52 protein-coding genes and 1 tRNA gene (2 of these 53 only partly in view) are annotated in these 57,671 nt (G+C 40.0%); 8 read left to right on the top strand and 45 right to left on the bottom strand.

Going from position 1 to position 57,671, the window contains the following annotated elements:
* The 4 genes from BN1875_RS11970 to BN1875_RS11955 form a co-directional block, all read right to left on the bottom strand.
* Positions 1-3,099: the 5' portion of an FtsX-like permease family protein gene (locus BN1875_RS11970; protein ID WP_048605062.1), read on the bottom strand. The gene continues 312 nt to the left of window position 1, outside the view; the window shows 3,099 of its 3,411 coding nt (coding positions 1-3,099); it begins with the start codon at positions 3,097-3,099; its stop codon lies beyond the left edge, outside the window.
* Between the two features lie 7 nt (positions 3,100-3,106).
* Entirely contained in the window at positions 3,107-3,808 is a 702-nt protein-coding gene (locus BN1875_RS11965) for an ABC transporter ATP-binding protein (protein ID WP_048605061.1), read from the bottom strand.
* A 152-nt stretch (positions 3,809-3,960) separates the two neighbouring features.
* Positions 3,961-5,109 (bottom strand): N-acetylglucosamine-6-phosphate deacetylase, encoded by a 1,149-nt coding sequence (gene nagA, locus BN1875_RS11960; protein ID WP_048605060.1) that lies wholly within the window; start codon positions 5,107-5,109, stop codon positions 3,961-3,963.
* A 76-nt stretch (positions 5,110-5,185) separates the two neighbouring features.
* Positions 5,186-6,016: a helix-turn-helix domain-containing protein gene (locus BN1875_RS11955; RefSeq protein ID WP_048605059.1), complete on the bottom strand. Its 831-nt coding sequence runs from the start codon at positions 6,014-6,016 to the stop codon at positions 5,186-5,188.
* Between the two features lie 135 nt (positions 6,017-6,151).
* Between BN1875_RS11955 and BN1875_RS11950 the strand changes: the two genes are divergently transcribed.
* Positions 6,152-6,337: a hypothetical protein gene (locus BN1875_RS11950; protein WP_048605058.1), complete on the top strand. Its 186-nt coding sequence runs from the start codon at positions 6,152-6,154 to the stop codon at positions 6,335-6,337.
* Positions 6,338-6,533: 196 nt separating this feature from the next.
* On the opposite strand, the gene BN1875_RS11945 is transcribed toward BN1875_RS11950, so the two are convergent.
* Positions 6,534-7,751, bottom strand: coding sequence for a pyridoxal phosphate-dependent aminotransferase (locus tag BN1875_RS11945; protein ID WP_048605057.1), 1,218 nt, complete (start codon positions 7,749-7,751; stop codon positions 6,534-6,536).
* Between the two features lie 101 nt (positions 7,752-7,852).
* Complete coding sequence (locus BN1875_RS13750; RefSeq protein ID WP_171000801.1) at positions 7,853-8,023, bottom strand: hypothetical protein; 171 nt, start codon at positions 8,021-8,023, stop codon at positions 7,853-7,855.
* A 58-nt stretch (positions 8,024-8,081) separates the two neighbouring features.
* Here BN1875_RS13750 and BN1875_RS11940 point away from each other — a divergent pair.
* The 3 genes from BN1875_RS11940 (at position 8,082) to BN1875_RS11930 (ending at position 9,385) form a co-directional block, all read left to right on the top strand.
* Positions 8,082-8,164: transfer RNA gene (locus BN1875_RS11940), tRNA-Leu, on the top strand.
* A 386-nt stretch (positions 8,165-8,550) separates the two neighbouring features.
* On the top strand, positions 8,551-9,084 hold the full coding sequence (locus BN1875_RS11935) for a methyltransferase family protein (protein WP_048605056.1): 534 nt from the start codon (positions 8,551-8,553) through the stop codon (positions 9,082-9,084).
* A 16-nt stretch (positions 9,085-9,100) separates the two neighbouring features.
* The gene (locus tag BN1875_RS11930; RefSeq protein ID WP_048605055.1) at positions 9,101-9,385 is read left to right on the top strand and encodes a hypothetical protein; all 285 of its coding nucleotides are present in this window, start codon (positions 9,101-9,103) and stop codon (positions 9,383-9,385) included.
* Between the two features lie 36 nt (positions 9,386-9,421).
* Here BN1875_RS11930 and BN1875_RS11925 read toward each other — a convergent pair whose 3' ends face one another.
* From BN1875_RS11925 to BN1875_RS11890, 8 genes are all read right to left on the bottom strand, one after another.
* A complete protein-coding gene (locus tag BN1875_RS11925) occupies positions 9,422-10,192 on the bottom strand; it encodes a hypothetical protein (RefSeq protein ID WP_048605054.1) in 771 nt (256 codons plus the stop codon).
* Positions 10,193-10,260: 68 nt separating this feature from the next.
* Complete coding sequence (locus tag BN1875_RS11920) at positions 10,261-12,060, bottom strand: glycoside hydrolase family 13 protein (RefSeq protein ID WP_048605053.1); 1,800 nt, start codon at positions 12,058-12,060, stop codon at positions 10,261-10,263.
* Positions 12,057-14,465 carry a glycogen/starch/alpha-glucan phosphorylase gene (locus tag BN1875_RS11915; protein ID WP_390622610.1) on the bottom strand — a complete coding sequence of 803 codons (2,409 nt, stop codon included), beginning with the start codon at positions 14,463-14,465 and terminating at the stop codon, positions 12,057-12,059. The genes BN1875_RS11920 and BN1875_RS11915 overlap by 4 nt, the downstream gene beginning before the upstream one ends.
* Positions 14,466-14,549: 84 nt before the next feature.
* Positions 14,550-15,986 carry a glycogen synthase GlgA gene (gene glgA, locus BN1875_RS11910; RefSeq protein ID WP_048605051.1) on the bottom strand — a complete coding sequence of 479 codons (1,437 nt, stop codon included), beginning with the start codon at positions 15,984-15,986 and terminating at the stop codon, positions 14,550-14,552.
* Between the two features lies 1 nt (position 15,987).
* The gene (glgD, locus tag BN1875_RS11905; protein WP_048605050.1) at positions 15,988-17,133 is read right to left on the bottom strand and encodes a glucose-1-phosphate adenylyltransferase subunit GlgD; all 1,146 of its coding nucleotides are present in this window, start codon (positions 17,131-17,133) and stop codon (positions 15,988-15,990) included.
* Positions 17,123-18,265 (bottom strand): glucose-1-phosphate adenylyltransferase, encoded by a 1,143-nt coding sequence (locus BN1875_RS11900; RefSeq protein WP_048605049.1) that lies wholly within the window; start codon positions 18,263-18,265, stop codon positions 17,123-17,125. Before BN1875_RS11900 ends, glgD begins: the two co-directional genes overlap by 11 nt.
* Before the next feature lies 1 nt (position 18,266).
* Positions 18,267-20,210: a 1,4-alpha-glucan branching protein GlgB gene (gene glgB / locus BN1875_RS11895; RefSeq protein ID WP_048605048.1), complete on the bottom strand. Its 1,944-nt coding sequence runs from the start codon at positions 20,208-20,210 to the stop codon at positions 18,267-18,269.
* 388 nt (positions 20,211-20,598) lie between these two features.
* Entirely contained in the window at positions 20,599-20,988 is a 390-nt protein-coding gene (locus BN1875_RS11890) for a hypothetical protein (protein ID WP_147570598.1), read from the bottom strand.
* A gap of 168 nt (positions 20,989-21,156) precedes the next feature.
* Between BN1875_RS11890 and BN1875_RS11885 the strand changes: the two genes are divergently transcribed.
* Positions 21,157-21,699: a DUF2179 domain-containing protein gene (locus BN1875_RS11885; RefSeq protein WP_048605046.1), complete on the top strand. Its 543-nt coding sequence runs from the start codon at positions 21,157-21,159 to the stop codon at positions 21,697-21,699.
* 122 nt (positions 21,700-21,821) lie between these two features.
* Positions 21,822-22,427: a hypothetical protein gene (locus tag BN1875_RS11880; RefSeq protein WP_048605045.1), complete on the top strand. Its 606-nt coding sequence runs from the start codon at positions 21,822-21,824 to the stop codon at positions 22,425-22,427.
* A gap of 42 nt (positions 22,428-22,469) precedes the next feature.
* Here BN1875_RS11880 and BN1875_RS11875 read toward each other — a convergent pair whose 3' ends face one another.
* From BN1875_RS11875 to BN1875_RS11840, 8 genes are all read right to left on the bottom strand, one after another.
* Positions 22,470-22,907: a hypothetical protein gene (locus BN1875_RS11875; protein WP_048605044.1), complete on the bottom strand. Its 438-nt coding sequence runs from the start codon at positions 22,905-22,907 to the stop codon at positions 22,470-22,472.
* Between the two features lie 107 nt (positions 22,908-23,014).
* Positions 23,015-23,818: a DUF1803 domain-containing protein gene (locus BN1875_RS11870; RefSeq protein ID WP_048605043.1), complete on the bottom strand. Its 804-nt coding sequence runs from the start codon at positions 23,816-23,818 to the stop codon at positions 23,015-23,017.
* A 69-nt stretch (positions 23,819-23,887) separates the two neighbouring features.
* On the bottom strand, positions 23,888-24,814 hold the full coding sequence (locus BN1875_RS11865) for a manganese-dependent inorganic pyrophosphatase (RefSeq protein ID WP_048605042.1): 927 nt from the start codon (positions 24,812-24,814) through the stop codon (positions 23,888-23,890).
* 88 nt (positions 24,815-24,902) lie between these two features.
* Positions 24,903-25,682, bottom strand: coding sequence for a pyruvate formate-lyase-activating protein (gene pflA, locus BN1875_RS11860; protein ID WP_048605041.1), 780 nt, complete (start codon positions 25,680-25,682; stop codon positions 24,903-24,905).
* A 91-nt stretch (positions 25,683-25,773) separates the two neighbouring features.
* Positions 25,774-28,020: a formate C-acetyltransferase gene (gene pflB, locus BN1875_RS11855; protein WP_048605040.1), complete on the bottom strand. Its 2,247-nt coding sequence runs from the start codon at positions 28,018-28,020 to the stop codon at positions 25,774-25,776.
* A 267-nt stretch (positions 28,021-28,287) separates the two neighbouring features.
* Entirely contained in the window at positions 28,288-30,753 is a 2,466-nt protein-coding gene (parC, locus tag BN1875_RS11850) for a DNA topoisomerase IV subunit A (protein WP_048605039.1), read from the bottom strand.
* A gap of 11 nt (positions 30,754-30,764) precedes the next feature.
* Positions 30,765-32,795 carry a DNA topoisomerase IV subunit B gene (parE, locus tag BN1875_RS11845; RefSeq protein ID WP_048605038.1) on the bottom strand — a complete coding sequence of 677 codons (2,031 nt, stop codon included), beginning with the start codon at positions 32,793-32,795 and terminating at the stop codon, positions 30,765-30,767.
* A 158-nt stretch (positions 32,796-32,953) separates the two neighbouring features.
* On the bottom strand, positions 32,954-33,379 hold the full coding sequence (locus BN1875_RS11840) for a CoA-binding protein (protein ID WP_048605342.1): 426 nt from the start codon (positions 33,377-33,379) through the stop codon (positions 32,954-32,956).
* Between the two features lie 106 nt (positions 33,380-33,485).
* Between BN1875_RS11840 and plsY the strand changes: the two genes are divergently transcribed.
* The gene (plsY, locus tag BN1875_RS11835; protein WP_048605037.1) at positions 33,486-34,121 is read left to right on the top strand and encodes a glycerol-3-phosphate 1-O-acyltransferase PlsY; all 636 of its coding nucleotides are present in this window, start codon (positions 33,486-33,488) and stop codon (positions 34,119-34,121) included.
* A gap of 64 nt (positions 34,122-34,185) precedes the next feature.
* On the opposite strand, the gene BN1875_RS11830 is transcribed toward plsY, so the two are convergent.
* The 17 genes from BN1875_RS11830 to BN1875_RS11750 form a co-directional block, all read right to left on the bottom strand.
* Positions 34,186-35,061, bottom strand: coding sequence for an aldose 1-epimerase family protein (locus tag BN1875_RS11830; RefSeq protein WP_048605036.1), 876 nt, complete (start codon positions 35,059-35,061; stop codon positions 34,186-34,188).
* A 12-nt stretch (positions 35,062-35,073) separates the two neighbouring features.
* Positions 35,074-35,865: a GTP-sensing pleiotropic transcriptional regulator CodY gene (gene codY, locus BN1875_RS11825; RefSeq protein WP_048605035.1), complete on the bottom strand. Its 792-nt coding sequence runs from the start codon at positions 35,863-35,865 to the stop codon at positions 35,074-35,076.
* An 18-nt stretch (positions 35,866-35,883) separates the two neighbouring features.
* Positions 35,884-37,281 (bottom strand): ATP-dependent protease ATPase subunit HslU, encoded by a 1,398-nt coding sequence (gene hslU, locus BN1875_RS11820; protein WP_048605034.1) that lies wholly within the window; start codon positions 37,279-37,281, stop codon positions 35,884-35,886.
* 14 nt (positions 37,282-37,295) lie between these two features.
* On the bottom strand, positions 37,296-37,841 hold the full coding sequence (gene hslV, locus BN1875_RS11815) for an ATP-dependent protease subunit HslV (protein ID WP_048605033.1): 546 nt from the start codon (positions 37,839-37,841) through the stop codon (positions 37,296-37,298).
* A gap of 84 nt (positions 37,842-37,925) precedes the next feature.
* The gene (xerC, locus tag BN1875_RS11810) at positions 37,926-38,825 is read right to left on the bottom strand and encodes a tyrosine recombinase XerC (RefSeq protein WP_048605032.1); all 900 of its coding nucleotides are present in this window, start codon (positions 38,823-38,825) and stop codon (positions 37,926-37,928) included.
* A 173-nt stretch (positions 38,826-38,998) separates the two neighbouring features.
* Entirely contained in the window at positions 38,999-40,291 is a 1,293-nt protein-coding gene (gene trmFO, locus BN1875_RS11805; protein ID WP_048605031.1) for an FADH(2)-oxidizing methylenetetrahydrofolate--tRNA-(uracil(54)-C(5))-methyltransferase TrmFO, read from the bottom strand.
* Between the two features lie 73 nt (positions 40,292-40,364).
* The gene (gene topA, locus BN1875_RS11800) at positions 40,365-42,443 is read right to left on the bottom strand and encodes a type I DNA topoisomerase (RefSeq protein WP_048605030.1); all 2,079 of its coding nucleotides are present in this window, start codon (positions 42,441-42,443) and stop codon (positions 40,365-40,367) included.
* Positions 42,444-42,573: 130 nt separating this feature from the next.
* On the bottom strand, positions 42,574-43,440 hold the full coding sequence (gene dprA / locus BN1875_RS11795) for a DNA-processing protein DprA (protein ID WP_048605029.1): 867 nt from the start codon (positions 43,438-43,440) through the stop codon (positions 42,574-42,576).
* 61 nt (positions 43,441-43,501) lie between these two features.
* Positions 43,502-44,269 (bottom strand): ribonuclease HII, encoded by a 768-nt coding sequence (locus BN1875_RS11790; RefSeq protein WP_048605028.1) that lies wholly within the window; start codon positions 44,267-44,269, stop codon positions 43,502-43,504.
* On the bottom strand, positions 44,259-45,125 hold the full coding sequence (ylqF, locus tag BN1875_RS11785; RefSeq protein WP_048605027.1) for a ribosome biogenesis GTPase YlqF: 867 nt from the start codon (positions 45,123-45,125) through the stop codon (positions 44,259-44,261). The genes BN1875_RS11790 and ylqF overlap by 11 nt, the downstream gene beginning before the upstream one ends.
* A gap of 72 nt (positions 45,126-45,197) precedes the next feature.
* Positions 45,198-45,758 carry a signal peptidase I gene (gene lepB / locus BN1875_RS11780; protein ID WP_069959653.1) on the bottom strand — a complete coding sequence of 187 codons (561 nt, stop codon included), beginning with the start codon at positions 45,756-45,758 and terminating at the stop codon, positions 45,198-45,200.
* A 22-nt stretch (positions 45,759-45,780) separates the two neighbouring features.
* The gene (locus BN1875_RS11775) at positions 45,781-47,211 is read right to left on the bottom strand and encodes a S41 family peptidase (protein ID WP_048605025.1); all 1,431 of its coding nucleotides are present in this window, start codon (positions 47,209-47,211) and stop codon (positions 45,781-45,783) included.
* 170 nt (positions 47,212-47,381) lie between these two features.
* A complete protein-coding gene (locus tag BN1875_RS11770; protein ID WP_048605024.1) occupies positions 47,382-47,612 on the bottom strand; it encodes a YozE family protein in 231 nt (76 codons plus the stop codon).
* A complete protein-coding gene (gene msrA, locus BN1875_RS11765; RefSeq protein ID WP_048605023.1) occupies positions 47,605-48,126 on the bottom strand; it encodes a peptide-methionine (S)-S-oxide reductase MsrA in 522 nt (173 codons plus the stop codon). The genes BN1875_RS11770 and msrA overlap by 8 nt, the downstream gene beginning before the upstream one ends.
* 72 nt (positions 48,127-48,198) lie before the next feature.
* Positions 48,199-48,840: a YpmS family protein gene (locus BN1875_RS11760; protein ID WP_048605022.1), complete on the bottom strand. Its 642-nt coding sequence runs from the start codon at positions 48,838-48,840 to the stop codon at positions 48,199-48,201.
* Positions 48,840-49,733 carry an SGNH/GDSL hydrolase family protein gene (locus BN1875_RS11755; RefSeq protein ID WP_048605341.1) on the bottom strand — a complete coding sequence of 298 codons (894 nt, stop codon included), beginning with the start codon at positions 49,731-49,733 and terminating at the stop codon, positions 48,840-48,842. The genes BN1875_RS11760 and BN1875_RS11755 overlap by 1 nt, the downstream gene beginning before the upstream one ends.
* 181 nt (positions 49,734-49,914) lie before the next feature.
* Positions 49,915-50,757, bottom strand: coding sequence for a DegV family protein (locus tag BN1875_RS11750; protein WP_048605021.1), 843 nt, complete (start codon positions 50,755-50,757; stop codon positions 49,915-49,917).
* Positions 50,758-50,885: 128 nt separating this feature from the next.
* Here BN1875_RS11750 and trhA point away from each other — a divergent pair, with 128 nt between their 5' ends.
* On the top strand, positions 50,886-51,539 hold the full coding sequence (gene trhA / locus BN1875_RS11745; RefSeq protein WP_048605020.1) for a PAQR family membrane homeostasis protein TrhA: 654 nt from the start codon (positions 50,886-50,888) through the stop codon (positions 51,537-51,539).
* A gap of 48 nt (positions 51,540-51,587) precedes the next feature.
* Here the strand turns inward: trhA and BN1875_RS11740 are convergent, their stop codons facing one another.
* From BN1875_RS11740 to BN1875_RS11715, 6 genes are all read right to left on the bottom strand, one after another.
* Positions 51,588-52,067: a dihydrofolate reductase gene (locus BN1875_RS11740; RefSeq protein WP_048605019.1), complete on the bottom strand. Its 480-nt coding sequence runs from the start codon at positions 52,065-52,067 to the stop codon at positions 51,588-51,590.
* A 58-nt stretch (positions 52,068-52,125) separates the two neighbouring features.
* Positions 52,126-53,070: a thymidylate synthase gene (locus BN1875_RS11735; protein WP_048605018.1), complete on the bottom strand. Its 945-nt coding sequence runs from the start codon at positions 53,068-53,070 to the stop codon at positions 52,126-52,128.
* 12 nt (positions 53,071-53,082) lie between these two features.
* Positions 53,083-54,957 (bottom strand): ABC-F family ATP-binding cassette domain-containing protein, encoded by a 1,875-nt coding sequence (locus BN1875_RS11730; protein WP_048605017.1) that lies wholly within the window; start codon positions 54,955-54,957, stop codon positions 53,083-53,085.
* Positions 54,958-55,077: 120 nt separating this feature from the next.
* On the bottom strand, positions 55,078-57,141 hold the full coding sequence (locus tag BN1875_RS11725) for a cation:proton antiporter (protein WP_048605016.1): 2,064 nt from the start codon (positions 57,139-57,141) through the stop codon (positions 55,078-55,080).
* Positions 57,142-57,426, bottom strand: a complete 285-nt coding sequence (locus BN1875_RS11720; protein WP_048605015.1) for a hypothetical protein — start codon at positions 57,424-57,426, stop codon at positions 57,142-57,144.
* Positions 57,427-57,625: 199 nt separating this feature from the next.
* Positions 57,626-57,671, bottom strand: the final stretch of a protein-coding gene (locus BN1875_RS11715) for an LTA synthase family protein (RefSeq protein ID WP_048605014.1). It continues 1,823 nt past the right edge of the window; only the last 46 of its 1,869 coding nucleotides appear in the window; its start codon lies beyond the right edge, outside the window; it ends in the stop codon at positions 57,626-57,628.

The raw sequence follows: 57,671 nt of genomic DNA, 5'->3' as shown, positions 1-57,671 counted from the left end.
TTCCGAGATATTGATATTGTTCAAATTATACAAGACGATGAATGCCAACAACCCGGCAGAAATAATCAGCACCCATACAACAATGTTCAATGTTTCGGTAGTATCGTCCAAAGCATGGGAAGAATCCGACAAGAAAGAAACATTGATAATTCCGTCATTTTCCATCAAGGTTTCAGCAATTTTTTCCTCCTGCTTTGTTGAAACTGTTGTTGAGAAGGTCAGAAATTCAGTATTGTAGGTTGGTGCTTCTTCAAATATTTTTTGATAATAGGTGGGTGTTACATAAGCGAAATGTCCGGTATAATTTTCAGCAATCGCCGCTACCTTCATCGAATACGTATGATCTGTTGATTTTAAATCGATGGTGTCTCCAACCTGTAAATTGAATAAATTGGCTAATTTTTCATTAATGATTGCCCCGTCGTCAGTCAAAGACAGGTTTTTATTCGTTTTACGATCGTTGAATAAAATAAAATCCGTTACCGAATCAGGATTTTTAGGAACATAAACTGTTACATCTTGTGGCGTTTGACCTTCTCCAGAAAGCGTCAGTACCTCAGAAGAAATCGGCAACCGATCATCGAAATCAGGTAACGTCACCACGGTTTTTTCATACTTTTCCCGCTGTGTCGGTGTCACATTTTCATTGAAGGTGACGATTCCTTGATAATGCCAAATTTTTTCAAACTGAATCGGAACGATGTCGCTGATGGAATCTCTCAAACCAAAACCGGTCAGAATCATCGACGTACAGCCGGCAATGCCAAAAATCGTCATTAACATCCGCAGTTTATAACGGAACAAATTACGCATCGTTACTTTTTGTGTAAAACTCAACCGTCTCCAAAGAGGACGAATGGCTTCCAACCATACCCGTTTCCCCGCTTTAGGAGCTTTGGGACGCAATAAGCTGGCTGGCGCACTCAACAAGTCGATCCGCAACGTCAACAGTGCAACGCCTACTGTACAAACTAAGCCGACTCCGATACCGATCAGTGAATAATTCAGATACCACGGTGTAACAAATTTTTCTATATTGTAGAGTTGCCCATAAGCACTAATAATGATACTTGGAAATAAATAAAAACCTAAGGCTAAACCAAGGACGGAACCAATCAGACCTGCACTCAAGGAATAAAAGAGAAATTTCAGTGCAATTTCATGGTTCTTATAGCCCAATGCTTTGAACGTCCCAATTTCTGATCGTTTTTCCTCGATCATTCGGGTCATGGTTGTCAAACTGACCAACGCCGCAATCAAAAAGAAAATAATCGGAAAGACAGTTGCTAGAGAAGAAATTCGATCGGCATTTTGCTTGTATTCCGTATACCCCGGATTGTCCTCTCTGTCAGAGAAAAGATATTCTGCTGGTTCTAACTTATCTAAGCGAGCAGTCTCATTCTTTAATTGTAACTTTGCATCTTGAAGTTTTGGCATTTTTTCGCTGGTTTGTTTTTGAAATTCTGCCAGTCCATCCTGATACTGTGTTTCAGCTTCTGTTAATTTTTCATCAGCTTCTGCCAGCTCCGCTTCTCCAGCAGCTTTCTGCTCTGCCAGCTCTTGACGACCAGCAGCAATCGCTGTTTTTCCTGCGTCAATCTGATTGCGACCAGCTTGGATCTGCGCTTCCGCCTGCTGAATTTGTTGCTTTTGCTGTTGCAACGTTTGTGCCGCCGTTGTTGCTTCTTGGAGGGCGTGTTCAATTTTGGCTGCTTCTGCTTGCAATGTTGAAAGTTGAGCGGTTATTTTTTGCTTCTCACCATTGACTGCTGCAACAAATTCTTGGAATTGTGCCGCATCCGTTTCCGGTGTTAAAGCGGCCGCCTGTGCAATCACTGCAGCGTCGCTTTTAATGCTTCGCAAGACGGATAACCAATTGGCTTGTTGGGCATCGATTGTTGCTGCCAGTTCTTCTTTGCTTAACGTGACCGCTTGTTGCAGTTGGTTTAACAATGTTTCGTATTGCGTCACCCCAGTGGTCGTTTCACTGATTGTTTTTTGCAATGCTTGTTGTTGCTTTTCTGCCTCTGCTGTTTGTGCCTGTCCTTCTGCCAATTTTTCTTCTGCGGCGGTCAATTGTTCTTTCTGGCTGGCAATTTGCTGCGCCTGCTGATTTAATTCTGCTTCTTTTTCTAGAAGTTCTTTTTCATTGGTGTCTAAGGTTTGTTCTGCTTGGGCGGTTTCATTTGCCAATAGAGCTTCATTTTCTGCTAATGTCTGTTTTCCCTGATCCAGTTCTTTTTTTGCTTGGACCAATTTTTCTTCCGCAGCATCTAACGCCTGTTCCCCGTCAGTGATTTGTTTTTTTACCTTGTCCAGTTCCGCTGCCGCTGTTTCTTTGACCTCGGCTAATCGTTCCTCTGGTCGGTCATCCAACGTAGTTTCCAGTTTTTCAAGCGCCCTATCAACCTTTTCTTCATAACTTTTCGTGTACGCTGTCTCATCCTTCGTGCTATTGAAAGTAACCAGAATGCGCGAATATACATCTAAAGCCAGATCTTTTTCTGAGACTACACCAAAATAATCAACGGAGCCTGTTCCAACATTGGTGTTTCCCCGCTTCACATTTTCAATAAATTCTGGTGAACGGACAAAACCAACCACTTTCAATTTGTGGGTGGTCACTTGATTTTGCGGATCATCCTCTTTAGCAATTTCAAAGGTATCACCGATTTTGTATTCCCCTTGTAAATCAGTGATTGCGTCCAGCGCAATTTCTCCAGATTTTTCTGGCAAACGCCCCTTCGTCAGGAGGTAGTCATTCAATGTATCCGACAACCCAAATAAACGAACCACCTGATTTGCTTTTGTCAAATTTAAATCCAGCATATATTGCGGTACTGCTTTTTTAACTTGTGGATCAGCTTTAATCAGATCCAGATCTTTTTGAGTAACCCCCAACGTAGATGCGACTGACCCATCTGCCAAACGTTGTTTCTGATAATAATCTTCTGCAGATTGAATCATATCCGGACCTGTTGCCCCGATGCCGGAAAAAAAAGCAACGCCTAAAAAAATAATCCCTAAGATTGAAAAAAAGCGTGCCGGAGAGTTTTTGATTTCTCGGAGACTTGTTTTAAGTAACGCTGATTTCTTCATTCTCTTCCTACCATTCTATTTCATCTACCGGTGTCGGCTGTTCATTGACCTCAATGCTGCGAACTTTTGCATCATTAATGCGGATCACTCGGTCAGCCATCGGTGCAATCTGAGAATTATGGGTAATGATTAAGACCGTCGTTCCCATATTCCGAGCCGTGTCCTGCAAAATCTGTAAAATTTGTTTCCCTGTTTCATAATCCAGCGCTCCTGTCGGTTCGTCACACAACAAAAGTTTCGGTTTTTTTGCTAAAGCCCGGGCAATCGTCACCCGTTGTTGTTCTCCACCAGAAAGCTGGGCCGGAAAATTATTCATCCGTTTACCTAGACCGACCTGTAGTAAAACTTCTTCCGCATCCATGGCATCGTTCACAATTTGTGACGCTAACTCTACATTTTCTTTCGCAGTCAAATTCGGAACCAAATTATAAAATTGAAAAACAAAACCGACATCGTAACGGCGATATTCCGTCAATTGTTTTGCGTTAAATCCAGCAATATCCACTCCATCGATCACCACTTGACCACTGTCACAGGTGTCCATGCCGCCAAGTATATTTAAGACGGTGGATTTCCCCGCCCCACTCGGACCTAAGATAACTGCGATTTCTCCTTTTTCAACGGGAAAAGTGATTCCATCATTTGCCATAATCGTTGTGTCGCCCATTTGATATTTTTTTACTTCATTAATGACATCAATATAGCTCATCGTATCTTGCTCCTTTAGTTATTTCCCTTCTAGTGTACCATAATTCAGAAAGAAAACCGCGGCTATCTTTTAGGAAAGAAAAGGATTTCTTCAAAAAAAACCGACTAATTTCTGTCGTAAAACAGAAGCTAGTCGGTTCGGTCTGATTTGTTTTATGCGTGGTAACGTTCTACTCCGTCAAGATATGTTGCGGATAACGTCATATCTGGATTTAAAACGATAAAGTCTGCAGCACGATTTTTTGCGATTGATCCACAGACATCGTCAATTTTACAACTGATAGCTGGTACTAATGAGCCCATCATCACTGCTTGTTCTGGTGTTGCAATTCCCCAGTCAACAACATTTTTGATAGCTTCCTTTAATCTCAAGATACTGCCGGCAAGATTTCCAGATTCTAAACGGGCGGTACCGTCTTTTACTACCACCGGAAATTCTCCCAACATATAATGGCCATCAGGCATTCCTCCGGCCATCATACAGTCGGTAATCAATGCCACATGATCATGTCCAGCTTTTTCCATCAAAATTTCTGCCGCTTGAGGATGAACATGATGACCATCACAAATCAATTCAGAAAAAACATGTTCCAATGACAATAATGCCCCAACCATACCTGGTTCACGGTGATTCAATCCCCGCATTCCATTGTAGGCATGAACGAAAACGCTCGCTCCCGCTTCAACAGCGTGTTGTGCTTCTTCTAAGGTTGCATTACTGTGTCCTAAAGAAACCACCACACCTTCGCTGGTCACTTGTTCCACAAACTCTGCCACACCCTTACGTTCAGGTGCTAAAGCAATTTTTTTGATGATTCCGCCTGAAGCTTCTTGCCATTCATGGAAAGTTGCCAAATCAGGATCACCAAAATAAGAAGGATTTTGCGCACCTTTATGTTCTTCTGTAAAGAAAGGTCCTTCAAAATAAATACCTTGAATTTTAGCTCCGGTTACCTCTTGATGCACCTTGCCGACAGTTTCTGCTACATCCCGCAAACGTTCCTTACTGGAAGTCAAAGTTGTAGGCAAGAAAGAAGTTACACCACAAGAAAGCAAGCCTTCACTCATTGCTTTGATTCCTTCTGCATCGTTATCCATCACGTCATGATTCATAAAACCGTGAATATGTGTATCCACTAAGCCGGGGGCAATCCATTTTCCGCTTTGATCGATTACTTTTGCGTCCTTGTCAGACAATTCAGAAGTAAAATCACCAAATTTTCCTTCTGTGATTTCTAAATAGCCGGGTCCTTTTACACCAGATTTCAAGAAAAACTTGTCAGCAAAAATAAATGTTTTCATTGCACTCGCTCCTTTAATTTTCTAATTTAAAACTACTCCTATTGCCAAAAGAAGTCAAGAAAAGGTCTACACCATTTTAAATTTTATTTATTTCTTCCATTTGTCGGTAACGAGTAAAATACTGTGCTGCGGCTTCTCTATTCTGAGAGGCTTCTAAAAGTTGTGCTTTTAACTGAAAGAGTTCTCCCAGATAGTAATAACTTTTTTTCGCATGAGCCAGCTCGATTCCCTGACTGACAAAAGTTAACGCCTGCTGATAGTCTTTTTGTTCCAGTAAAAAACTGCCATAGTTGAAGAAAATTTTTGTCAACCGATTGTTGCGGCGTTGCGCTGGCAACCCTCCATAAAGAGTCATGCTTTTTTCCAGATGGGTTTGTGCTTGTGCTGTATCCCCTAACGCTGAGTACACTCGACCGATACAACTAAGCAACTGGATCTCATTGGCTGACATATGGATTTTATTCACTTGAAAAGTATATGAAAGTCCCTGCTTAAGACTCAGCAAGGCACCATTATAATCCTGATGCAGATAAAATTTGCAACTACCTTCATAGTAGTAATACAATTGCAAGTCTGTATCGAGATACAGTTGATTCAATACATGGGTCTGCTCCAACAACTCTTCTAATTTTTCATACTCATTATGAAAAAAATGATATTCCATCTGTTCTAAAATTTGTTGGCTTTTTTGAATATCATAGCGATGAAACAACATAACCTGATCAATAGTCACGTTCAAACGTTCACATAATTGTTGCATCACCAAAACATTAGGTAATTCTTCATTATTTTCGATACGACTCAAAACACTTTGAGAACAGATATCCTGACTAAGCATTTTTTGCGATAACTGCCGCTCTTTGCGAATTTCCCGAATGACCCCGCCAAATGAAAATTTTTCCGCCATAAAACTCACCTTTTTTATATGCTAATTCGCATTATCATTATTGTTTAGTTTATCACATAATACAAAAAGAACACTAACTACCCTCTCAAGAAATCATGATTTTTTTTCGATTAATATATAGTAGGAGTTGATTACATGAGTGAAGCGCTGGTTACGTTTAAATGGAAGCACCGATTATTTAAAGGCCGGATCGAAAAGGAATATGAAAATTCTTTTTTAATCAATGTTGCTGAACCTTCCTGTGAAGAAATCACAGAAAAATTTGCAAATCGGCTGATTGTCAGCAAAAAAGATTGTGAACCTTCCCCGATATTACCTTAACAAAACGATAGCTGCTTCTTCTGGTTGCTTCTTGTAGCTATTTTTTCTCGTATTCTTATTTGTCAAAATAACAAACGGGACCTATTTTTGTCTACTAATACGATTTTTATTTCATTAATTTATCATTTAACATAAAAAACAGCATTCTCCAACACAGGGGCCGAAAGAAGTCCTCAGTTGGAAAATGCTGTTTTGCTTATTTTTGTTGATAGATAGCCAAAAATTCTCGCATTTTAGCCGTCGTCCATTTTAAGTCGTCCATTTTTGGTAAATAAACGAGACGAAAATGATCCGGTGCTTCCCAGTTGAAGCCGCCGCCATGAACCAGCAAAATTTTATGCTGATGCAAGAAATCCAGAACAAATTGTTCATCATTCGTAATATTAAACCTTTTGGTATCGATTTTCGGGAAAATATAAAAGGCTGCTTTCGGTTTCACTGCGGATAAACCAGGAATATCATTGATTGCTTTGTAAATATATTCCCTTTGCTCATAAATACGTCCCCCGGGCAACAGCAAGTCATCCACACTTTGATACCCACCTAGAGCCGTTTGAATGATTTGTTGGGAAAGAACATTTGAGCATAAGCGCATTGAAGACAGCATATTCAAACCTTCAATATAATCTTTTGCGTGGGCTTTGTTTCCGCTCAACACCATCCAGCCAACTCGAAAACCGGCTACACGATGAGATTTAGATAATCCATTCAAAGTAACGACAAAACGATCAGGTGCTAACGTAGCAATTGGGATATGTTGACGTCCATCCATCACCAATCGATCATAGATTTCATCAGAAAAAATAATCAAATCATTTTCTCTGGCGATCTCCACGATGCCTTCCAAAATTTCTTTTGGATACAATGCTCCTGTAGGATTATTGGGATTGATAATAATGATTGCTTTCGTTTTATCCGTGACCTTCGAACGAATATCGGCAAGATCTGGATACCATTCACTTTGTTCATCACAAATATAATGAACCGGTTTTCCTCCAGCTAAAGAAACAGAAGCGGTCCATAATGGGTAATCTGGAGCAGGTACAAGAATTTCATCGCCATTGTTACACAACCCCTGCATACACAGGGTAATCAATTCACTGACGCCGTTTCCAGTATAAATATCATTGATAGTGACATTAGGAAATTTCTTTAACTGACAATATTGCTCGATTGCTTTGCGGGCAGCAAAAATTCCTTTCGAATCTGAATAGCCTTCTGAATCACGGACGTTCATAATCAAATCTCGAATGATTTCATTCGGTGCCTCAAACCCAAAAGGAGCCGGATTTCCAGTATTCAGCTTTAAAATACTGATTCCTTCCTCCTGCATTCGTTCTGCTTCTTCCAAAACCGGTCCTCGAACATCATAGCTGACGCCTTCAAGCTTATTTGATTTTGCAAAATTTTTCATCTTATCGGTTGTCTCCTTCAGCAATGGTATTTCTTATAACAGTAATTGAAGAAAGCCAAAATTACAATCCTTCGATTCTTCTTTTCAAAAAAGTTTTACTTCTATTCATCCTTTTGATACATCGTTATCAGATTAGCTAGCCAGTCCATGGCAATCCCGATAATTACCCCTAAAAACAAGCCAAACATCAAATTTTCTTTTGCCAGACCAATTAAGATTCCAACAACTATTCCTAACCCGGCAAACGTGCCGTCAAATTTTTTTCCATCCAAAAAAAACACCTCTTGACAAAAAAAATAATCTTGATATGATACTATTGTTGCAAAACTTGCGGTCGTGGCGGAATGGCAGACGCGCTGCCTTGAGGGGGCAGTGGGAGAAATCCCGTGGAAGTTCGAGTCTTCTCGGCCGCATACTTTTTTAAAGTAGAACGTTTCTTTCTCTTTATGTTTTCATTCATACAGTAGAAAATAACTAATTTGATAACAGCACATCTATACCTTTTTGCTTTCCACCAAAATAAAAAAATGATAAAATAACAAAGTAAGAGTAACAGATTTAAGCAGAAGATTCTTCCCCAAGACTTCGCTATCTGTTACTCTTTTTAAAAGTGATGTCTGTTGACTACTCAATAGTATAAAAGTTGTTCGATTATTGCAAGCAATAATCATTGTTTTTTGAGATGATTTTCATTAAAACTCGTTTCTTTTCCTAGAGTACCGGCTTTCTCTTGTAGCTTGGATATCTGCATTTCGCAGCAAGCTATGATAAGATAAAAGAAAGATTGGGAGGAATGACGATGAATGCGGGACTTCTACTGATACCACTTTTATTTATTCGGTTTATACTCTTGGGCTTATTGAACAAAGATGCCTTAAAGCGAGCGGCTTTCTTTCCTCCGATGAAGGGACTTGAAGAAATCTTTTATCTTCTTTATCAGCTGGCTACGCTCTTTATTTTTATTTACCTCTTCTTTTTAACCATTCATTTGGATGACTGGGTCAGTTTTGTCGGATTATCTACTTATGTATTAGGCTGTCTCTTATTACTCATGGCAACAATCACCTTTGCAGAAAAAAAGCAGTTAATAACAACCGGGTTGTTTCGTCTTTCCCGTAATCCAATGTATCTTGGGTACTTTATTTATTTTCTTGGCTGTGTTTTTCTCACTCGTTCGTGGGTTTTGTTTTTTTCGTTACTTCTCTTTCAATTTGCCGCCCACTGGATTATCTTATCGGAAGAACGTTGGTGTGAAGAGACCTTTGGCTTAGATTACCTCACCTACAAAAAGAAGGTTCCCCGCTATTTTTTATATGGAAAAGCAAAAAATTAACTAGCAGGAGGCGCTTATGCGAGCCAGTGAATTATTGACGACACTGTCTTTAAATCCCAAAAATGAGGATTACATTGGGATTTATTTTATGAAAAAAAACGTGATTCCCTTTACCACGATCAAAATAGACCAAGAGGGGCAACTGATTTTCTTTTCTGAAAAAGGAAAAGCCCCTCTTTCTATGAAAGAATTGCTACTAACCTTAATGAAAAATAAGCGACGGCAGCTGTTGTTTTGGGATGGAACGACTACTAAAAAAATTTATGGTATTCGAGAAGAAAACAATAAAATTGTCGTTTAAAAAGCCCGCGAAAATTCGCGGGCTTTTTACTCATATTTATTTGAAATAGCCGCTGCGACCCAATTCTTGTTCTCCATCCTCGATCAATCCTTTTAGTGAGCGATCCAAAACAGAACGTTTTTTCTCTTCTTTGGAAGTTCGGCGGTATTGCCCACGGGTCATGGTCACCTCAGAATGGTTGAATTTTCGCACGCTGGGGTCCAAATCATTTTTTTCCTGATAAGCTGTCGGTTCTGTATCAAAAAGCAAATAGCTCTCGCGCGGTTTATTCATCGACTGAAGCAATTCGTCTTCTGGAACATCACTTTGCTTTTGATCAGGAATAATCGAAGCCGGAATATATTTCGGTACAAAATAAGAGCGTCCAGAATATTCTCGTTTCACGGTGCTTTCCATTTTTTCCTGCGGTTTAGTTTTAACTTTATACGTGGATCGGCGATGGTCCTCTCCAAACAGAGAGGTTTTACCGGTCAAACTAGGTTCAGGAGCTTGCTTTTTCCCATAATCCGGTAAATTTTCCCGATGCTTCTTTAACTCTTCTTGCTGACGAACAGAATGCCCTTGTTTTTCAGCCGTCATTTTTCGTGACCGTCGCAATGTTCGATCTGGATTATGAACCTCTGGATAGTCACTTTGCGAAGACTGATAGCCCCGATTGCTCTCATGATTATCTGGAATTTTGGTTAAAATCCAATCATCCGTCTTAGAAAGCTGCCGTTTGTTTTCCCGTTGTATTTTGACCCCTTCCTCATCTGAATATGCTGGAAAGCGGTAATGTTTGCGTTTGATTTCTAAAAAATTGCCCATCCTTGTTCATCCTTTTGTCAGACTTTTCTCCATCATACCACAAAAAAAGTTCGTTGCCATTTACTTTGCTAGAAACTTCCTGAAAAGATTTGCGCCGTCTTACTGACAATAAGTTGATGATCGATAGCCTGTAATTGTGAAAGCGAAAAAGGCAACGTCCGGGTCGTTTTCAGTTCATTCACATGGATGGATTGATCGAATTCAGTTGGATTGACCACCAACAAAAGATAGTCAGCAGTATCAAATCGGAGAATCAGCAGCAAATTATGACAAAACAACACCTGTAATCCCCCCTGAGACAACAAAGGGGTTTCCTTTCGCAGCTGAAGCCATTTATAACAACTTTCATAACAACTCGTATCGATTTCCTCCCAAGGGAAAAATTTGCGATTTTCTGGATCGGTTCCCCCAGTCAATCCCGCTTCATCTCCATAATAAATACAAGGAATTCCCGGAAAAAACACCAGTAGAGCAAAAGCCAGTGAAACTTTTTGTTTATCGTTTTCTAATTCTGTAAGCAGTCGCACCGTGTCATGGGTTCCAAGGTTATTCAACGCCTGATAAAAAAAGTCTGGCGGATAATTTTCCTGTAATTGCGTCACGGCTTCAGCTGTTTGTTGGGGAGAACTCTTTCCCTTCAAAAAATTGAGCATTGCTGCCCGCATCGGATAGTTCATCACTCCCTGCAAATGATTTCCCAAAGCATATTCTCTTCGCTGACCATAGGAAATCTTATTTGAGGCATCCTCCCAAACTTCACCGATTAAAAGACGTTCCTCATATTTTTCTAAATTTTTGCGAATCCCACGAATAAATGTTTCCGGCAATTCATCGGCGACATCTAGCCGCCAACCGTCAACGCCCAAACGATTCCACTTATCTAACACGCCATTTTCACCATAAATAAATTGCTGAAAATCAAGATTTGTTTTATCAATTTCCGGTAAGTCAGTGATTCCCCACCAAGACTTGTATTTTTCTGGGTATGAATCAAACTTGAACCAGGAAAAATAAGGACTCGCAGTTGACTGATAGGCACCTTCTTTTTCACCGTATGCCCCATCAAAATTGAAATAGCGGCTGTTTTTCCCCACATGACTGAATACGCCATCTAGCACCAGATGCATGTTGTTTTTGCGCAATGTATTAATCAACTGAACAAATTCTTCCTCGGTTCCCAGCATACTGTCGATTTTCAGATAATCGCCCGTATCATAGCGATGGTTGCTACGGGCTTCAAAAATCGGATTAAGATACAGCCCGGTAATTCCCATTTTTTTAAGATAAGGAAGTTTTTCAATGATTCCTTGCAGATTTCCCCCGAAAAAATCCCACCGTAAAATTTCTCCTTCCTCATCCTTCACGTACAACGGAGCATCCTTTGTTGTTCCGTATAAAAAAGAATTTGGTTTCGGTGCATTGACTTGCTGATTCGGATTTCCATTGAAAAAACGATCAGGGAAAATTTGATAAAAAATCGCTTCTCGGTACCATTTAGGGGATTTATCTTCCACATAACAAGTCACTTGATAGTCAGAAATCGCTGATGCCTCTTTCACACAACAGCTTTCTCCGGCTGTATTTTTACCGTAATACAGTAGATCTTCTCCTTGAAACTGAATCTCAAAATGATAGAAATACAACCCTTTTCCTTCGTTGAAAAAAAACTCGTATTGGTATTCCGGAGAGCCAAAATTTTCAAGTTGAATACGATGGGCAGCGTGATAATCTTTATGGATAACCAAAAAAGCTGCTTCAACGTTGGGTTCCTTGATTGTTAAAGAAAATTTGACAAAGGCTTTTTCCACTACCGCACCAAAAGGATCTTTATGCTGAATCAGCCAAGGGTCATAATAAATCTGTTTCATGCGTTTTCTCCACCACTTTTTGTTGGATTTATCTGCCAAATATCCTCTGCGTATCGTTGAACCGTCTCATCTGCTGAAAAACGACCCGCATTGGCGATATTGATCAAGCTTTTTCGTTGCCACAAAGTTTGATCCTGATACCACTGATTGATGGTTTCCTGAGCGTGACAATAAGCCTCAAAATCCCGCAGCAAGAAATATTCGTCATTGTATTTCAGCAAAGAATCAAAAATTTCCTGTCCTTCAAAATCGATATTAGGAATACTTCCATCAATCAACGCATTCAAGATTTTTTGCAGCACGGGCGATTCATCATACAGTGCTTTTGCTGAGTAATCACGGTTTTCGTAATAGGCATAGACTTCTTTTTCCGTCAAACCAAAAATAACGATATTTTCTTCTCCAACCGCATCCCGAATTTCTACATTGGCACCATCTAAAGTTGCAACTGTAATGGCACCATTTAACATCAATTTCATATTGCTAGTTCCCGATGCTTCCTTAGATGCCAAAGAAATTTGTTCACTGACATCTGCCGCAGGAATGATTCGTTCCGCTAAAGTAACATTATAATTTTCTAAAAAGACAATTTTCAATCGACCGGCAATCGTCGAATCATTGTTTATCAGATTCCCAACCTCGTTGATTACTTTAATAATCGCTTTTGCATAGCTGTAACTCGGTGCGGCTTTCGCCCCAAAAATAAAGACACGTGAAGGAATCGCCAATTCAGGATTTTCTTTTAATTCAAAATAAAGCTTCAAAATATGCAATAAATTCAACAATTGTCGTTTATAGGCATGGAGCCGTTTGATCTGTACATCGAAAATAGCCGTTGGATCTACTTGGATGCCGGTTGTTTCATAAATATAATCCGCTAATCGAATTTTATTTTCCTGCTTCGCGGCTGCCAACTCATTCAACGTTTCTTCGTCATCTAAATAATTCAATAGCAAACGCAGGTCTTCAGGATTTTTACGCCAAGAAGTTTTGATTTTTTTATCCAAGACTGCTGAAAGCGGCTCATTTGCCAGTTGTGACCAACGACGCTGCGCAATGCCATTGGTTTTATTATTGAAACGATCAGGATAAATCCCATAAAAATCATGTAATACTACACTTTTTAATAATTCTGAATGCAGTTTGGCCACACCGTTTGTGCTGTGACTGCCAATAATTGCTAAATGTGCCATGTGGACTTGTCCGTTTTGAATAATCCGTGTCCGTTGAATCAACGAATCATCATAAGCCAATTGCTTTTTCTCCACAAAACGACGATCGATTTCTTCAATAATTTGATACATCCGTGGCAGCAGTGATTTCATCAAGTCAATCGGCCATTTTTCCAAGGCTTCTGCCATGATGGTGTGGTTGGTATAGCTCATCACTTTGACGGTGATCTCCCACGCCTGTTCCCATTGCAGCCCCTGCTCGTCCAACAATAACCGCATCATTTCTGGAATACACAATGCCGGATGGGTATCATTGATGTGGATTGCAACAAATTCACTTAAGCAATCCAATGGTTTTTTTAATTTTAAAAAATACCGTAAAATACTTTGTACCCCGGCGGAAACAAAAAAATACTCCTGCGCCAAACGAACCATTCGCCCTCGTTCATTTGAATCATCCGGGTAAAGCACTGCGGTCAAATCCTCAAACTCCCGTCGATCTTGAATGCTTGTATATTTTGCTTCTTCTGAAGTTGGAATCTCTACCCCCCACAAACGCATGGTATTCACTACATCGTTTTGATACCCAATCATCGCCGTATCGTAGGGAACCGCCCGCAAGATTCGTTGGTTCTTATAAACCGGTTTTAATTTTCCTGACTCGTCCGGTACCATATAAACTTCTCCAGAAAAACGAACATCCACAGCTTTACTTTCTTTGCGAACCTCCCAAACATTTCCGCTTCTGAGCCATTCATCCGGCAATTCAACCTGATACCCATCCACAAATCGCTGTTTGAACAATCCGTAATCATAGCGGATGCCATTGCCGTTGCCCGGCAGACCACTAGATGCAATGGCATCCATAAAACACGATGCCAGACGTCCCAATCCGCCATTTCCCAAGGCCATATCCTTTTCTACATTGGCTAATTCTTCTAAATCAATTCCCATCTCTGCCAATCCTTCCCGCACCAGCGGAAGAATCCCTAGATTTAATAAATTGCTTTTCAGCATTTTCCCCGGTAAAAATTCGATAGAGAAATAATAAACCTGCTTTTTCTCTTCCGTTAAATAATTTTTCCAAGTTTGTCGCCAATTATCTGAATACAATCCCCGAACCACACTGCCCAACACAGTGAATAATTCTTGCGGAGAAGCATCCGTAATCTCCATTGCATATTTCTCTTTCAACCGTTGCCGCATATCGTTCTTAAACCTTTTTTTTGTCAATTGCATTTGTTTCTCTCCTTTTTTAAAAAGAGGATGCCATTGAGCGCTGTCAATGATTCATCCTCTTACTCTTTTCTTTATCTATTAAGGTTTCACCAGTTCTTTATACAACGAAAAATAATTCTCCGATGAAGTGGCCCAACTAAAATCTCGCGACATCGCCTGATAAATAAGATTGTTCCAAGCAGGCTGGGAAGTATGATACAAATCGACGGCTTTCGTAACTGCCTCCAAGAAACGAAAAGCAGTAAACTCAATAAAACCAAATCCGGTTCCTTGTCCCGTAACCGGATTAAAAGGAACCACCGTGTCTTTTAGTCCACCAATTTCATGAACCACTGGCAAGGTGCCATAACGCATCGCCATCATTTGTGACAATCCACAGGGTTCAAAGGCAGAAGGCATCAGAAAAATATCTGCTCCGGCATACATCTGTTGTGCCAATTGAACATCAAAAGAAATCGATACGGCACATTTTTCCGGATACGCATGAGCAAATCGTCGAAACTGTTCCTCAAATTCCGAATCACCGGTTCCCAATAAAACAAACTGCACCTCTTGCTGCATCAACTGTGGAAATTCTTCCAACAATAAATGGAAACCTTTTTGGTAGGTCAAACGGCTCACTACCGCTAACAGTGGAATATTTTCGTCGATCGGCAAACCCATTTTTTGCTGCAATGCTTGCTTGTTCGTGCCTTTCCCTGTTAAATCATCCATCGAAAAAGCAGCCGGCAGTGCCGGATCTGTCTCTGGATCAAAACTGTCATAATCGATTCCGTTGATAATTCCCCGCAATTTCCCAGCTTCCATACGCAAAATTACTTCCAGACCTGCACCAAAAGCTGAGGTTTTGATTTCTTCAGCATAAGAAGGACTGACGGTATTCACTCGATCGGCGTACAAAATCCCCGCTTTCATGAAATTCAAGCAGTCATCCAAACGGACAGTTCCGTCATGATACCGTTCCATCCCCATGCCAAATAATTCCGGCAGCATTTCACCGCTGTATTTCCCCTGAAACTCAATATTATGAATGGTTAACACCGTTCGAATGCCTCGATAATTTTGAATCCATCGATATTTTTCCTTCAACAAAAAAGGAACCATCGCCGTGTGATAATCATTCAAATGCAAAACATCGGGAATAAAGTTGATACGCTCCATCATTTCTATTAGTGCTTGTTGAAAATAAGCAAATCTTTCGCCATCATCGTAATAGCCATATAGATTGTCCCGAGCAAAGTAATACTGATTGTCAATAAAATAATAGGTAACGTTGCCCATAACCAAACGCTTGATGCCACAGTATTGGTTTCGCCAGCCCACGCGAACGGAAAAAGAAAACAACTCTTCACACTGTTCTTTGTAGTCCTCAGGCATTTTTGTGAAATAGGGTAACACCACGCGGATATCTACCCCTTTTTTCGCCAACTCTTTAGGCAAAGCTCCGGCTACATCTCCTAGTCCACCAGTTTTGAAAAACGGGGCGCACTCGGCTGAAGCAAAAAGGATTTTCATTTTATTCGCCCCCATAAACATCAGAAAGCACGTGAGAATTCTTTTTGATGACTAATGGCATTTCCGGTGAACCGATAATTTTTACTCCCGGCTCTACAATGACATTTTTATCTAAAATCGCATATTTGACTACTGCGCCTTCGCCAATTTGATTGTTGGCCATGACGATGGTTTCTTCCACCACTGCATTTGTGGCAATTTTTGTGCTGCGGGAAACCAGCGAACGATGAACGTGTCCTTCAATGATGCATCCTGAAGCAAATTGACTGTTCTCCACATCCGAAGTTTCAGAATAGTAGGTAGGTACTTCGTTTTTCAACTTGGTATAAATTTTCTGACTGGAGTACATCAGAGAACTGAACTGACGTTGATCTAACATGTCCATGTTTGCCCGATAATAGGAGGCGACATCATAAATATTACTCAAATAACCTGTATACTCATAGCTGGCGCTATTCAATTTTACAATCAATTCCCGTAAAAAAGATTCAAGGTTAACTGTACCGCCAGTTTTCTGAGCTTCTGTCAACTCATCGATCAATCGTTGGGTTTGAATCATGTAGATATCGGCACATAAGTTGACCGTTTCCGGTAACTGCAAGTCGTTTGCTGCCGTTACTGTTTCAATCGTTCCACCTTCAGTCAAATCCAAAATGATATCGGTAGGATAAACATTCTCCTTTGCAATTCGTTTATAGACAACCGTCATCTCATTCTTTTGCAGCTGATGAATTTTCAACAACGCCCGCAAATCGATATTGCATAAAATTTTGCTTCCCATAAACACCGTGTATTCCGATTTTGATTTTTCCAAATAATCAATCAACACATCATAATACTCACGGTTTTCAGCTTTTCGTTTGAGAAATTCTTGATAAACATGAATAAAGAAACGATTTTGGACACCATCAAGATTCCATTCTTTCCCACCACCGATATGATCAAAAACCGATTGAGTCTCCCCTTCATTAAATACCATAAATACTGTATTGATGTTGGCGTTTACGATACTTGAAAGATTAAAATCAATGAGGCGGTACTTGCAGTCAAAAGGCAAGGTTGCCAGTGGTCGGTGCTCCGTCAAAGGCAAAAGCTCATTGTATTGATGGAGATTTCCCAAAATCCCACACATTTTATTAGTCTTCATCGATGGTCACTCCAATCACTTCTGAATACCCCACAACTGCAATTTCTTCACTGCCGTCGATTTCTGCATTGTCACCGATAATCGCGTTTTCTCCAATAATCGCACGGTGAATTTTCACATTTTTACCGATTGTTGCACCCGGCATCACAATACTGTCGGAAATCGTCGACCCTTCTTTTACTTGAACATCTCCTGAAAGAATACTATGATCAATGCTGCCGGCAACATAACAACCGTCAACGATCAACGAATTTTTTGCCGAACCGGTTTCTGTCAAGAAATGCGGTGGAGAGATGGTATTTTTAGAATAGACCCGCCAACCTTTGTCGCGAATTTCCAGCTCCATTTCCGGCTCAATAAATTCCATGCTGGCTTCCCACAAGGAATCAATGGTTCCTACATCCTTCCAATAACCAGAAAAACGATAAGCGAATACATTCTCTCCACTTTCCAAATAGGCAGGGATCACGTGTTTTCCAAAATCGATCATTTGTCCATCCTTTGAATAACTGCTGGTTAGGACACTACGCAGACGGCCCCAATTAAAGATATAAATACCCATTGATGCTAAATTATTTTGCGGATGCTCTGGTTTTTCTTCAAACTCAATGATTCGATCATTTTCATCGGTGTTCATGATACCAAAACGAGACGCTTCTTTCCATGGAACTTCGATCACTGCCACGGACAATGAAGCATTGTTTTCCTTATGGGCTTCAAGCATCGCTTCATAATCCATTTTATAGATGTGATCTCCCGATAAAACCAATACATATTGCGGGTCCAATTGATCGATATACGCTATATTTTGATAAATGGCATGGGCGGTTCCTTCAAACCATTTACTGCCTTCCGAACTGGAAAATGGCTGCAAAATCGTTACACCGGAGTTGATTCCATCTAGTCCCCAACTGGCACCATTTCCAATATGATGGTTAAGAGCTAACGGTTGATACTGAGTCACCACACCTACTGTATGAATGCCGGAATTGGCACAATTACTTAAAGCAAAATCAATAATTCGGTACCGTCCGCCAAAAGGCACCGCTGGTTTGGCAATATTTTTTGTCAATTTACCCAATCTTGTTCCTTGTCCCCCAGCCAGGATCATCGCTAACATTTCTGTCTTCATTTTATTTCGGTGAAAACTCACCTGCCTCCTTTCTATCTCTTCCTAGTGACTGCCGACGTGTGTTGATTGTTTCTGGTTTAATAATCAATGCTCCAAGTGCCGGAACGATTGTTTTGATCCTGTACGAAAACTGTTTGAAAGCCTCCGCTTCCGTTTGACAGACCTCATTATTTTTGGTCCAGGTACCGCCAAATTCTATTTTTTCGGTATTCAATAATTCTTGATAGGTTCCCGGATATGGAACACCGATCACAAAGTCTTTGCGTTCCACCGGAGTCAAATTAAAGACTAAAATCAGAAAATCTTTTTTCGTTTTTCCCTGGCGAATAAAACTCAGAACACTTTCTTGGGTATTGTCCGCATCAATAATTTCAATGGTTTCAACTTGGTCCTCCAACTCCCACAACGCTTTTTCCTGTTTGTAAAGCTGATTGAGGGTTTGGGTAAAGTACTGCATTTTTTGGTTGAGAGAATCCTCTAAATCCACCCATTCAAGACCATGATCGTATTTCCATTCAAGAAACTGACCCCACTCACTGCCCATAAACAACAATTTTTTTCCGGGATGCCCGATTAAATAAGTGTAAAGGTTTCTCAGTTGAGCAAATTGTTTGTAGCGATCTCCCCACATCTTGTGCATCAAACTTTTTTTCCCATGAACAACCTCGTCATGAGAAAGAGGGAGAATATAATTTTCATTCATCATGTACATAAATGAAAAGGTCAATAGGTTAAAATGATTTCGGCGAAGTAGTGGATCCATTTCAAAAAAACGCAAGACATCATTCATCCAGCCCATGTTCCACTTGTAATCAAAACCTAACGCACCAGTCTCAATCAATCCGGTAATTTTGGTTTCCGAAGAACTCTCTTCTGCAATCATGATTGTTGTTGGATGGGCCAGCTTTATGACCGCATTTAATTTTTGCAGAAAATAATAACCTTCTAGATTCCGATTGCCGCCTTCATGATTCGGCGTCCAAGGTCCTTCATCATAATCCCGATAAATCATATTCGATACCGCATCGACCCGTATTCCGTCAATGTGATACATTTCAATCCAAAACAACGCGCTGGAAATAAGAAAGCTTTGAACTTGCGGCTTACCTAAATCAAAATTGATTGACCCCCAACGAACATTACTTGCGCGATCAGGATCTTCATATTCAAAAGTCGGTGTCCCGTCATAGTATGGCAGTGTGTCATCATTGATACAAAAATGTCCCGGTACCCAGTCAACAAAAACACCAATATTATTTAAATGACAAGTTTCCACAAACTGTTGAAACTCTTCTGGTGTACCATAATAAGAACTCAACGCAAAATACCCAATCAGCTGATAGCCCCATGAAGTTCCAAGGGGATGCTCCATCAAAGGCATAAATTCAATATGGGTATACCCCATTTTTTTTACATAGGGAATCAGTTCAGCTGTCAATTCTTTGAAGGTATAGGGCTCGCCATTTTCATGGTGTTTCCATGAACTGGCATGAATCTCATAAATATTTAATGGACGTTTGAAACTGCTTGAACGTTTTTTTCGTCCCTGCCACAGTCCATCCTTCCATTTTTTTTGCGGAATTGTATGAAGTATCGCTGCGTCTCCCGGTCGTTTTTCAAAACGAATCGCTAAAGGATCAATTTTAAAAATTTCTCGTCCATCGGCTTGACGAACCTTGAATTTATAAAGTTGACCTTCTTGAGGTCGATCCGTTGTTATTTCCCAGATACCAGATGATTCACGGTAAGACATCGGCAAGGAATCATCCCATTGATTGAAATCTCCTACTAGCCAGACTTGTTGCGCATTTGGTGCCCAAACACGAAAAACATAGTGCTGTTTTACCCGGTGAGCCCCCAGCAAATGCTGACTGTAAAAGTTTTCTCCGGTCAAAAAACGATTTTCTGCACTTATCAGTTCCATTTGTTCTACTTTTTCAGCCATCTTCATTTCCCTTCCCGAACGCTTGCAATCTTCATCTTCCAAAAATAACAAAAATCACTTTTTTCTTTTCTAATAATAGGATAACATACTTCTCATTTTTATGTGATAGTTTTTTCTATATTTATTCAATGAATTTTAGATAAAAATATTTAATAAATAAAACAAACGCTTACATTTTTATTTAAGTGATAATACACCTAAAATTACGTATGAAACGAACAAAATTAAATACTTTATTCTCGATTAATCATAATTTATATTTTTTTACACCATTAGAATTTAACTATATTTTTGATAAATAAATGAGTTATTAAGTTTTCTAATTTATTTTCAAAAACAAAAAAATCTTTCTCCAGATGAGAAAGATTTCTACTATGTTCTACTATTTTCAAGAAATTTTACGAACTAACAAAAGCAAACAGCATCCGACAATCATCAGCTGACTAATTACAAGTCCGGTAATCAGCCAGGAACCGACATCAGGTATCGTTTGAAAATTTATCAGTAGAAGAAGTGTCAGACCACCAATTCCTAAACTAAAAAAAGGATAGCTTTTCAGGTTATAGAAGCAGGCGGCTCCGGCAAAAAGATTCCCAATACCCAAGATAAGTGTGAGCAGTAAGGCAAAAAGTAAAAAATCGCCGGGAAAATGTTCCACCAAAAATTTACTGGAGAGAACTGTCTGAGATTCGTTTCCAAAAATATACACACCATACCCAAGACTCAGGAGCGCCACTGTTATGTGCCCTCTCCATAAAAATGACCAACGGATTTTCACCCTCTTCACCTCTTTCAAAGGAAACGTTTTATATGATAATTATAATCTTTTTCTCATCATTAAGCAATCTAAACCATCTGATTATTCTAATGATTCGACAAACCGCTAAAACTTTTGTTTCCTTTTTATTTTTGTTATACTGAAAATTGACGAAAGGAGGTTCATCGAATGGACATCAAAATGTTGCTAATGATCTTCCTTATTAATTTTGCCTATATCACACTGAATACACTGCGCTTTTTATTAACAATGAAGGGGTATCGTTTAATCGCTCCTTTGGTTAGTATGGCAGAAATCATTATTTACATCGTAGGATTATCCATGGTCCTTGATCGCCTGGATAACCCTATTAATTTATTCGTTTACGCCCTCGGCTATGGCGTAGGTATCAGTGTTGGCATTAAAATTGAGGATGCTCTGGCTCTCGGGTATATCATGGTTACCGCAATCCTACCTTCCAATACAGAAGAAGAACGGAGTCTGCCAAAAATTTTACGGGAAAATGGCTATGGTGTTACACAGACCTTTGCGCAAGGATTAGAAGGCGAACGAATGGTTTTAGAAATTTTATCCCCGCGAAAAAGCGAACGAGACTTGTATCGTCTAATCAAAGAAGTCGAAGAACGGGCCTTCATTATTTCTTATGAGCCTAAATATATCTCTGGCGGTTTCTGGACAAAACGAGTCCGGAAACGACAAAAACGGCAATAAAAAGTGAAAAAACAGTTTCTCAACTGTTTTTTTCACTTTTTTTGTTATTGTTTGTGAAAATATTCGACAACTTCTCATCCTTTTGTTATTATCAGTCATGTAGCTTGATGGGAGGTGTCTAAATGAAACAATATATACAGGAAAATCGATTAAAACGTTTCTTGCTCAGCTGCGGTGCTGCGGCGATTTTATCTTTTCTTTTACACATTCTGTCCATGGAACAAATTCTTGCTTTTTTACCCACTGACCCGCTTTCAGAAACGGCTTATCAACAAATTGCCAGCTCACAACTTTTTTTACATTTCTTCATTTTATCTGCCCTTTTATTTAGTTCAGGTTTGCTCATTTATTTTAAACGATCAACGAAGGATGAGTTTATCGAGGCGACGCAACTACTTGTCGCATGTCAATTGCTCCTGCTTCTTCGTACATTTATTTTTGTATTTGATCCTCATTCTTTTTCTTATCTTTTACTAGTGGGGATTCAGCTGCTTTTGGTTATGATGGCCTTATTCTTTTATTTTATGAACTTTTTGAAATACCCAGGTCATTTAATTTACGCCTTGATCACTTTAGCCTGCTTATTCATCTATCTTTTCAGTATTTTGTACACCCTGTTCTTGACAGAATTCAATTTACCAAATACCGGTAGTGTTTTGGTGGATGTATTTTTGATTGCAACCTTGAGTGTATTTGTTAAAAATGCAGAAGCTGTTGTTGCAGAATAAAAAAACCGGAAATTTTCAGTCTTTCGAAAATTTCCGGTTTTTTTAATTTGTTGCCCATAACTCTTTGATCAGCCCACCAGTATAAACCTTAAACATACTTTCAATTTTTTTCTTCTGGCTGGACGCTACCACAAGAAAGTAGTTGCCGTCCGCGTCAAAATCAATGTCTCCTACAACTTGATAGCGTAATTGTTCATTTGCTGTCTTTCCTTTATCGTGCAGGTAACTGATTGCTTGCGAACCTGATAGGATGAAATTTTTTTCAATCAGCCAATCTAAAACGACAGGAATAACGGTGGCTGCCCCAACTGACTGTTTCTGACGAATCGCCAAAATCAATTCACCATCAGAAAACTTCCCCTCATCAAACCCGCTGACAGACAACTCTCTGCGGGCTTTTTCAATTTCACCCTTAGGAATAAACGTGATTACTTCACCATTTTTTGTTTTCGTTATCGGATTATCCTTCACACTTTCCATCACAAAACGCTCCTTCATTGCTATTCTAAATCAATGATAGCAACAAAAAATGGCATAATCAATCAATACACTCGTTATATTCTAATAATAATCATTAATATTTAATCTTAATGGCTTTTTTCTTCCTTTTCATCCTTAATTAGGAAGGTTAAAGACTCCTGTCCAAGTTTGTTCATCAAATAATCAAGCAGACAAAACAGCCTAAAAGTAGGAATAGAATCCAATTCTAGACCAAAACTCTCTTTTTCACTTGAAATCACAGGCACCCTTACTTGGTTCGTTTCCTCTTGGAGAATCTGTGTTTCCAGCAGCGCCTTTAAAAAAATACTTTCACGAATCTTCCGCTGCTTGTTACTCCGTTCCAAAATAACTTCCACCTGATCAAAAAAATACTCCTCATTGACATCCCCAATCAACTGCTGCAGCTCCAACGGATTTTCCCCCGTCCTTCCTTCTCGGTTATTCGTAAAATAAACCGGCAAAGCACAGCTATTTCGTTGGTAAAGAACACTATAAAACCGAATCTGATTTCCTGCCTCAAAATACATTGGCAGTCGTTGCTTATCTGTCAGTGCGAAAAAGTATGTGCGCAGTTTCAATGTTTCTATTACCTCGTAGCAAATGCGCACTAAATCAGCTGTTTCTAGCCGTTCTTCTTGTAACCCGAGTATTTCTCCCGAAGGAATTTTCTCCTCATAAATTGGAAAATCAAGGGAGTAGCGGCGATCTTCTCGACGAACAAATCCCAATTGAATCATCTGGTCCAAAAATCGTTCAAAGTTCTTCTCCGGAAAAACAGTTTTCAGTTGACGCAAGGTCACAGTCGGCTGTTCCTGTAAAAAATCAGTGAGTTTTTCGAAGTTGGAATTTTTAAGAAGTTCTGGCATTTCTCCTGAATAAAAATAATGCATCGTCTTCCCTCTTTTATTCTCAAAAAAAGAAGAGGAAGTGAATCACTCACCCACTCTTCTTCAAATGAATTAGTTTGAAAAAGCTTCTGTTAATTGTGGTACAACTTGTTTCTTCCGGGAAACAACACCTTTTAACAAGGCACGGTTATTTGTCAGTGTCGTTTGAAAAGCAGCTTCTACAGCTTCTTTGGGTTCACCTACAACTAACAATTCAGAATCACTGGCTAAAATATCAGTAGCAATCAACAAGAATAGGTCATAGCCTTTTTTAGTATTTTCTAAGGCCATCGTTGTTTCCAATTCTGCTTGGCGATCAAAAACTTCTTTTAGATCCACCGTATTGACTTGGGCGATACGAACATTTTTATCACCCATTGGAAAACTCTTCGCATCTAAATCCAGCAGTGTTTCTGCAGATTTATCACTAAGGTTGGTCCCGGCTTTCAACATTGCCAAACCATATTCATTCAAGTCAACTTCCGCCAAAGCAGCCAATTCTGTTGCAGCGTTGACGTCTTCTTTGGTACAGGTTGGTGATTTAAACAGCAACGTATCAGAAATAATTGCGGATAACATGATTCCGGCGATTTGTTTAGGAACGTCGATTTCAGCTTCCTTATATAATTTTAAAACAATCGTACTGGTACATCCGACTGGTTCCGCACGATAATATAAAGGATTCGCTGTTTCAAAGTTGGCGATACGATGGTGGTCAACGACTGCCAAAATATTTACATCTGCAATATCTGCAATACTTTGTTGGAACTCATTATGATCGACAAGCATCACATCGGTTGCTTCTCCTGCTTTTTCAACAACTCGTGGTGCTTCCAATTGAAAATGATCCAAAGCGTATTGTGTTTCTTCGCTAGGGGCACCCAAAGCAACTGCTTCAGTATCCTTACCTAATTCTTTTTGTAAATGCGCAAAGGCGATTGCTGCGCCAATCGCATCTGTATCTGGGTTTTGATGACCAAAAACTAAAATTTTTGACATGTGATTCGCTCCTTTTTTATTCACTTCATTCTAATAATAGCAAAAAACAGGAAAGATTCAATAAAAAATCTCCTCTTTCCTGTTTTGTTTATCTTGTTAAATAGCCGGTATAGTCGCTGGTATGCAACAATTCTTTGGCATTTTGTACCCGTTCTTCTGTTGGGGGATTGATTCCTTCCAAAGGATAAGCAAGGTCCAATTCTTCCCACTTATATTTACCCATCGTATGATAAGGGAGGATTTCTACTTTATCAACATTATTTAATGATTTGATAAAGGTATCCAAACGAGTCAGAAATTCATCAAAATCACTTCTAAACGGTACCAACACATGGCGAATCCAAACAGGTTTATTGATTTCAGACAAATATTTTGCCATTTCCAAAATATTGTTGTTGCTTTGACCTGTCAATTCTCTATGTTTTTCGTCATCAATCTGTTTAATATCAAATAAAATCAAGTCGGTGTATTTCATCAGCTCTTGGAATTTTGAGAAAAATGGTTCTTTATAGGTAAAAGGATTTCCACAAGTATCCAACGTAGTATTGATGCCTTGTTCCTTGGCTTTTTTGAACAAATCAATCAAAAAATCAATTTGTAAAAGAGGTTCACCACCACTGACGGTCAAGCCGCCCTTTTTTCCCCAATAGCTTTTGTAATGCAACGCTTCTTCCAATACATCATCGGCGGTCCGATGTTTTGCTTTCGGGTCATTGATTTTCCATGTATCAGGATTATGACAGAATTGACAACGCATCCGACAGCCTTGCATAAATACAATGAAACGTACCCCAGGACCATCAACGGAGCCAAAACTTTCTGTAGAGTGGATATTGCCGATAATTGGTTGTTCAGTCACAGTTGACATAAACAGCTCCTCCTTTATATAAAAAAAACGAAAGCGAATAGAACTCCGTCCATCCGCCTTCGTTTTTGTACTATTTAATTTGTAGACAAGCCTACATTTTTTCGTGGAATGTACGGCTGATTACGTCTAATTGTTGTTCACGAGTCAAGTCGATAAATTTAACGGCATAACCAGAAACCCGAATTGTAAAGTTCGCATATTCTTCTTTTTCTGGATGTTCCATTGCATCAACTAGTTTTTCTTTACCAAAGACGTTCACGTTCAAATGGTGTGCGCCTTGATCAAAGTAACCGTTCAAGACATTTGTCAAGTTTGCTACTTGTTCTTCTTCATCATGTCCTAATGCATCAGGATTGATACTTTGTGTATTTGAGATACCATCCAAAGCATATTCGTAAGGCAGTTTAGTCAATGAATTTAGTGAAGCCAACAAGCCGTGTTGTTCTGCACCGTAAGATGGGTTAGCACCTGGTGATAATGGTGCACCTGCAGGACGTCCGTCAGGTAGGCTACCAGTTGCTTTACCGTAAACAACATTTGATGTGATTGTCAAAATCGATGTTGTTGGTTCTGAATCACGGTAAGTATGGTAATGTTCCAATTTTTCTAAGAAAGTTTTCAATAACCAAACAGCGATATCATCTGCGCGGTCATCGTCATTCCCATATTTAGGGAATTCGCCTTCTGTCTTATAGTCAACGACTAGGCCGTCTTCGTCACGAACTGGGTAAACTTTTGCGTATTTGATTGCAGATAATGAATCGACAACATGAGAGAAGCCGGCAATACCAGTTGCAAATGTACGTTTCAAGTTTGTATCCATCAAAGCTAATTCAGCAGCTTCGTAGTAATAACGATCATGCATATAGTGAATGATATTCAATGTGTTGACATACATTCCAGCCAACCATTCCATCATGTCATCATATTTTGCCATTACGTCATCATAATCCAACGCATCGTCAGAAGTGATTGCGCGATAAGCAGGTCCAACTTGTGCTTTTGATTTTTCATCCACACCACCGTTGATTGCATACAATAAAGCTTTTGCAAGGTTGGCACGAGCACCAAAGAATTGCATTTCTTTACCAGTTTGAGTAGCGGATACACAACAGCAGATTGCATAGTCATCCAACCATACAGGACGCATTACATCGTCATTTTCGTATTGGATTGATGATGTTTCGATAGAAATCTTCGCAGCATAATCTTTAAAGCCTTGAGGTAAACGTGAAGAATACAAGACAGTTAAGTTTGGTTCTGGTGAAGGTCCCATGTTTTGCAAAGTACGCAAGAAACGGAAGTCATTTTTTGTAACCAACGTACGTCCGTCTAAGCCCATACCAGCGATTGACAAAGTTGCCCAAACTGGATCGCCAGAGAACAATTCATTGTATGAAGGGATACGTGCGAATTTAACCATACGTAATTTCATTACCAAATGGTCGATCAATTCTTGTGCGCCTTCTTCTGTCAACGTACCATTTTTGATGTCGCGTTGAATATAAACATCCAAGAAAGTTGATACACGGCCGATTGACATTGCCGCACCATTTTGTTCTTTGATTGCAGCAAGGTAACCAAAGTATAACCATTGAACAGCTTCTTGTGCGTCAGCAGCTGGACGTGAAATATCAAATCCATAAGCAGCAGCCATTTCTTTCATGCGTTTTAAGGCATTGTATTGGTCAGTGATTTCTTCACGCAAACGAATATCTTCGTCAGTGAATTGTCCATGTCCACAGTTTTCGTGATCTTTGAATTTTTGTTCCATCAAGTAATCGATACCGTATAATGCTACCCGACGATAATCGCCAACAATCCGTCCACGACCATAGGTATCGGGAAGACCTGTGATGATTTTGTTACGGCGAGCCGCACGAATTTCAGGTGTGTAGGCATCAAATACACCTTGATTATGTGTTTTATGATATTTGCTGAAGATTTCAGTAAATTTAGGATTTGGTTTGTAGCCATAGCTTTCAAGCGCTTCTTCTGCCATGCGAATACCGCCATAAGGCATGAAGGCACGTTTCAAAGGTTTATCTGTTTGGATACCGACGATTTTTTCTTGATCTTTTAGTTCTTCATCAATATAGCCAGCACCGTAAGCATTTGCTGCCGTAACAACATCCGCTTCCATGTCTAATACGCCGCCATTTTCACGTTCTTGTTTTTGCAAATCTTGCAATTTGCTCCAAAGTGTTTTGGTTGCATCTGTTGGTTCTGCTAAGAAAGCTGCATCCCCTTCATATGGCGTATAGTTCGCTTGGATAAAGTCGCGAGTGTTGATTTCTTCTTTCCAAAGTTTGCCTTTGAATCCATTCCATTGTTCCATTTAATGGACCTCCTTAATCTTTCTGTTCAATATGTAACAGCTTTACAAGGTTAGTATAACATAAGCGATTGGCTTTGCAAGCATTTTCTTGTTTTATTTTGAACAAGGAAGTGACTTACAAAAAATCGCCCCTTATAAACGTTGATACAATAGAATTCTCTCATGTGAAGCGCTTAATTTAATTTTTTCTAATAAAAAAAATCCTGCGATTTATTGCTACAAAAAACAGGCATCTGTAACAATACAGATACCTGTTTTTTAAATTAACTATATAACAGTTTTGTTTTCTTCGATGGCTGGATCTTTCACTTCCTGAACATGAAGGATTGTTCCGCCTTGTTTCTCATCCATAGCAAAGGAACCATTAGATGTTCGATCGCTGATTGGGTAATCATTCGACTGAATTTCTACTTGTTGTCCTTTTTGATTTTGTAAAATCAATTGACGCTGATCTCCAGGACCAATATAGGCAATTCGGTGCGGATTTTTTTTCAATTCTCTTAAGATCATCAAGCCGCGTTTGGCTCTGCCAAGGGGACTCAATTCTTGTGCTAGCATTCGTTTGACCGCTCCACGCTGCGTCACAATAACAACCGGTGTATCTCCTTCTGAATAAACGACCATTCCCCCAACAAGGTAATCATCTTCTTTCAGATTCATTGCCTTAACGCCAGCAGCTTTTGGTCCTACAACGGGCACTTCCGTCAATGGATAGCGCAAGCCAAATCCACGATTGCTTGCTAAAAAGACATCCTTCGTCTCTTCTTGATTAACAAGGTAGCAACTGATTAATTCGTCTTTTGCCTCTTTAAATTTGATAATCGATAACGGACGGCTCTTGTAGGTCCGCCAAGGTTCAAATTCTGACATTCGAGTTTGTTTAATCAGTCCCTGTTTTGTCATTAAAACAAAATTCTTTTGTGGATCTAATTCTTTGTAGCTGAAGACAGCTAAAATTGATTCATCAGTCGAAAAATTCATCATGGTTTGAGAAATATGCTCACCAATGTCTTTCCATTTCATATCTGGCAGCTCATGAACTGGACGATAAATCATATTTCCCTGAGTCGTAACTATCAACAAATGATCGAGCGTATTTGCCTGCTGGGTGAATAAGACAAAATCTCCATCCTTCATTCCCAGTTCATTTGGTTTTGATGCGCCATAAGAACGCAGACTGCTACGCTTGATATATCCTTCATGAGTTACTGAAACGACAACATCTTCTTGGGCAACCAAGACTTCCGTTTCAATCTTGATTTCTTCAATCTTATCTTGAATTTTTGTCAGTCGTGGATTACCGTATTTCTTTTTGACTTCCCTCAATTCTTTCTTGATGACTTTTAGGAGCTCCGACTCATTGTTCAAAATATTGTGTCGTTCCGCAATATAGATTTGCAGTTCTTTCGCTTCTTGCTGTAGTTGCGTGATGTCGGTATTTGTTAAACGATACAATTGTAACGTAACGATTGCTTCTGCCTGTTCTTCAGTAAAGCCATGGCGAACAACCAAATTATTTTTGGCATCTTTTTTATCTTTACTCCCACGAATCGTTGCGATAACTTGATCGAGAATCGACAGCGCTTTGATCAAGCCGTCCACAATATGTTGTCGGCGCTGCGCTTTCTCTAATTCGAAACGGCTGCGTTTCATAATCACTTCTTTGCGATGTTTGATATAGCTTTCGAGAATCCGCTTCAAGCCCACTTGTTTGGGACGCATTTCATCAATGGCGACCATATTGAAATTATAATTGATCTGCAACTCGGTGTTCTTGAAAAGATAATTTAGAATTCCTTCCGCATTGACATCTTTTTTCAGCTCAACCACGATTCGTAAACCCGTCCGGTCACTTTCATCCCGAACTTCAGCGATTCCTTCAATTTTTTTATTCAAGCGAATCTCGTCCATTTTTTTCACGAGTGTCGCTTTATTAACCTCGTAAGGAATCTCTGTGATGACGATTTGTTGCTTATTGCCTTTCATTGCTTCAATACTGGTCTGAGAACGTAAAATTACTTTTCCCCGACCTGTCTCATAAGCTTTTTGGATTTCTTCTTTTCCTTGTAAAATCCCTCCGGTTGGAAAATCCGGGCCAGGAATAAATTCCAGTAATTTTTCCAACGGTGCAGTAGGATGATCGATTAAATAAATGGTTCCATTGATTACTTCATCCAAATTATGGGTAGGAATTTCTGTCGCATATCCGGCAGAGATTCCCGTTGACCCATTAACCAACAGATTAGGAAATTTTGCTGGTAAAACGGTCGGTTCTTTTTCAGTATCGTCAAAATTCCAAACTAAATCTACTGTTTCTTTTTCGATATCCTTCAGCATTTCGCCGCTTAATTCCGATAGGCGAGCTTCTGTGTACCGCATCGCAGCCGGTGGGTCACCATCCATACTCCCGTTATTTCCATGCATTTCGATCAGGACTTCCCGTAATTTCCAATCCTGACTCATGCGAACCATTGCTTCATAAATACTGCTGTCTCCATGAGGATGATAATTCCCCATGATATTTCCGACTGATTTCGCAGATTTACGGAAGCCTTTGTCATATGTGTTGCCATCTTTGTTCATCGCAAATAGAATTCGACGTTGCACGGGTTTTAAGCCATCGCGAATATCGGGCAATGCCCGTTCTTGGATGATGTATTTGGAGTAACGGCCAAACCGATCCCCCATTACTTCTTCTAAAGTCAATTCTTGAATGTCATGATGATGTTCCAAGAGGGCACCTCCTATTCGTTAAATAAATTGATTTCTTCAATTGTTTCTGGAACGTCCGTTTTTTCGGTAGTTTCTAAAGGTCCAGTCTCATTTTCCTTACGATCCAAAATACTGCCGTCTTCTTCCAAAGTAAACTGAACATGTCGTTCGATCCACTTTCGGCGGGGTTCGACTTTATCCCCCATCAAGGTTGTAACTCTACGCTCTGCTTGCGCTGCATCATCAATTCGCACACGAATTAAGGTTCGGGTAGCCGGGTCCATCGTGGTTTCCCACAGCTGTTCCGCATTCATTTCTCCCAGACCTTTGTATCGTTGCAACATGTAGCCTTTACCAACTTTTGTCGTTACCTCGGATAATTCTTCGTCGGTCCACGCATATTCAACCACGGCTTTTTTTCCGACACCCTTTGATACTTTATAAAGAGGGGGCAGCGCAATATAGATTTTTCCCGCTTCGATTAGCGGCTTCATATAGCGATAGAAAAAGGTTAGTAGCAACACTTGAATGTGGGCACCATCGGTATCCGCATCCGTCATGATGATGACTTTATCATAGTTGCAATCATCAATGGCAAATTCCGGCCCGACACCGGCACCAATCGTATAAATCATAGTATTGATTTCTTCGTTTTTTAAAATATCCTGCATTTTTGCTTTTTCTGTGTTGATAACTTTTCCTCGTAAAGGCAAAATTGCTTGGAATTTTCGATCCCGCCCTTGCTTGGCTGAGCCTCCGGCAGAATCTCCTTCCACAAGATACAATTCATTGCGTTTGGGATTTCGAGATTGTGCTGGTGTCAATTTTCCAGATAAAAGAGATTCCCCTTTTTTTCGTTTCTTTCCGGTGCGGCTTTCTTCCCGTGCTTTGCGGGCAGCCTCTCGTGCTTCCCGGGCTTTGACAGCTTTTCGAACCAGCATTTGGCTCATTTCACTGTTTTCCTGCAAGTAAAAACCTAGTTGTTCTCCGATGACATTGTCCACCGCATTTCTCGCAATCGGTGTCCCTAGTTTTTCTTTGGTTTGCCCTTCAAATTGCAAAAGATTTTCCGGTACTCGAATCGACAACACCGCCGCCAATCCTTCACGAAAATCACTGCCTTCAAGATTTTTATCTTTTTCCTTTAATAAACCAACTTTACGGGCATACTCATTATAGGCCTTCGTCATGGAAGCCCGCATGCCGGCTTCATGGGTACCACCATCTTTTGTTCGGACATTATTAACGAAAGACAAGACATTTTCGGAATAACCATCATTGTATTGGTAGGCAATCTCTACTTCGATGCCTTCTTTTTCACCAGAAAAATAAATGACTGGAGACAAGGTATCCTTTTCTTCATTTAAATAGTTGACGAACTCTTTAATTCCTTCTTCAAAATGAAAGGTTTCTGATACAGGTTCTTCCCGCAAATCCGTTAAGGTGATTTTCACACCTCGTAACAAAAAGGCCGATTCCCGCAATCGTTCCGCCAAAATATCGTAGGAAAATTTCGTTGTTGAAAAAATCGTATCGTCCGGCATGAAGGTTACGGTAGTTCCGTTTTTCTTCCGCGTCTTGCCGATTTTTTTCAAGGTACCGTCTGGCTTGCCGCCATTTTTAAATTCTTCTTGGTATTCCATACCGTCACGAACGATGGTCACCTTCAACCACTTCGAAAGGGCATTAACGACACTGGCACCAACACCGTGTAATCCACCAGAAGTTTTATAGCCGCCTTGACCAAATTTTCCGCCGGCATGTAAAACGGTGAAGATAACTTCAACAGTAGGAATCCCAGAAGCATGCATTCCGACCGGCATTCCCCGACCGCTGTCAGTAACTGAGATACTGTTATCGTGATTGATTGTCACACTAATTTCATTTCCATAACCGGACAATGCTTCATCAACTGCATTATCTACGATTTCATAAACTAAATGATGCAGACCACGGCTATCGGTTGAACCAATATACATTCCCGGTCTCTTACGAACAGCTTCCAAACCTTCTAAAACTTGAATCGAAGCATCATTGTATTCGTTGGTTTTATTTTTTGCCAAATTCAACGCTCCTTCATTTGAACTGTGCGAATCAATCGCACCATTTCTTATGATACTCTAAAAAGCAGCTGAAAAAAAGGGAGAAGCCAAAAATTATTTTTTGACCACTCCCTTTGATGCTCCTGTATTTTTGTTAGAAAAAAATTCTAGGTATCAATTTATGCTTGATTAATTTTTCCTAATTCGATCTTGATGCATCGGTTCATGACGATATCATTACGGCCTGCAGCCCGCAAAATTTCTGCGGCTTCATCATTCTCGATACCTAATTGTGCCCAGAAAACTTTTGCATCTGTTTCTAGAAAATCGTGAGCGATTTCCGGCAAAAACTCCCCTCGACGGAAAATATCCACGATATCGATTGGTTCTGGAATATCCTGTAGACGATCATACACTTTTTCTCCCAAAATTTCTCCCTCAACGACTGGATTGACCGGAATAATCCGGTAGCCGTGCTCTTGTAGAATCTGTGCAATCCGATAGCTGGTTCGTTCAGGATTTTTACTTAGCCCAACAATCGCGATGGTTTTTGCTTCGTTTAAATAAGAAGCGATGGTTTTTAAATCTGGATTTTCAAAAGACATTTTTTCACCCCATTGGTATTTTTTGCTGTCTTCTCTTCGTGATTCTAGTTGTTCCACATTTCTATTCATGCTAAAATTGTCCTAGTCATTGAAGAGAGGTTTATACATGAAAATTATCATTCTGATGCTTACTGCTTATTTACTGGGATCGATCCCCTCCGGTGTTTGGGTCGGTAAACTTTTTTACAAAAAAGATATTCGTGAATTTGGCAGTGGCAATATGGGTACCACAAATACTTTTCGCGTATTGGGAAAAACAGCCGGTATCCTTGTTTTCGTCTTAGACGTTTTAAAAGGAACCCTTGCTACTTGCTTGCCTGCATTGTTTCATCTGACATCAATCAATCCCTTATGGTTTGGTATTTGTGCCATTTTAGGCCACACTTTCCCGATTTTTGCCGGCTTTAAAGGCGGCAAAGCCGTTGCAACCAGTGGTGGAATGCTTTTAGGCTACAGTCCGATTTTCTTTCTTTACTCCATCATCGTGTTTGTCATCGGATTGTTTTTTACCAGTATGGTTAGTCTGACAAGCATGATTGCGGCAGTCATCATTACAATTTCCACTATTCTTTTACCTATCGTTGCTCCTGCCATTTTACCAAAACAAAATTGGTTGCTGACTTTTATCACGTTGGGAATCACGCTGTTTATTTTCTATCGTCATCGTGAAAACATCAAACGTATTAAAGAAGGAACTGAAAGCCGCGTGCCTTTTGGCTTGAACAGCAGTCGCAAAAAATAAAATCAATCGCTAGAAAAAGATCCCATGAAATCAAGTTTGCTTGTTTCATGGGCTTTTTTTCAGCTTATCTAAGAGTAATCGCATATTTTGTTTGGAAGCTTTCCCGACCGGCTAATTGTTGAATACCCAATTTTTCAACTAAGTCACCGGAAGCATCCAACGTATCGGCGATCCCTACCCACGGTTCGATACAAACAAATGGTGCTTCTTTTGGTGTTGGTGACCAAATACCGACATAAGGCATATTATTATACGTCAGAGTAACCCCGTGAGGAGATTTTTCACTGCAAATCGAAATTGAATTTAGCCCTTTTGTTTCATAAATCAAGGCGTCGTTTTTGAACAATTCATGAGTTAATCCGATATTAGTATTCGTTTGCCCTAATGTTCGTTGATCCATGTTCACATAATTACCTTCCAATGGTAAAATCAACCGAGATTTCCGTGGAGAAAATGCTAAGTAATAATCCTCAAAGGACAGTGCGGGATCTAAAGGCACGTTAAAAGCCGGATGCCCGCCAATTGAAAAGAACATTTCTTCTTCACTCAAATTGATAACTTCGTAACGAACCTGTATGCCGTCTCCCCCAAGTTCATAATGAACATACAGCTCAAAATCAAAGGGATAATTCTCCCGGGTTTCTTCTGAACTCTTCAACAAAAAGCTGACACTTTCTGCAGTATGGTTTACTACTTCAAAATCCATATTTCGGGCAAACCCGTGTCGTGGCAAGGTATAGTTTTTCCCTTGATACTGATAGTGATCATTTTTAAGCGCACCCACGATTGGAAAAAGCAGCGGTGCATGCTTGCCCCAATATTCCGGGTCCCCTTTCCAAATATACTCTAATTGATTTTCCTTGTTTTTTAAGCTTTGAAGCTCCGCACCATGTTCAGCGATTACAGCGATCAGTTGATCGTTTTCAATGATGATCGACATGATTTTCTCCCCCTAGTAGGCGTGTTTATTTAATTCTTCTTTAAACCGGTCATTTAAGACGCGCAAATACGTTCCCTTCATTCCCAGTGAACGAGATTCGATGATTCCGGCTGATTCCAATTTTCTCAAAGCATTGACGATAACCGATCGGGTGATTCCGATTTCATCGGCAATATTTGAAGCTGTTAAGCGTCCTTCATTGCCTTCCAATGCTGCAAAAATCGCTTGTACAGCTTTTAATTCGCTGTAAGAAAGGGTGTTGATCGCCATTTGCACAGCCGTAGCACTGCGAACATCTTCTTCAATGCTGCGAGATTTTTGGTAAAGAAATTGCATTCCAACAACTGTTGCCCCGTATTCCGCTAAAACCAAATCATCATCGTCAAAGGAAGCATCGATGCGAGCAAGAATAATCGTTCCCAACCGTTCTCCGGCACCAAAAATCGGCACCACCGTTGTTAAACCATGAGGATATTGCTCCCGTGATTCAATTGGAAAGGCAGTCATATCACTACTGATTGGAATATTTGCTTCTGTTTTTCCTAAATGATCCACGGTATCTGTATAGGATTTAGGAAATTGTTTTTCAACAAACATGCTTTTTACCCGATCATTGTTAACATCATGTTTTTCATTAAAACCCAATAATGTTCCTTCACTGCTAATGATATAAGCATTGCAGTCAAGAATATCCCCCAAACTCATCGCCATTTTATCATAAGGCAGATCCGTACTCATATCAAAGGTATTTTTTTGTTGCAGCAATTCATTGATACGTCTGGTTTTTTCTAATAAAGTTGTCATTTTTTACTCCTCATCTCCCTATAAAATGTAGCGGCTCAAATCTTGGTCTTGGATGATTGATCCCAACTTTTCATTTACATAGCTTTCCGTAATAGTGATTTCTCCCATTTGCATATCCGGCGCTTCAAACAATAGGTCCTCCAACAATTTTTCCAAAATCGTATGCAACCGTCGTGCCCCAATATTGTCGGTATCACGGTTTACATCAAACGCAATCTGTGCAATTCTTTCGATGGCTTCAATGGTAAAGGTGATTTCCACATTTTCAGTTTCCACCAATGCGATATATTGTTTGATCAAAGCATTATTTGGTTCGGTCAAAATTTTAACAAAATCTTCAGCAGTTAAATCTTCCAGTTCTACACGAATTGGGAAACGTCCTTGTAATTCGGGAATCAGATCACTTGGTTTTGACAAATGAAAGGCACCGGAAGCAATGAATAAGATATGATCGGTTTGTAATGCACCATATTTCGTATTGACTTGCGATCCTTCAACAATTGGTAAAATATCCCGCTGTACCCCTTCCCGAGAAACTTCTCCTGACTGCTGTGATTTCGACGTGATTTTATCGATTTCATCAATAAAAATGATTCCGTTTGATTCTGCCAAGCGAATTGCCTCACTATGAATATCCGCATCGTTAACTAATTTTGAAGATTCTTCTTGAATCAATAGTTCTCGAGCTTCTTTGACCGTCACAGTCCGTTCGATTTTTTTCTGCGGTTTCAAAGCCCCTAAGGTTTCATTCAAATCGATTCCCATCTGTTCTAAGCCGTTGTTCATCATTGGTGCGGCGGTTTTTGGTTCTTCAATCTCAATCGTTACTTCTCGATTATCCAATAATCCTTTTTCCAATTGATCGAAAATCGCTTGTCGATTGGTTTTGATTTCTTCTGTCAATTCTTCTTTTGGTTCTTCTTTGGTTTGCTGTGCAGAAAAAATATTCATCATTTGTTCATAAGGGTTACTTGATTGTTTCTTTTCTTTTTTGATTCCCGGTACCAACACTTTTACCAACCGACGATTGGCTTTTTTGACCGCCCGAGAATAGACTCGACTATATTGTTCTTTTTGAACAATTTGAATCGCATTTTCCACCAAATCACGAACCATGGACTCCACGTCACGACCGACATACCCTACTTCTGTGAATTTTGTTGCTTCAACTTTGACAAAAGGGGCCTGAACAATTTTTGCCAAGCGACGGGCAATCTCCGTTTTTCCTACACCAGTAGGTCCGATCATCAGCATATTTTTAGGCGTGATCTCTTGTCGCATTGACTCTTCCAACTGCAAACGACGGTATCGGTTCCGTAAAGCAACGGCAACTGATTTTTTTGCTGCTTGCTGACCAATAATATACTGATCCAATTCTTTCACGATTTCTTTAGGTGTTTGATTTATTGCTTGCATAAAAAGTCTCCTCACTACATTTCTTCGACAATAATATTATGATTGGTAAAGACACAAATATCTGCGGCGATGTTTAATGCATTTTCTGCAATTTCTTTTGCGGTCATTTCATGACTGCTGTAAGTTCTCATCGCACGGGCTGCGGCTAGTGCATAGTTTCCACCAGATCCGATTGCTAAAATCCCATCATCAGGAGCAATCACTTCCCCAGTTCCTGAAACCAGCAGCATTTCCTTGTCATTCATTACAATCAGCATCGCTTCCAGTTTTTGCATGGACTGCTGTGTCCGCCATTCTTGTGCTAATTCAACAGCTGCTCGTTGGAGATTGCCATTGTATTCGTTCAATTTTCCTTCAAATTTTTCTTCCAATGTGAAGGCATCTGCGACACTTCCGGCAAATCCAACAACGACTTCGCCATTATAAATACGTCGAACTTTGCGGGCGGTCCCTTTCATGACAACTTGTTCTCCCATTGTGACTTGACCGTCACCTGCCATGGCAAATTTGCCGTCTTTTTCAACAGCGCAGATCGTTGTTGAGTGAAATTGTGATTCCATTTCTTTTCCTCCTGTTTCGGTACTTAATTTTCCTGTTAATTCTTCTCTTTAAAAAAAGTAAAACGAACATCCCAGCTATACTAATCAAGCTCTAGGATGAAATTGACGATAATTTTTTTGCAAACTTTCTTTTGTCACATGCGCATAAATTTGCGTTGTGGAAAGATTGGCATGACCCAATAATTCCTGTACCGTCCGCATATCTGCGCCATTATTCAGCAAGTGAGTTGCAAACGTATGCCGTAGCATATGAGGATGGATTTTACTGTCTAAACTGCTTTTTTTGATGATTTGATTCAAAATGTATTCAATACCCGTAGCAGTAATCGGATCTCCCAGATGATTCACAAAAACAACCGAATGCGTTTTCTTTTTCTTACTCATCAAACTCACACGACCGTTTTCAATATAGGTTTCTAACGCTTGCTGTGCAAAAGAACCGAAGGGGACATAACGTTCTTTGTTTCCTTTCCCACGAATCAATAAAACTTCTCCCAACCGGTCAATATCAGTCAACTGAAGTCCGGCACACTCACTGACCCGCAAACCGGAACCGTACAAAATTTCTAATAACGCACGGTTTCGCTGCTGTAAAGGCTGATTTCCTTCAACACTGTCAAATAACGCGGCCATTTCCTTTTCGTATAAAAAGCGAGGCAGTTTTCCAGTACGTTTTTTTAGATGGATATAGGTGAAAGGATTTTCTTCAATGATTTCTTGCTTCAACAAATATTGATAGAATGAGCGTAAACTTGCGATCTTCCGACTAATGGTATTGCGGCTATATTCTTTTTCATTTAAGAAGCTTAAATATACCCGAACATCTCGATGGTCAATCGTTAAAAAGTCGCCATCACCAGAATTTTTCAAGAAGTCTGAAAAATCTTCAAAATCTTCCTGATAGGCTTTTTGCGTTTTATCAGAGTAACCTCGTTCAACGATTAAATAACGATAAAACTCCTGAGGCCAATCTTTTTCCGCCATCTTTCTCCCTCTTTTCTAGTTCGAAATAACTGTAGCATATCCGGAAAAAAAAGACAAACCAGTTGTCAGAATTTAAACAATATTTTCAAGTTTTCTCACAATTTACACAATTTCTTCACAATTTCAGAGAAAAAACGAAGGTCAATTGCCCTCGTTTTTCGCAAATTATTCGTTTATCTTACTTCTTCCAATGCGGTTAATGCCCGTTGTGCCAAAGTTTCATAGCGCATTTTTTTATCTTTGATCCGTTCAGGTAATTCTGGCAATAAGCCAAAGTTGGCATTCATTGGTTGGAAATGTTTTCCTTCTGCGTGAGTGATGTAATACGCCATGCTCCCCAACACTGTTTCTTGTGGGAAAGTCAGTGGCTCTTCTCCTTTTGCCAAACGAGCCGCATTGCGTCCTGCCAGCAAACCGCTCGCCGCACTTTCAACATAGCCTTCTACCCCTGTCATTTGACCAGCAAAAAATAAATCATTTCTTTTAGCTGATTGGTAAGTTGGCAACAGTAATTCAGGAGAGTTCATGAAGCTGTTGCGGTGCATAACACCATAACGAACAAACTCGGCCTGTTCCAGTCCCGGAATCATTTGGAAAACTCGTTTTTGCTCTCCCCATTTTAAATGCGTTTGAAAACCAACAATGTTATAAAGAGACGCTGCTGCATTATCCTGACGTAATTGAATAACCGCAAACGGACGTTTTCCTGTTTTAGGATCTTCCAAGCCAACTGGTTTCATTGGACCAAACAACATTGTCTTTGGTCCTCGACCTGCCATCACTTCGATTGGCATACAACCTTCAAAATATTTTTCTTTTTCGAATTCCTTTAGAGGGGCAACCTCTGCTTCAAGTAATGCATCGCGAAAGGCATTGAATTCCTCTTCTGTCATCGGACAATTCAGATAGGCTGCTTCCCCTTTATCATAGCGGGATTTTAAATAAACTTTCTCCATATCAATCGTGGACTTGTCAATGATCGGTGCTGCTGCATCATAAAAGTAAAAACCATCAGAACCGTTGAACTCTTTGATTGCTTCTGCAAGCGGAGCGGAAGTTAAAGGACCAGTGGCAATCACTGTGAGTCCTTCCGGAATTTCAGTGATTTCTTCTGCCATGATTGTAACATTGGGATGATTTTTTAGGCGTTCGGTTACTAATTCAGAAAAAGAATCTCGATCCACGGCTAAAGCCCCACCTGCAGGAACGGCTGTAGTATCAGCTGAAGAAACAATCACTGAATTCAAACGACGCATTTCTTCTTTTAAAACACCTACTGCATTGGCTAGACTATTTCCTCGTAGCGAGTTGGAACAAACCAATTCAGCAAAATTTTGGGAATGATGGGCTTCTGTTGATTTCTTGGGGCGCATCTCAAATAATTTTACCGGTACACCTGCTTCAGCGATTTGCCAAGCTGCTTCACTACCGGCTAACCCGGCACCAATTACATTTACGTGTGTCATAACTCATCCTCTTTTCTAGTTGGAAAAAATTAGTGCTTCCGCTTTTACAGAAGACACCAATTTTTTTTTGCAATTATTTTTGAACGTTCTCTTCATAATCCCCATTGATACAAACGACTTGCTTGCCGCCTTTTACTTTCTTCTCGACAAGATATTTGCCACATTTTGGACAATCCCTGCCAACTGGTTTATCCCAAGAAGTAAAATCACAATCTGGGTAACGGGAGCAACCATAGAATAGCCGATTTTTTTTGGATTTCCGTTCAATGACCTGTCCTTCATGACATACTGGACACACTACCCCGATTTCCTTCACGATGGGTTTTGTATTGCGGCATTCAGGGAAGTTGCTGCAGGCATAAAATTTTCCGTAACGTCCTAATTTGATTACCATCGGATGCCCACAAAGGTCACAATCAAAGCCGGCTGGTTCATCTTTAATTTGGATTTTTTCAATTTGTTCTTCGGCATTGGTCAATTCTTTTTCAAATGGGCGGTAGAAACGATCCACGACTTTGACCCAGTCTTCTTTGCCTTCTTCAACACCATCCAAGTCGCCTTCCATTTCTGCTGTAAAATTAACATCAATAATTTGCGGGAAGAATTCTTCAATCAAAGTATTGACGATTTCACCAAGTTCAGTCGGCTCAAAGCGTTTTTGCTGCAGCTTCACATAATACCGACGTTGAATCGTCTCCAATGTCGGTGCATAGGTGGAAGGCCGCCCCACCCCTTTTTCTTCCAGCGTTCGAATCAAAGTTGCCTCGCTGAAACGAGCAGGTGGTTGTGTAAAATGTTGTTTTGGTTCGATTTGAACGGATTGAACCACATCACCGACAAGTAATTCCGGCAAAATATTTTCTTTGTCTTCTTTGCCATCGTCCCGCCCTTCAACATAAACCTGCATAAAACCCTTGAATTTGATTTTTGAACCGTTGGCAATAAAGATTACGCCATTTTGTTCCAATGTCACTTTCATTGTATCCAAAACGGCCGGTGTCATTTGGCTTGCAACAAATCGTGACCAAATTAAGGTGTACAGTTTTAATTGGTCTTTGTCCAAATATTGTTTGATTTCATCAGGTGTCCGCAACACGCTTGATGGACGAACGGCTTCATGGGCATCTTGTGCCCCTTGAGCATTTTTTATTTTCCGTCCGCCATGAGCAGCAAATTCTTTGCCATACGTCGTTTCAATAAATTCAGCCGTTTCAGCTTTTGCAGATTCAGCAATCCGAGTAGAATCGGTACGCATGTAAGTGATTAATCCAACTGTTCCCTGTTTTCCTAAGGCAATTCCTTCATAAAGTTGTTGCGCAACCATCATGGTTTTTCGCGTCCGGAAGTTTAGTTTTCGAGCTGCTTCTTGTTGCATGCTGCTGGTAGTAAACGGTGCTGCCGGATTACGTTTGCGTTCTTTTTTCTCAACTTTTTTTACATCATAGTCTTTGCTGTCCAAACGGCTTGTAATCTCTTTAATACTTTCCGCATTCGGTAATTTTTTCTTTTTACCGTCAAGTCCCCAGAAATTGGCTTTGAACTTTTTGCTGCCTTTTTTAAAATTGCCGTCAATCGACCAATATTCTTCTGGAATAAATTTACGAATTTCATTTTCCCGATCAATAATCATTTTCAGCGCAACGGATTGAACCCGTCCTGCACTCAACCCTTTTTTCACTTTACGCCATAAAATCGGACTGATGGAATACCCTACCAAACGGTCCAACACACGACGGGCTTGTTGGGCATCCACGAGATCGAGATCAATGGATCGAGGCTCTTTGAAGGCCGCTTTGACTGCCTCCTTAGTGATTTCATTGAAAACCACCCGATTCTTATCTGCTAAATCTAAATTAAGCAAATGGGCTAAATGCCATGCAATTGCTTCCCCTTCTCTATCCGGGTCACTTGCGAGATAAACTTTTTGGGCTTTTTTTGCCGCACTGCGCAATCCCTTGATAACATCGCCTTTCCCACGAATGGAGATGTAATGAGGTTCATAATTATTTTCAACATCGATTCCCATTTTGCTCTTTGGTAAATCTCGAATATGACCGACACTTGCAACGACTTTGTAATTTCTGCCGAGATATTTTTCAATTGTTTTTGCTTTCGCAGGTGATTCAACGATCACCAGATATTTGTACGCCATAAATAAAAATGGCTCCTCTCTTAACTTTTTCTACTATATTATATACTGTTTTGTGCAAGTTATGCTTCTATACAAATCGTAGCTTATCATATCCATTAGAAAAACGTTTGTCAAGAAAGGCGAAACACTTTTATTCAAAATTCGGCAATTCCTCAAGAATATCTGCAAGAGTTACAACACATTTTGCGCCGTCTTGGATCAACCGATGACACCCGGTGGAACGACCATTTAACAAGTCCCCCGGAAAGGCAAAGACTTCTCTGCCATTTTCCAAAGCCAGTTGCGCCGTAATCAGTGAACCACTACGTTCTTTGGCTTCAATCACACAGATTCCCTGACACAAACCGGCAATGATTCGATTCCGCATGGGAAAATGATGCTTTTTGGCTCCTGTTCCCTTCGGATACTCACTGATAATCAAATGATTTTCCTTCATTTCGGAATAAATAGGAAACGCTTCTTTCGGGTAACATTGATCGACGCCCGTTCCCACTACGCCAATTGTGTAGCCCTCTGCCTGAATCGTTCCGTGATGACTGTAACTATCGATTCCTTTTGCCAATCCGCTGATGATTCCATAATTTTCCCGTACAAGACCCGGAACAAATTGTTCTACAAGCCGTCTGCCATAGGAGGAAGCATCCCGCGCACCCACAACCGCAAGCAGCGGCAATTGGAGGCGTTGGATATGGCCTTCGTAAAATAAAATCAGTGGCGGATGGGGAATTTCTTTCAACAACACCGGATAGTCCTCGGAGAAAAAGGTAATAAATTTTTGTTTTGCTGCTTGCTCTTGAATAAAATCCGGTGTCAATTTTTGCCACGACTCTTTTATCACCTGAGAATAATTATTGACTCCAACAATTTCCACAACTTCCTGTGCCGAAAACGCCATCTGCTGAAACTTCATTGCAAACTGGACCATTTTCCATTTGCCGACAATTCCTAATCCTTTGCAATAGGTCAACCTAAAAATAAATTCTTCAATTGTTGTCAAAAAAATCCCTTCTTTCTTTGAATTCTTCAAAAGAAAGTTCGCAGAAAGAAAGGAATATTTTTTAAAGATATTTTTTTACCGGACCGAATGTTTTTCGATGAATCGGCGTCATGCCATATTTTTCCAGACCAGCTAAGTGTTCTTTCGTTCCGTAGCCGGCATTGCGATTGAAACCGTAATAAGGATAAACTTTATGGTATTCTACCATCAGCTGATCCCGAAATTCTTTGGCAACGATACTGGCAGCAGCAATCGAAATTGAACGAGCATCCCCTTTGATGATTTTATCTTGGGGGATCGCTAAATCCAATGCCATCGCGTCAATCAATAAGTGGGTGGGTTGGATAGCCAAATCATGAACTGCTAAGGTCATCGCTTTACGGCTGGCTTGGTAAATATTGACTTTATCGATTTCTTCATGATCGACTACGCCAATTCCGATGGCTAATGCCTGTTCCTGAATCTGATCAAATAATTCGGCACGTTTTTGATGGGATAATTGTTTGGAATCATTTAATCCAAGAATTTGGACATTCGTTGGTAAAATTACCGCAGCTGAGACAACTGGACCCGCCAACGGTCCCCGCCCAACTTCATCGATACCAGCGATAAATCGGTGACCTTGAGTAATTAGGTTTTTCTCAAACTGGCTCATAAGCTCATACTGAGCAATCAACTGTTCTTGTTTCACTATGCGTTTTTCAAATTGTTGAAGCAATTTTTGAACCCCTGCACGGGCGTCTTGCCGCAATTCAGAAAGGTAGGGATTCTCCCGTTCACTGATTTGATTAAGTTTTTCTTTTATTTGCTGAATGGATTCATTTTTCATCCAATGTGTCTCCTGCTTCTTCGTATCGGTCGAGCGTAAATCGCCCCATTTTTCCATGGCGAATATCAAAAATAATCAACTCACTCCCCCGCTCATAATCATCCCGCAATCCTTTTTTTGCGGTGATGCTCATTAATAATTCAGGAGCTAATTGTTCTTCCTCTTCTTTTGACAGCTGATATCGTTCTGCAATTTTTCCCGGATAATAGCGGGAAAAAAAATCCAATCCGTATAAAGCGATATCGTCCAAATGCAGCAGTTGATCTTTGATTGCCCCGGTTAATGCCAATTTTTTTCCAATCATCGCATCTTCAAATTTTGGCCAAAGAATTCCCGGTGTATCCAACAATTCTAATTCACTACCAGAGCGCAACCACTGTTGACCTTTTGTAACTCCAGGTTTATTTCCCGTCTGTGCAATTTTTTTCCCCACAAGTCGATTCATCAAGGTCGATTTTCCCACGTTAGGAATACCGATAACCATCGCTCGAATTGCTCGTGGTCTGATTCCTCGCGCTTTATCTCTGGCAATTTTTTCCTGAAGTGCCTGTTTTGCCTTACCAACGATTGCTTTGACTCCTTGATTTTCCTGGGCATTGATCGCTAACGTTGGAAATCCCTGTGCTTCAAAATATCCTTGCCATTTTTTTGTTTGGATTGGATCAGCCAAATCTGCTTTGTTCAATAGAACCAATCGTGGCTTTTGTTGCAAAATTTGATCCATCATCGGATTTCTAGAAGAAAGGGGCAAGCGAGCATCCACCAATTCAAAAACAATATCAACAAATTTTAATTTTTCACTTACTTCCCGTTTGGCCTTTGCCATGTGACCGGGAAACCATTGAATCGTCGTCATTTATTTTTCCTTTCCTGTCTATCATATATTTTCTCTGCTAAATAAAAGTCTTTAAAAAAACTTTTTATCGTACTATGCAATAAATTTCCAATGAGGCAGCGGATAATAGACAATCCGTGCCTTTCCTAAGATATCTGTATTTTGAATGGAACCAAAAGAACGGCTGTCTTTAGAAACCCGCCGATTATCACCCAATACAAAATAACTGTTCTCTCCCAACGCAACTTCTCCTGTCAATTCCTGGAGAGAAAAATCATTCGTATAGGATGAATCACCGGAATCACTGCGCCTATTTTTTGTTAAAAATGGTTCATCAACTGGTTTGCCGTTGATGTACAATTGATCTTGTTTATAGGCGATGACATCACCGGGTAGACCAATCACTCGCTTTATGTAAGTAGTTCCGCTTGGTAATTGAAAAACCACCACATCAAAACGGCGAATTGGGGATATTTTTTCCACCAGTACCATATCCCCTTGGTCCAATGTTTTCTCCATGGAGTTTCCTTCAACGGGAACCGGAATCAGGAGAAAGCCACGAATCACAATCGCGATCATAAAAGCCAAAATCGCATATTTGCAAATCACCCAGAATACATCCAAATATTTTTTCTTCACTGATTCTCCTCCCATCATAAAAACGCCACTTCATTTTTTATTTACTCTGTTTTGCTAATTCGTCTAATCCTGTTAAATAGGCCTGATCCTGCGTTTGCAGTTTTTTAGTAATCAGTGCTTCAATTTGTGTAGCAGTTTTTTCTTCCACTTCTCCTGTTACGTCTAATTGATATTTTTCTTGTAACTCTTTGACTGCCACCGAGGTTTTTTCATTGAATAAACTACCGCTCGTATCATAATCAAGGGCATTTAAAAATTGATTCAAGGTAGATACGTCATCGGAATCCTGCCCTGCTTTCAATGTTTCATCCCGTGGCAGGGGCGGTAGATAGGCATACTTAGGATAGTCTGCTTCAATCGTCGGCTTGAGACCTTTTTCGTGAATCCAATCTCCAGAAGGTGTCAACCATTTCATGATGGTTAATTTGATTTCACTTTCGTCTCCTAAATCAGCAATGCTTTGAACGGTTCCTTTTCCAAAAGTCGTTGTCCCGATTACCGGAACATTCGCCGATTCCTTTAAAGCCGCAGCAAAAATTTCGGCGGCTGAGGCGGAACCACTATCTACTAAAACTACAACCGGTTCTTTGACTTTAAATCCGTTGTCTAATTTTTCACTGGCTTTTGCCGTTGAGACAACACCTTCCGAGTCAGCAAATTCAACAATCGTTTTGCCGTTTTCTAAGAACATACTGGACATTTGTTCTACTTGATCCAATAAACCGCCAGGATTTTGCCGAACATCTAACAGAAAAGAAGTTGCTCCGTCTTTTCTCAAAGCCTCAATGGCTGTTTTTAATTCATTGGTGGTTCCTTCGCCAAAACTGGTGATTTGAATCACCCCTACCTTTGGATGATCCGCAGCAATTTCCCCATGAACCGTTTCCAGAGGAATAGTGTCCCGAACTAAGGTGACAGTAAATTGTTTTTGCCCCCGTTGAATGGTCAGTTTGACCTTTGTTCCTTTTTCCCCACGAATTTCTTGAACAACTTCGGTCAATTCTTTGCCCGCGGTTTCTTTGTCATCCACTTTTAAAATCTGATCTTTTGCTCGTAGTCCAGCTTTTTCGGCAGGTGTTCCTTTGATGGGCGCCTGTGCGATTTGTGGAATTTTATCCACCAGCGCCAAGGTTGCTCCGATTCCTTCGAAGCTGTCAGACAAAGATTGATCCAACTCCGTGGCATCCTCTTGGTTCAAATAGGTCGTGTAAGGATCATCCAATGCTTCTGCCATCCCGCTCAAAGCACCTTCAATCAACTTCTCCTTATCAACATCTTTATAATAATTATCTGTGACAGTTTGATATAGATCATGTACCTTTTGCAATTCGTCACCATCTGTGGCTGTCTCACTTTTTTCTGCTTGTGCATCACTGTTTCGTTGGAAGAGAATTCCTCCACCACCAAAAATAATTGCAACACAAATCATGGAAATCATGTATTTATAAAAAGGAATCCCTTGCTTCATTTTTTCCTCCAGCTTTCTATCTTTCTCGCTAGTTTTGACCGTTTTCTTTTTTTAGCGTCTGTTTTATTTTAGCATAGTTTCTCCGGTTTGCTATGAAAAAAATTGATTATTCAAACTTTCTCAAAGACTTTTCTGAAAAAAAAAACTGATAAAATCAGCAGTGGATTTTATCAGTTTTTTTTTTTATTTTCTTCAAGATATCTTTCCCATAGACGATCAAAAATATCCATCGTTGGCAGATAATCCACACTCATCTCCAAATAAGTAGATAATTCGTGGTAATCCGTCGACTGTTTTGGAAATTGGATATCGTGGCTCGCATGGGTGGCGAAAACCTGTGCTTCATCACGGTGATTCGGTCCCTTGACGGCCATTAAATAGTGGTAAAAACTTTTATACATCCAAGTTCCCCCAATTTTTTTCTACAAAAGCAGCACGCCGAGCATGATTTCGGGCAAAATTTTCTGGATTTTTCTTATAATATTCTTGATGATAATCCTCCGCCGGATAAAAAACTTGTGCCGGTTCAATCGCAGTCACTATTGGTCGATCAAAGCGACCACTGGCTTGCAACTCTTCCTTACTTTGCTGAGCGATTGCCTTTTGCTCCTTTGTCGTATAAAAAATCACGGGACGATAATTGTCGCCACGATCCTCAAATTGCCCAAAAGCATCGGTTGGATCTGTCTGCTGCCAGTAAATATCCACTAACGATTGATAACTAAAAATTTCTGGGTCAAAAATGATTTCAACCGCTTCTGTATGTCCCGTCGTATGACTGCATACTTGTTCATAGGTTGGGTGAGGAACATGTCCGCCAGTATATCCTGAAACGACTGAATAAATCCCTGGCGTTTCATCAAAAGGTTGAACCATGCACCAAAAACACCCACCGGCAAAAATTGCTCTTTCCACAATAAAACACTCCTTTTTAAGTATCAGAATTCACTCTATAACATCGTTCTACGAAAAATAAGAACAATTCACTTATTTTTTAGTTGCTGGTAAATACAAACTAATCTGGATTTCATCGTCCACAAGATTTATTTTGTTCGCCCGCATGAATAATCCGTTTTGCATTCGAAACTGATCCAAACGAATCATGATATTCTCATCATCGGGATTGACTTCGATCCATTTTGGAAATTTATAACTGCGTTTGACCATGCTCATAACCTCTTTGAGCGGCAAACCTAACGTACCGATGGACAGACTTTTAGCTCGTAATTGAACATTGCCGTTATCCATGACATATGGATCAAAATATAAATAAAATTGAACCGGGAACCCCAACACCTTGAACTCTCCCGTCAGCATTGCTTCATTTTCTAAAGTGAATTCATATTTTACATCCGAATCCTTTTGAAATTCTTCCAAATAAAAATCAATCAACTCATTGACTTGCTTTTTATTGCTGTTGATCGTCAATACGGGCGTTCCCTGACGCTCAACAATAGCTGGTGTTTTTTTATAGTTCGGTTCGCGATTGGCAAAAATACGGGAACCAAAGAAAAAACCGGTACCTAATACAAGTGCCACTAAAAGCAAAAAGGCAGAGCGCCAAGGATTTTTCACCCGAAACTTCCACATTTTCTTTTGCGGCTGTTTTCTTTTCGGTGTCTTTTCCATTAGTTTTGCTCCTTTATCCATTCATCTTGTGTTTTAATCAATTCATCTCGTACCGTATTAGCCATCAATTGATAGCCAATGTTATTGGGATGAAATTTATCGCCATCATAAAGAACATTGTTATCCACAATCGACAGCTTATTACCTTCAGAAGAACTGTTGTCCGTTTCTTCCAATTCACTGGTAATACCAACTTTATCATCTAATCCTTGATACAGCAAATCATTGATTGGAATAAAATACGCAGATGTTCCCTCCGTAAGAGCTTTTTCAGTTGCTGCGTTCCAGTTGTCAACAATCGTCTGCATGTCCGTGATTTCAGGGAAATTAAGATAAAAAGGATTGTAGATGCCAAGCACATAAATGGGTGCCTGTTGATTCAAGGTACGAATTTCATCCAACAATTCCGTCACCCGTGCTTGGTATTTTTTGATTGGTTTATTAAACGTTTTAATCGTCAAACCAAAAAAATTATCTTGGATGACCTTCATCAAATCATTTCCACCAACAGTTAAGGTAATAAAGTCTGCTGATTTCAGATTCTCCTGAATGGATGTATCCTTCTTCATTCGTTTCAAAATTTGATCACTGCGTTCTCCAGCGACTCCATAATTTTCGACTTCAACACTAGTTAAATTGTATCGGCTTTGAATATCATCGGCTACGATGGGAACAAAACCACCTCGATTAGTTTGATCTCCAATACCTTCTGTCAAAGAATCGCCGATTGCTACATAGTGTACTTTTGGTTTCTTATCCGAGTCCTTGTCAGAAGCCACAACCGGTTCTAGCCGTGCTTGTTCCTTTGGGATTGCCTGATTTAACACAAAAAAGATTAGCAATGCTCCGATGACTACCAATAATAGATGAATAATACCTTTCATTATTTTCAAAAAAATCCCGCTCCAATTAACGCATTCGTTTCTTTTTTTCTTATAAGTATAAAGCATTTTAGCAAAAAAAAGCTAAAAAAGGTAGTTTTCTCCCAGAAAGTTTACTGAAATTAGAAATTTCTAAATGTTATGTACAAGAAAATGCAACTCAAAGGATTGTCCTTCAAGCTGCATCATTTAATTATTCCGTGTAATACATAATGGCAAACGCACCTTCGCCTGTATGGGTAGCGATGATTGGTGTGGTTTGCAGTAATGGGATGTGCATGTCTGGGAACAGCACCTGTAATTCTGATTTGAATTTTTCTGTCAATTCAAGCCCCGCAGCGTGGGAAATCCCGATTTGCTTTACATTGGGTAGTTCTTTCAATTCTTCTTTTAGCTGATCGAACCATTTCGTGAATGTCTTTGCTCCACGTCCCTTGACTACCGGAACCAATTCCGAATGATCAAAGTCCATCACGACCCGCATGTTTAACAAATTGGATAGAATTCCGGTCGCACGACTGATTCGTCCCCCTTTTACCAAATTGTTCAACGTAGAAACACCAATATATAATTTGGTGTTTTCCCGCACCCGTTCTACTTCGTCTAAAACCTCAGTAATTTCTTTACCGGCTTGTGCCAACTCAGCTGCTCGAATAACTTGAAAAGATAATCCCTGATCGGTCGTGTCGCTATCAATAACGGTTACACTGCTTTTTGAAAGAGTGCTGGCTTGTCTTGCTGCTTCGACAGTTCCACTTAACCCTTTCGTCATATGAATAGACAACACCTTGCTGCCGTCTTTGCCTAATTCATCGTAAAGATCGACAAATTGTCCAATTGGTGGTTGACTTGTTTTAGGCAATTCCTTTGCGTTTTTCATCATTTCCATAAATTTCTCGCCACTCAAATTGTCGTCATCTGGATAAACAACTCCATCAATCATGACGGATAACGGCATCACATGAATATTCAAACGATCCCGAACACTTTTTTCCATTGTGCAAGAAGAATCTGTTACTATCTTAAGTTTTATCATTGTTTGTCCACTCTCTCTTTAAAACTGGATATACTTCATGTTAGAATACGGTTAAACCTTATCTATTTCAAGTATAACAGAGAGAAATCAAATTTTCATCTTATTTAGAAAAGAAGGAGGACGCTTTCATGGAAAATTCAAAATTTAGTCGCAAATACCTCATTTTAAATGAAGTATTGAATGCGGTCACCCACGGAATCGGCTTTGGCTTGAGCGTAGCTGGTCTCGTTGTTTTATTGGTGAGGGGTGTACGAATGGGGTCGGCGATCCATGTGGTGTCTTATGCCTTATATGGTTCAATGATGATTTTACTTTTTTTATGTTCTACACTTTTTCATAGTTTGATTTTTACTAAAGCAAAAAAAGTTTTTCAAGTGTTCGATCATGATTCAATTTTTCTTTTGATTGCCGGCAGCTACACGCCTTATTGTCTGCTAAGCATTAGAGGATGGCTGGGTTGGACCTTATTTGTCTTGATTTGGACTATGGCGATCAGCGGTGTCGTTTATAAGTCCATTACCTTACATCGAAAAGAAACCGTTTCTAAAATTTCAACGATTATCTACATCATTATGGGTTGGTTATGTATCCTTGCTGCCAAACAATTACTAGCATCACTGGGGATTATAGGAACAGCTTTATTGGTGGGCGGAGGCGTTTCTTATACAGTGGGTGCCTTCTTTTATAGCATGAAACACATCCGCTTCATGCATGTCATCTGGCATCTGTTCGTGATGTTGGGTGCCGGGTTGATTTATTTTTCCATATTATTTTTTACCTGATTTCACAAAAAGACGACACTTTTCAAAAATGAAAAGCATCGTCTTTTTTTATTTGCGTTTGTAAATTTCAAATTGGTGTGGGTAGCGATTTTTTTCGTCAAGGATTCCCTCGATTACTTCGACTTTTTCCCATCTGCTCCAATCTAACTTAGGAAAATAGGTGTCTCCTTCAAATTCGGCATCAATTACTGTTCGAAAAAGTGTATCACAGGCGGGTAGTAGCGCCTCAAAAACCACAGCACCACCAATCACAAATAGCTGTTCCTCTTTTAGCGCCAGTACTTCATCCGCAGAATGTAAAACACGTACACCAGCAGCTTGATATGTTGGATTACTGGTTAAAACGATCGTCTTTCGGTTTGGTAATGGACGACTTCCCATTCCTTCAAACGTTTTTCGTCCCATCACGATAGTATGACCGGTTGTTTTTTCTTTAAAGAAGCTAAGATCATTAGGCAAACGCCAAGGCAAGGTTCCTTTATGACCAATTAAACCATTTTTATCTTCTGCCCAAATTGCTGCTAACATTTTTTCTCCCCCTTCTTTTATTCATTTATTTTTTCTGTTGCAAAAATCAATATGCCTGCTATACCGCAATCGGTGCTTTGATGGCAGGATGAGGATCATAGCCTTCTAAAGTGATATCTGCTGAATCAAAATCAAAGACAGATTTTTTATCTGCCAAAATCAGCTTAGGAAATGGACGAACTTCTCGGCGCAACTGCTCTTTCATCTGTTCAAAATGATTGTTGTACAGATGCGCATCACCTAACGTATGGATGAATTCTCCCACTGCTAAACCTGTTTCATGAGCAATTAAATGTGTCAATAATGCATAGCTGGCAATATTGAAAGGAACCCCCAGAAAAACGTCCCCACTGCGTTGGTACAGTTGACAGCTTAGCTTCCCTTCATTTACATAGAACTGAAACATTGTGTGGCAAGGCGGCAACGCCATGGAAGGCACATCTTCGGGATTCCAAGCAGAAACGATCAGCCGACGTGAATTAGGGTTTGTTTTAATGGTTTCAATCACTTCTTTAATCTGATCGATAAAACCGCCATCTTTGGTTTCCCAATGGCGCCATTGATAGCCATAAATATGCCCCAAATCCCCATGAACTCTCGCAAATGCCTCATCCTCAAGAATACGTCCACAAAATTTAGTTAATTCTGCTTGATAGAGTTGATTGAAGGCATCATCTACTAAAGATCGTCTGCCAAAATCTGTCATATCCGGTCCATTATACGCATTACTTTGTACATAGCGCTCAAACGCCCATTCGTCCCAAATATGATTGTTCTGTTGAAGCAAATAACGAATATTGGTATCTCCATGTAAAAACCATAGCAATTCACTTTTGATTAAGCCAAAAGGCACCCGTTTGGTTGTTAGAAGGGGAAAGCCTTCCGCTAAATCAAACCGCATCTGATACCCAAAAAGACTTTTGGTTCCGGTTCCTGTGCGATCGCCTTTTTGATGACCTTCTTCTAAAATTTTCCGTCCTAAATCCAGATATGCTTGTTCCATCGTTTCCTCCTTTTATGCGTCTGCAAAATCACTCAAATATTCCCACCGAGCCATTTTTTCTTCCAGTTCCGTCTCCGTATCACTAAGGGCTTGTTGCAACTCTTGCAGTTTCGTAAAATTATCCCCTTGATGGTTCATTTCTTCTGTTAATTCTTCACACTTTTCTTCAAGTTTGGTAATTTCCTCTTCAATGGTTTCCCATTCCTTTTGTTCCAAATAACTCATTTTTTTCTTTTTAGGTGCTATTGTTTTTTCCTGGGATATTTTTGGTTCCTCTACGCTTGGCGAAGTTGTTTGAAGATAATCCATAATGGAACCGTAATACCCTTCAATCTGACCTTGACCTTTAAAAATTAATAGCTTTTCTGCAACCTTATCCAGAAAATATCGATCATGGGAAACCGTGATTACAGCTCCCGGAAATTTGTCAAGATAATCTTCTAAAACTGTCAAAGTAGAGATATCCAAATCGTTGGTGGGTTCATCCATCAATAAAACATTCGGTTGTCCAATCAATAATTTCAGTAGATACAAACGTCGTTTTTCGCCACCGGACAATTTACCGATAAGGGTTCCGTGCATCTGTCTGGGAAATAAAAAACGTTCAAGTATTTCCGCAACACTAATTTGCGTGCCATCTGTTTGTCGCACTTGTTCTGCTGCTTCTTGCAGATAGGCGATCATCCGCTGATTTTCATCCATCGCTTCATTTTGCTGCGTATAATACGCCAGTCGCACCGTTTCACCCGTTGAAAGTGTCCCACTGTCCAATTCCAGCCGTCCCGCCAATAAATTCAGCAGCGTTGATTTACCGGTCCCATTTTCACCAGTGATTCCCAAGCGTTCCTTGGACTGAATCAGCAAATCAAAATCCTTTAAAATAAGCTGATTCTCAATCGAATAATTTCCGGACTTTATTTCTAGAACTTTTTTGCCTAATCGTTTTGTTGCAACATCGATTGCTACCTCATCGGTAGTTTGAACTTGATACAAATTTTCTTTCAATTCTTCAAATCGACCGATCCGGGCTTGCTGTTTTGTGGAGCGGGCTTTTGCTCCCTTGCGCATCCAGGCTAATTCCTGTTTGTACAATTGTTTGCGCTTATCCTCTTGATCAGAGGCAATTCGTTCTCGCTCTGCTTTTTCCAAAAGATAGGCTTCATAATTGCCTTTGTATTCATACAGCTTTCCAAAAGACAGCTCAAACATGCGATTGGCTACCCGATCGAGAAAATACCGATCATGGGTCACCATCATCAACGCTCCTTGATACTGATTCAAATAGTTTTCCAACCATAAAATTGCTTCGTAGTCCAAATGGTTTGTTGGTTCATCCAACAATAGCAGATCTGGTTCATCAATTAAAACCTGAGCCAAACCCACCCGTTTTTTCTGTCCTCCGGAAAGATCACCGATTTTCTTATGCAGCTCCTTCAACCCCAGCTTCTGCAAAATAATCTTTGCGTTCGTATCCGTCATCCACGCGTCATTCTCATTCATCTGTTCCTCTGCTCGTGTAAATCTGGCTTGGGTTTGAGGATCGTTTTCATTTTCTGTCAATGCCAACAAGGCTTGTTCGTAGCGGCGAACCGTTTGGATTACCGGACTTTCCCCTTGAAAAACGGTTTCCAAAATTGTTTCCTCATCGGAAAAATCAGTTGATTGCGACAAGAAGCCAATTCGGTACCCATTAGGATACGACACAGCAGTAACATCGCCATCTCCACTGTCTTTCCCTGCCAAAATTTTCAGTAGGCTGGATTTGCCTGTGCCATTGATACCAATAAGACCGATTCGATCTTTTTCATGTATCAAAAAAGAGATTTGGTCAAAAAGCGTTTTTTCTCCATAAGTTTTCGTCAAATGCGCCACTTTTAACTCTTTCAAAAAATCCCTCCTCGATAGTTCCTGCTTATTGTAACATATTCATTCTTTCCAAAAAATAGCTTCATCGTTTCTGCAAGAAATTTTGGCAAAAAGAAAAACACCAAAATTTGATGTTTTTCACTATTTTTCAATTCGAATTTGCCACAAAAAATTAGTCAAACTTGTAAAATCCGTCTGATTGATTGCATAGGATTCCAATAAATTGACCTGTTTCCGATAATCATTGGCAGAAAACGTCGTGATTTTTTCTGCTTCTTCAAATTCATCGATCACTTTTCGCTCCAAATAATATCCCCGCAAAATTTCTTTTGTAAACGCGGGATCACCCTCCAGCATCATCTTAAAAAAGAAATCTGAGCGTTGCAACCGCTCAATAATCGACTGCCGACGATGCAAAAATCCTTCAATTAGTTGCTCATCATAAATATCCCGCAAATGTTCCAAACTACGCTGGATTTCTTGCGTATTTTCCTCAAAGACCCGTTGTAATTCGCTGATATCCCGTTTTTTCAACTCTTTTTTCCCAGAATGACGTCGTTGCAAAAAAAGCCGAGGATGGGTAATCACTCGTATAATTCGCCAAACGACAAGGAACCAAAAACCTAAGAAAGAAAAAAACTGCCGAGTCGCTGATTTTTGAAAATTAGTAATGAACCGGGAATAAATACGATAACTGTCACGGCTGATTTTTCCTTTTCGAAAATTTTCATCTAGCCCAGTTCGTTCAATCGATAAAATCAATCCTTGAATTTCTTGGACTTCTTGCTGCTCGCTTTCTGTCAGAGCTTCCTCATAGGTTTCCCAAATCCGCCCTTCATACGCATCAATAACTGATTGCAAAGCAACGTTTTCCGATTCTGAAAGAGTTTCGATTTCTCGGTCTTTTCTCAGCTGTTTCGTAACCTCTTTTAAAATCAATACTTGGTTTCGATCAAGAGGCAGCTCTGCTTCCCCGTCTGAAAGCAGCGGCAACACCATCAGGGCAACCACTAATGTTACCAAAATCACACCCGCAGTTAAAAACAGCAACAGCGCTCGATTTTCAAAGGTTTCCTCATGGATAACGACAGGTAAAATAAAGATTGTCGCTAGGCTGACAGTTCCCTTTACTCCGCCGAAGGTCAATAAGAGAATTTCAGAAAAACTCTCCATCATCTTATGCCATCCTTCTTTTATAAAATAGATGGCGGTAATAAATACCCAACGAATCAAAAATAAACTTAAAGCAATCAGCAGGATGATGCCTAACAAATACCAATTGGAATAATCTGTATTCTCCCAAATTGGTGAAAAAACTTGTGACACTTCGATTCCCAAGAAAATAAAAACTAGTCCATTCAAGGTAAATCCAATCATGCTCCACGTTGCTTCTGAAACGTTTGCCAACTCTGCAGTAAACAGTGTAACTGGATTTCTGCGACCATGCGCCTGTGCAACACCTGCGACAACCGCTGCAATAATTCCTGATACGTGGAAACTTTCAGCAACCAAATATGCTGAAAATGGCAATAATAATTCAATCAATAGATAAGCTGTAACATCTTGTGCAGAAGCTTGCTCGATTAACTGAATGATTTTGCGTTTTACCCACACTACAAGAAAACCCACCAAACCACCACCAACACTTGCCATAAAAAGTTGAAAACCAGCACTTGACCACGAAAAAGTGCCAGAAACCAAAGCCGCTACGGCAAACTGAAAAGCGGTAACTCCAGATGCGTCATTCAGTAGTCCTTCCCCTTCTAAAATCCGTACCGCTTTTTCGGAAATTTTTAATCGTTTCGTCAAAGAACCCACAGCCACAGCATCGGTCGGTCCTAACGCTGCACCAAAAGCAAAGCAGGCCGCCAATGGAATGAAAGGAAGCAGCTGATGCAACAATAATCCAACCCCTAGCAAAGTCAAAAGCACGCCACCAAACGCCAACGCCAAGACCACACCAAAATTTTTAAGAATCATGGGAATATCAGCATGTTCTCCTTCACGGAAAAGCAGTGGTGCAATAATCATTACTAAGAAAATCTCCGGCTCAAAATTAATTGATTGACCATATGAGGTCAGCCCCAGTAGAATTCCCAGAAAAATTTGTAAGAAGAAAATTGGAATCGCAGGAACGATTTTATTGAAAATATTGGAGAAGGTGATTGCTCCTGCAATTAAAATCACTAACTCGATAAACGCCATCTATTCCCCTCTTCTCCGGGCTTTATCAAATACTTTCAGAAATATTTCTTTTTTCTCCAGCATTCGTTTTTCCAACAGTGCCAATTCTTTTTCATTTCCAGACAACCGCAGTTGTGCCCGCTTAGCTTCCAGCCGTAACAAATCATGTTTCAAGCGTTCGATTTTGCGAAACGTCAGAATATTTTTCCGTCTCATTTCTTCGAGAAGTCGCCGTCGTTCTTCTACTGTATAGTGTCCATATTCTTGATGAAGCAGACGCATTTTCTCTTCAAAATTTTCAGTCATGATAACTCTCCCTTTAATATGATGGTTTACAATATATTTTATACCAAAAATACTCTTATTTAATAAAATATCAAGGAAAGTTCTTACCCTCGATGAACTACATGGAAAAAAGCCTTTCAGAATAACAAATATTTTATTTAATATCGGTTATTTTATGAAAAGCTTTGAATTGATCAACTAGAACAGATTTACCAATTAACTAATACTCAGAAAAGAAAGACTCCTCTAAATAATTATTTCCTAGG

The organism is Enterococcus massiliensis (assembly GCF_001050095.1).
GTDB classification, from domain to species: Bacteria; Bacillota; Bacilli; order Lactobacillales; family Enterococcaceae; genus Enterococcus_C; species Enterococcus_C songbeiensis.
Note: the sequence above shows the minus strand (reverse complement) of the source record. Positions and strands in the feature narration are given on the sequence as shown.

Coding starts and splice junctions, on each gene's coding strand:
- BN1875_RS11955 (WP_048605059.1), bottom strand. CDS start 6,016: ATGGCGGAAAAATTTTCATTTGGCGGGGTCATTCGGGAAATTCGCAAA.
- BN1875_RS11770 (WP_048605024.1), bottom strand. CDS start 47,612: ATGTATAAAAGTTTTTACCACTATTTAATGGCCGTCAAGGGACCGAAT.
- BN1875_RS11965 (WP_048605061.1), bottom strand. CDS start 3,808: ATGAGCTATATTGATGTCATTAATGAAGTAAAAAAATATCAAATGGGC.
- BN1875_RS11720 (WP_048605015.1), bottom strand. CDS start 57,426: ATGACTGAAAATTTTGAAGAGAAAATGCGTCTGCTTCATCAAGAATAT.
- trhA (WP_048605020.1), top strand. CDS start 50,886: ATGGAAAATTCAAAATTTAGTCGCAAATACCTCATTTTAAATGAAGTA.
- BN1875_RS11880 (WP_048605045.1), top strand. CDS start 21,822: ATGAAACAATATATACAGGAAAATCGATTAAAACGTTTCTTGCTCAGC.
- ylqF (WP_048605027.1), bottom strand. CDS start 45,125: ATGACGACGATTCAATGGTTTCCCGGTCACATGGCAAAGGCCAAACGG.
- xerC (WP_048605032.1), bottom strand. CDS start 38,825: ATGGCGGAAAAAGATTGGCCTCAGGAGTTTTATCGTTATTTAATCGTT.
- trmFO (WP_048605031.1), bottom strand. CDS start 40,291: ATGACACACGTAAATGTAATTGGTGCCGGGTTAGCCGGTAGTGAAGCA.
- topA (WP_048605030.1), bottom strand. CDS start 42,443: ATGGCGTACAAATATCTGGTGATCGTTGAATCACCTGCGAAAGCAAAA.
- BN1875_RS11790 (WP_048605028.1), bottom strand. CDS start 44,269: ATGAAAAATGAATCCATTCAGCAAATAAAAGAAAAACTTAATCAAATC.
- BN1875_RS11930 (WP_048605055.1), top strand. CDS start 9,101: ATGCGAGCCAGTGAATTATTGACGACACTGTCTTTAAATCCCAAAAAT.
- BN1875_RS11750 (WP_048605021.1), bottom strand. CDS start 50,757: ATGATAAAACTTAAGATAGTAACAGATTCTTCTTGCACAATGGAAAAA.
- BN1875_RS11775 (WP_048605025.1), bottom strand. CDS start 47,211: ATGAAGCAAGGGATTCCTTTTTATAAATACATGATTTCCATGATTTGT.
- BN1875_RS11735 (WP_048605018.1), bottom strand. CDS start 53,070: ATGGAACAAGCATATCTGGATTTAGGACGGAAAATTTTAGAAGAAGGT.
- BN1875_RS11725 (WP_048605016.1), bottom strand. CDS start 57,141: ATGGCGTTTATCGAGTTAGTGATTTTAATTGCAGGAGCAATCACCTTC.
- BN1875_RS11865 (WP_048605042.1), bottom strand. CDS start 24,814: ATGTCAAAAATTTTAGTTTTTGGTCATCAAAACCCAGATACAGATGCG.
- plsY (WP_048605037.1), top strand. CDS start 33,486: ATGAAAATTATCATTCTGATGCTTACTGCTTATTTACTGGGATCGATC.
- codY (WP_048605035.1), bottom strand. CDS start 35,865: ATGACAACTTTATTAGAAAAAACCAGACGTATCAATGAATTGCTGCAA.
- BN1875_RS11760 (WP_048605022.1), bottom strand. CDS start 48,840: ATGGAAAAGACACCGAAAAGAAAACAGCCGCAAAAGAAAATGTGGAAG.
- BN1875_RS11840 (WP_048605342.1), bottom strand. CDS start 33,379: ATGTCTTTTGAAAATCCAGATTTAAAAACCATCGCTTCTTATTTAAAC.
- BN1875_RS11885 (WP_048605046.1), top strand. CDS start 21,157: ATGGACATCAAAATGTTGCTAATGATCTTCCTTATTAATTTTGCCTAT.
- BN1875_RS11945 (WP_048605057.1), bottom strand. CDS start 7,751: ATGAAAAATTTTGCAAAATCAAATAAGCTTGAAGGCGTCAGCTATGAT.
- BN1875_RS11935 (WP_048605056.1), top strand. CDS start 8,551: ATGAATGCGGGACTTCTACTGATACCACTTTTATTTATTCGGTTTATA.
- glgB (WP_048605048.1), bottom strand. CDS start 20,210: ATGGCTGAAAAAGTAGAACAAATGGAACTGATAAGTGCAGAAAATCGT.
- hslU (WP_048605034.1), bottom strand. CDS start 37,281: ATGCAAGCAATAAATCAAACACCTAAAGAAATCGTGAAAGAATTGGAT.
- nagA (WP_048605060.1), bottom strand. CDS start 5,109: ATGAAAACATTTATTTTTGCTGACAAGTTTTTCTTGAAATCTGGTGTA.
- pflB (WP_048605040.1), bottom strand. CDS start 28,020: ATGGAACAATGGAATGGATTCAAAGGCAAACTTTGGAAAGAAGAAATC.
- BN1875_RS11875 (WP_048605044.1), bottom strand. CDS start 22,907: ATGGAAAGTGTGAAGGATAATCCGATAACGAAAACAAAAAATGGTGAA.
- lepB (WP_069959653.1), bottom strand. CDS start 45,758: ATGGGAGGAGAATCAGTGAAGAAAAAATATTTGGATGTATTCTGGGTG.
- BN1875_RS11740 (WP_048605019.1), bottom strand. CDS start 52,067: ATGTTAGCAGCAATTTGGGCAGAAGATAAAAATGGTTTAATTGGTCAT.
- glgA (WP_048605051.1), bottom strand. CDS start 15,986: ATGAAAATCCTTTTTGCTTCAGCCGAGTGCGCCCCGTTTTTCAAAACT.
- BN1875_RS11870 (WP_048605043.1), bottom strand. CDS start 23,818: ATGCATTATTTTTATTCAGGAGAAATGCCAGAACTTCTTAAAAATTCC.
- pflA (WP_048605041.1), bottom strand. CDS start 25,682: ATGTCAACTGTGACTGAACAACCAATTATCGGCAATATCCACTCTACA.
- BN1875_RS11950 (WP_048605058.1), top strand. CDS start 6,152: ATGAGTGAAGCGCTGGTTACGTTTAAATGGAAGCACCGATTATTTAAA.
- BN1875_RS11925 (WP_048605054.1), bottom strand. CDS start 10,192: ATGGGCAATTTTTTAGAAATCAAACGCAAACATTACCGCTTTCCAGCA.
- glgD (WP_048605050.1), bottom strand. CDS start 17,133: ATGAAGACTAATAAAATGTGTGGGATTTTGGGAAATCTCCATCAATAC.
- BN1875_RS11900 (WP_048605049.1), bottom strand. CDS start 18,265: ATGAAGACAGAAATGTTAGCGATGATCCTGGCTGGGGGACAAGGAACA.
- BN1875_RS11920 (WP_048605053.1), bottom strand. CDS start 12,060: ATGAAACAGATTTATTATGACCCTTGGCTGATTCAGCATAAAGATCCT.
- hslV (WP_048605033.1), bottom strand. CDS start 37,841: ATGGAATCACAATTTCACTCAACAACGATCTGCGCTGTTGAAAAAGAC.
- BN1875_RS11830 (WP_048605036.1), bottom strand. CDS start 35,061: ATGTCGATCATCATTGAAAACGATCAACTGATCGCTGTAATCGCTGAA.